Source organism: Pseudomonas sp. TMW22089, assembly GCF_022496645.1.
In the GTDB taxonomy this organism is placed as follows: domain Bacteria; phylum Pseudomonadota; class Gammaproteobacteria; order Pseudomonadales; family Pseudomonadaceae; genus Aquipseudomonas; species Aquipseudomonas paraversuta.
The window spans coordinates 1-57671 of the sequence record NZ_SCFG01000016.1 but is presented as its reverse complement, the minus strand read 5'-3'; the positions used below and the strand labels follow the sequence as shown (position 1 = coordinate 57671).

At 58.7% G+C, this 57671-nt stretch carries 49 protein-coding genes and 1 pseudogene; 19 read left to right on the top strand and 31 right to left on the bottom strand.

Features of this window, described 5'->3' with window-relative positions; all coding sequences use genetic code 11:
- Nucleotides 1–282 precede the first annotated feature (282 nt).
- The 9 genes from EQV90_RS15330 to EQV90_RS15290 all read right to left on the bottom strand — a co-directional run bounded on the left by EQV90_RS15330 (nucleotide 283) and on the right by EQV90_RS15290 (nucleotide 9456).
- Nucleotides 283–1638: an MATE family efflux transporter gene (locus tag EQV90_RS15330; protein ID WP_240878358.1), complete on the bottom strand. Its 1356-nt coding sequence runs from the start codon at nucleotides 1636–1638 to the stop codon at nucleotides 283–285.
- Nucleotides 1639–1837: 199 nt separating this feature from the next.
- On the bottom strand, nucleotides 1838–3046 hold the full coding sequence (locus EQV90_RS15325) for an acetyl-CoA C-acyltransferase (RefSeq protein WP_003446462.1): 1209 nt from the start codon (nucleotides 3044–3046) through the stop codon (nucleotides 1838–1840).
- 9 nt (nucleotides 3047–3055) lie between these two features.
- Nucleotides 3056–3526 carry a MaoC family dehydratase gene (locus tag EQV90_RS15320; protein WP_003446460.1) on the bottom strand — a complete coding sequence of 157 codons (471 nt, stop codon included), beginning with the start codon at nucleotides 3524–3526 and terminating at the stop codon, nucleotides 3056–3058.
- A gap of 9 nt (nucleotides 3527–3535) precedes the next feature.
- Nucleotides 3536–4321: an SDR family oxidoreductase gene (locus EQV90_RS15315; protein ID WP_003446457.1), complete on the bottom strand. Its 786-nt coding sequence runs from the start codon at nucleotides 4319–4321 to the stop codon at nucleotides 3536–3538.
- Between the two features lie 82 nt (nucleotides 4322–4403).
- A complete protein-coding gene (locus tag EQV90_RS15310) occupies nucleotides 4404–5282 on the bottom strand; it encodes an SDR family oxidoreductase (protein ID WP_003446455.1) in 879 nt (292 codons plus the stop codon).
- 10 nt (nucleotides 5283–5292) lie between these two features.
- The gene (locus tag EQV90_RS15305; RefSeq protein ID WP_003446453.1) at nucleotides 5293–6444 is read right to left on the bottom strand and encodes an acetyl-CoA C-acetyltransferase; all 1152 of its coding nucleotides are present in this window, start codon (nucleotides 6442–6444) and stop codon (nucleotides 5293–5295) included.
- Nucleotides 6445–6447: 3 nt separating this feature from the next.
- Complete coding sequence (locus tag EQV90_RS15300) at nucleotides 6448–7506, bottom strand: acyl-CoA dehydrogenase family protein (RefSeq protein ID WP_003446451.1); 1059 nt, start codon at nucleotides 7504–7506, stop codon at nucleotides 6448–6450.
- Nucleotides 7507–7514: 8 nt separating this feature from the next.
- Nucleotides 7515–8669, bottom strand: a complete 1155-nt coding sequence (locus EQV90_RS15295; RefSeq protein WP_010657371.1) for an acyl-CoA dehydrogenase family protein — start codon at nucleotides 8667–8669, stop codon at nucleotides 7515–7517.
- 10 nt (nucleotides 8670–8679) lie between these two features.
- On the bottom strand, nucleotides 8680–9456 hold the full coding sequence (locus EQV90_RS15290) for an enoyl-CoA hydratase family protein (protein ID WP_003446447.1): 777 nt from the start codon (nucleotides 9454–9456) through the stop codon (nucleotides 8680–8682).
- Nucleotides 9457–9654: 198 nt separating this feature from the next.
- Between EQV90_RS15290 and EQV90_RS15285 the strand changes: the two genes are divergently transcribed.
- From EQV90_RS15285 to EQV90_RS15275, 3 genes are all read left to right on the top strand, one after another.
- A complete protein-coding gene (locus EQV90_RS15285; protein WP_003446445.1) occupies nucleotides 9655–10827 on the top strand; it encodes an acyl-CoA dehydrogenase family protein in 1173 nt (390 codons plus the stop codon).
- Nucleotides 10824–12008 carry an acyl-CoA dehydrogenase family protein gene (locus EQV90_RS15280; protein WP_010657372.1) on the top strand — a complete coding sequence of 395 codons (1185 nt, stop codon included), beginning with the start codon at nucleotides 10824–10826 and terminating at the stop codon, nucleotides 12006–12008. The genes EQV90_RS15285 and EQV90_RS15280 overlap by 4 nt, the downstream gene beginning before the upstream one ends.
- A gap of 401 nt (nucleotides 12009–12409) precedes the next feature.
- Nucleotides 12410–12868, top strand: a complete 459-nt coding sequence (locus EQV90_RS15275) for a transposase (protein WP_003446441.1) — start codon at nucleotides 12410–12412, stop codon at nucleotides 12866–12868.
- 632 nt (nucleotides 12869–13500) lie between these two features.
- On the opposite strand, the gene EQV90_RS15270 is transcribed toward EQV90_RS15275, so the two are convergent.
- From EQV90_RS15270 to EQV90_RS15255, 4 genes are all read right to left on the bottom strand, one after another.
- The gene (locus tag EQV90_RS15270) at nucleotides 13501–15114 is read right to left on the bottom strand and encodes a DUF1302 family protein (protein WP_240878357.1); all 1614 of its coding nucleotides are present in this window, start codon (nucleotides 15112–15114) and stop codon (nucleotides 13501–13503) included.
- A 93-nt stretch (nucleotides 15115–15207) separates the two neighbouring features.
- Nucleotides 15208–16590 (bottom strand): DUF1329 domain-containing protein, encoded by a 1383-nt coding sequence (locus EQV90_RS15265; RefSeq protein ID WP_240878356.1) that lies wholly within the window; start codon nucleotides 16588–16590, stop codon nucleotides 15208–15210.
- Between the two features lie 119 nt (nucleotides 16591–16709).
- Nucleotides 16710–19088 (bottom strand): MMPL family transporter, encoded by a 2379-nt coding sequence (locus EQV90_RS15260; RefSeq protein WP_240878355.1) that lies wholly within the window; start codon nucleotides 19086–19088, stop codon nucleotides 16710–16712.
- Nucleotides 19089–19509: 421 nt separating this feature from the next.
- Nucleotides 19510–19980 carry a hypothetical protein gene (locus EQV90_RS15255; protein WP_029612994.1) on the bottom strand — a complete coding sequence of 157 codons (471 nt, stop codon included), beginning with the start codon at nucleotides 19978–19980 and terminating at the stop codon, nucleotides 19510–19512.
- A gap of 453 nt (nucleotides 19981–20433) precedes the next feature.
- Here EQV90_RS15255 and EQV90_RS15250 point away from each other — a divergent pair, with 453 nt between their 5' ends.
- The gene (locus tag EQV90_RS15250) at nucleotides 20434–20664 is read left to right on the top strand and encodes a hypothetical protein (protein ID WP_003446415.1); all 231 of its coding nucleotides are present in this window, start codon (nucleotides 20434–20436) and stop codon (nucleotides 20662–20664) included.
- Nucleotides 20665–20683: 19 nt separating this feature from the next.
- Here EQV90_RS15250 and EQV90_RS15245 read toward each other — a convergent pair whose 3' ends face one another.
- The 3 genes from EQV90_RS15245 to EQV90_RS15235 all read right to left on the bottom strand — a co-directional run bounded on the left by EQV90_RS15245 (nucleotide 20684) and on the right by EQV90_RS15235 (nucleotide 22963).
- The gene (locus EQV90_RS15245) at nucleotides 20684–20902 is read right to left on the bottom strand and encodes a hypothetical protein (protein WP_003446414.1); all 219 of its coding nucleotides are present in this window, start codon (nucleotides 20900–20902) and stop codon (nucleotides 20684–20686) included.
- Nucleotides 20903–21027: 125 nt separating this feature from the next.
- Nucleotides 21028–22371, bottom strand: coding sequence for a DUF2235 domain-containing protein (locus tag EQV90_RS15240; RefSeq protein ID WP_127196680.1), 1344 nt, complete (start codon nucleotides 22369–22371; stop codon nucleotides 21028–21030).
- Nucleotides 22372–22558: 187 nt separating this feature from the next.
- The gene (locus EQV90_RS15235) at nucleotides 22559–22963 is read right to left on the bottom strand and encodes a TraR/DksA C4-type zinc finger protein (RefSeq protein ID WP_003446412.1); all 405 of its coding nucleotides are present in this window, start codon (nucleotides 22961–22963) and stop codon (nucleotides 22559–22561) included.
- Between the two features lie 378 nt (nucleotides 22964–23341).
- Here EQV90_RS15235 and EQV90_RS15230 point away from each other — a divergent pair, with 378 nt between their 5' ends.
- Nucleotides 23342–28411, top strand: coding sequence for an RHS repeat-associated core domain-containing protein (locus tag EQV90_RS15230; protein WP_240878354.1), 5070 nt, complete (start codon nucleotides 23342–23344; stop codon nucleotides 28409–28411).
- A 130-nt stretch (nucleotides 28412–28541) separates the two neighbouring features.
- Complete coding sequence (locus EQV90_RS15225; protein ID WP_240878353.1) at nucleotides 28542–29198, top strand: alanyl-tRNA editing protein; 657 nt, start codon at nucleotides 28542–28544, stop codon at nucleotides 29196–29198.
- Here the strand turns inward: EQV90_RS15225 and EQV90_RS15220 are convergent, their stop codons facing one another.
- Together EQV90_RS15220 and soxR are read right to left on the bottom strand one after the other, a co-directional pair.
- Nucleotides 29199–29663, bottom strand: a complete 465-nt coding sequence (locus tag EQV90_RS15220) for a GNAT family N-acetyltransferase (protein WP_240878352.1) — start codon at nucleotides 29661–29663, stop codon at nucleotides 29199–29201.
- A gap of 70 nt (nucleotides 29664–29733) precedes the next feature.
- Complete coding sequence (gene soxR, locus EQV90_RS15215; protein ID WP_003447721.1) at nucleotides 29734–30198, bottom strand: redox-sensitive transcriptional activator SoxR; 465 nt, start codon at nucleotides 30196–30198, stop codon at nucleotides 29734–29736.
- Between the two features lie 113 nt (nucleotides 30199–30311).
- Here soxR and EQV90_RS15210 point away from each other — a divergent pair, with 113 nt between their 5' ends.
- Nucleotides 30312–31784 (top strand): MFS transporter, encoded by a 1473-nt coding sequence (locus EQV90_RS15210; protein WP_240878351.1) that lies wholly within the window; start codon nucleotides 30312–30314, stop codon nucleotides 31782–31784.
- Here the strand turns inward: EQV90_RS15210 and EQV90_RS15205 are convergent.
- The 3 genes from EQV90_RS15205 to EQV90_RS15195 all read right to left on the bottom strand — a co-directional run bounded on the left by EQV90_RS15205 (nucleotide 31747) and on the right by EQV90_RS15195 (nucleotide 34648).
- Nucleotides 31747–32487: a class I SAM-dependent methyltransferase gene (locus EQV90_RS15205; RefSeq protein WP_003447719.1), complete on the bottom strand. Its 741-nt coding sequence runs from the start codon at nucleotides 32485–32487 to the stop codon at nucleotides 31747–31749. The two genes, EQV90_RS15210 and EQV90_RS15205, sit on opposite strands and share 38 nt — an antisense overlap.
- Nucleotides 32488–32608: 121 nt before the next feature.
- On the bottom strand, nucleotides 32609–33820 hold the full coding sequence (locus tag EQV90_RS15200) for a YeeE/YedE family protein (RefSeq protein ID WP_240878350.1): 1212 nt from the start codon (nucleotides 33818–33820) through the stop codon (nucleotides 32609–32611).
- Nucleotides 33821–33964: 144 nt separating this feature from the next.
- A complete protein-coding gene (locus EQV90_RS15195) occupies nucleotides 33965–34648 on the bottom strand; it encodes a helix-turn-helix transcriptional regulator (protein WP_003447717.1) in 684 nt (227 codons plus the stop codon).
- Between the two features lie 369 nt (nucleotides 34649–35017).
- Between EQV90_RS15195 and EQV90_RS15190 the strand changes: the two genes are divergently transcribed.
- Nucleotides 35018–35473 carry a GFA family protein gene (locus tag EQV90_RS15190; protein ID WP_003447716.1) on the top strand — a complete coding sequence of 152 codons (456 nt, stop codon included), beginning with the start codon at nucleotides 35018–35020 and terminating at the stop codon, nucleotides 35471–35473.
- Nucleotides 35474–35552: 79 nt separating this feature from the next.
- On the opposite strand, the gene EQV90_RS15185 is transcribed toward EQV90_RS15190, so the two are convergent.
- The 3 genes from EQV90_RS15185 to yghU all read right to left on the bottom strand — a co-directional run bounded on the left by EQV90_RS15185 (nucleotide 35553) and on the right by yghU (nucleotide 38267).
- The gene (locus tag EQV90_RS15185) at nucleotides 35553–36932 is read right to left on the bottom strand and encodes an NAD(P)/FAD-dependent oxidoreductase (RefSeq protein WP_240878349.1); all 1380 of its coding nucleotides are present in this window, start codon (nucleotides 36930–36932) and stop codon (nucleotides 35553–35555) included.
- Between the two features lie 87 nt (nucleotides 36933–37019).
- Entirely contained in the window at nucleotides 37020–37232 is a 213-nt protein-coding gene (locus EQV90_RS15180; RefSeq protein ID WP_240878348.1) for a hypothetical protein, read from the bottom strand.
- Between the two features lie 192 nt (nucleotides 37233–37424).
- Complete coding sequence (gene yghU / locus EQV90_RS15175; protein ID WP_240878347.1) at nucleotides 37425–38267, bottom strand: glutathione-dependent disulfide-bond oxidoreductase; 843 nt, start codon at nucleotides 38265–38267, stop codon at nucleotides 37425–37427.
- Between the two features lie 285 nt (nucleotides 38268–38552).
- On the opposite strand from yghU, the gene EQV90_RS15170 reads away from it, so the two are divergent.
- The 3 genes from EQV90_RS15170 to EQV90_RS15160 all read left to right on the top strand — a co-directional run bounded on the left by EQV90_RS15170 (nucleotide 38553) and on the right by EQV90_RS15160 (nucleotide 40498).
- Nucleotides 38553–39095 (top strand): DUF3455 domain-containing protein, encoded by a 543-nt coding sequence (locus EQV90_RS15170; RefSeq protein WP_240878346.1) that lies wholly within the window; start codon nucleotides 38553–38555, stop codon nucleotides 39093–39095.
- Between the two features lie 108 nt (nucleotides 39096–39203).
- Complete coding sequence (locus tag EQV90_RS15165) at nucleotides 39204–39770, top strand: sigma-70 family RNA polymerase sigma factor (protein ID WP_029612448.1); 567 nt, start codon at nucleotides 39204–39206, stop codon at nucleotides 39768–39770.
- Complete coding sequence (locus EQV90_RS15160; RefSeq protein WP_003447706.1) at nucleotides 39767–40498, top strand: anti-sigma factor; 732 nt, start codon at nucleotides 39767–39769, stop codon at nucleotides 40496–40498. The genes EQV90_RS15165 and EQV90_RS15160 overlap by 4 nt, the downstream gene beginning before the upstream one ends.
- 182 nt (nucleotides 40499–40680) lie before the next feature.
- Here EQV90_RS15160 and EQV90_RS15155 read toward each other — a convergent pair whose 3' ends face one another.
- Both EQV90_RS15155 and EQV90_RS15150 read right to left on the bottom strand, forming a co-directional pair.
- A complete protein-coding gene (locus tag EQV90_RS15155; RefSeq protein ID WP_003447678.1) occupies nucleotides 40681–42051 on the bottom strand; it encodes an aromatic acid/H+ symport family MFS transporter in 1371 nt (456 codons plus the stop codon).
- Between the two features lie 83 nt (nucleotides 42052–42134).
- Nucleotides 42135–44510 (bottom strand): cytochrome P450/oxidoreductase, encoded by a 2376-nt coding sequence (locus EQV90_RS15150; protein WP_240878345.1) that lies wholly within the window; start codon nucleotides 44508–44510, stop codon nucleotides 42135–42137.
- A gap of 106 nt (nucleotides 44511–44616) precedes the next feature.
- Between EQV90_RS15150 and EQV90_RS15145 the strand changes: the two genes are divergently transcribed.
- The 3 genes from EQV90_RS15145 to EQV90_RS15135 all read left to right on the top strand — a co-directional run bounded on the left by EQV90_RS15145 (nucleotide 44617) and on the right by EQV90_RS15135 (nucleotide 46827).
- Nucleotides 44617–45312 carry a helix-turn-helix domain-containing protein gene (locus tag EQV90_RS15145; RefSeq protein WP_003447676.1) on the top strand — a complete coding sequence of 232 codons (696 nt, stop codon included), beginning with the start codon at nucleotides 44617–44619 and terminating at the stop codon, nucleotides 45310–45312.
- A 294-nt stretch (nucleotides 45313–45606) separates the two neighbouring features.
- On the top strand, nucleotides 45607–45948 hold the full coding sequence (locus EQV90_RS15140) for a hypothetical protein (protein ID WP_003447675.1): 342 nt from the start codon (nucleotides 45607–45609) through the stop codon (nucleotides 45946–45948).
- Nucleotides 45949–46317: 369 nt separating this feature from the next.
- Entirely contained in the window at nucleotides 46318–46827 is a 510-nt protein-coding gene (locus EQV90_RS15135) for a lysozyme inhibitor LprI family protein (protein WP_160627270.1), read from the top strand.
- A 221-nt stretch (nucleotides 46828–47048) separates the two neighbouring features.
- Here the strand turns inward: EQV90_RS15135 and EQV90_RS15130 are convergent, their stop codons facing one another.
- Together EQV90_RS15130 and EQV90_RS15125 are read right to left on the bottom strand one after the other, a co-directional pair.
- Nucleotides 47049–48752 (bottom strand): penicillin-binding protein 2, encoded by a 1704-nt coding sequence (locus tag EQV90_RS15130; RefSeq protein WP_240878344.1) that lies wholly within the window; start codon nucleotides 48750–48752, stop codon nucleotides 47049–47051.
- Nucleotides 48753–48995: 243 nt separating this feature from the next.
- On the bottom strand, nucleotides 48996–49889 hold the full coding sequence (locus EQV90_RS15125; RefSeq protein ID WP_240878343.1) for a LysR substrate-binding domain-containing protein: 894 nt from the start codon (nucleotides 49887–49889) through the stop codon (nucleotides 48996–48998).
- Nucleotides 49890–49998: 109 nt separating this feature from the next.
- On the opposite strand from EQV90_RS15125, the gene phnD reads away from it, so the two are divergent.
- The 5 genes and pseudogenes from phnD to EQV90_RS15100 all read left to right on the top strand — a co-directional run bounded on the left by phnD (nucleotide 49999) and on the right by EQV90_RS15100 (nucleotide 54700).
- Nucleotides 49999–50868 carry a phosphonate ABC transporter substrate-binding protein gene (gene phnD, locus EQV90_RS15120; RefSeq protein ID WP_240878342.1) on the top strand — a complete coding sequence of 290 codons (870 nt, stop codon included), beginning with the start codon at nucleotides 49999–50001 and terminating at the stop codon, nucleotides 50866–50868.
- Nucleotides 50865–51669: pseudogene (phnC, locus tag EQV90_RS15115) on the top strand (phosphonate ABC transporter ATP-binding protein). The gene phnD and the pseudogene phnC overlap by 4 nt, the downstream one beginning before the upstream one ends.
- A complete protein-coding gene (gene phnE / locus EQV90_RS15110; protein ID WP_240878341.1) occupies nucleotides 51666–52484 on the top strand; it encodes a phosphonate ABC transporter, permease protein PhnE in 819 nt (272 codons plus the stop codon). The pseudogene phnC and the gene phnE overlap by 4 nt, the downstream one beginning before the upstream one ends.
- A 135-nt stretch (nucleotides 52485–52619) precedes the next feature.
- Entirely contained in the window at nucleotides 52620–53798 is a 1179-nt protein-coding gene (psrA, locus tag EQV90_RS15105) for an iron-containing alcohol dehydrogenase PsrA (RefSeq protein ID WP_240878340.1), read from the top strand.
- Nucleotides 53799–54130: 332 nt separating this feature from the next.
- Entirely contained in the window at nucleotides 54131–54700 is a 570-nt protein-coding gene (locus EQV90_RS15100) for a YceI family protein (RefSeq protein ID WP_003447651.1), read from the top strand.
- Between the two features lie 128 nt (nucleotides 54701–54828).
- Here EQV90_RS15100 and EQV90_RS15095 read toward each other — a convergent pair whose 3' ends face one another.
- The 3 genes from EQV90_RS15095 to EQV90_RS15085 all read right to left on the bottom strand — a co-directional run bounded on the left by EQV90_RS15095 (nucleotide 54829) and on the right by EQV90_RS15085 (nucleotide 57029).
- Nucleotides 54829–55875, bottom strand: coding sequence for an alpha/beta hydrolase (locus EQV90_RS15095; protein ID WP_240878339.1), 1047 nt, complete (start codon nucleotides 55873–55875; stop codon nucleotides 54829–54831).
- A 261-nt stretch (nucleotides 55876–56136) separates the two neighbouring features.
- On the bottom strand, nucleotides 56137–56409 hold the full coding sequence (locus tag EQV90_RS15090) for a hypothetical protein (RefSeq protein ID WP_127196705.1): 273 nt from the start codon (nucleotides 56407–56409) through the stop codon (nucleotides 56137–56139).
- A gap of 122 nt (nucleotides 56410–56531) precedes the next feature.
- Nucleotides 56532–57029, bottom strand: a complete 498-nt coding sequence (locus EQV90_RS15085) for a hypothetical protein (RefSeq protein ID WP_240878338.1) — start codon at nucleotides 57027–57029, stop codon at nucleotides 56532–56534.
- Nucleotides 57030–57671: the final 642 nt, after the last annotated feature.

Sequence of the window (57671 nt, the reverse complement as noted above, 5' to 3'; positions counted from 1 at the left end):
TCGAAGCCTCGCTGCACGATTCAGTTGCTGGGCAGAGTTCATGCAGCCAGTCCTCTTTTTATTATCGTGGATGCTCTGACTACCTCGGCGGCGAGGTGCCTAGAACCTGCCTTCGATCTTCGGACTGGTGGGTCACGGGCACATCGTCCAAATGGCCTAGCCCGGACGGCCTGACTTGCCTCTCTATGTATCTGCATATGTACATATCTGCAGGAGCGGGCTTTAAAATGGCCAACAGCTCGCGAGGCAAGCTCGCTCCTACAGGGTTTCAGGGGTACGGGTTCAGACCAAACGCTGTATCTGCTTATGCCGCCATACCAGACGGTAATACGCCGTCTGCAATCCCAGCATCGCCAGGTAGGTGACCGGGAACGCCATCCACACCCCTTCCAGGCCGTAGTGGGCATTGAGGGCATAGGCCACCGGCAGTTCGATGCACAACACGCAGAAAATCGTGATGCCCATGGGCACCAGCACCACGCCGCTGGCACGCATGATGCCGCCAATCACAGCCTGGAAACCGAACACCAGAATGCTCCAGAGCATGATGTGCAACAGGTGCTCGGCCCGAATCCGCGCATCGACATCGGTAATGAACAGCCCCAGCAGCCAGTCCGACAACACATAGCCCAGCACGATCAGAGCGCCGGTCAGGCACAGGTTGATCAGCATGCCGGTACGCAGGATCGGCCCGATACGCTCGTTGCGCCCTGCCCCGATTGCCTGGGCCCCGAGAATCGACGCCGTGATGGCAATCGACAGCGCCGGAAACTGCACGTAATTGACGATCTGGGTCACCGCGCCATAGGCGGCTGTGGCCTGGGAGCCGTGGCTGTTGACCAGCGCCAGAATCACCAGCTCCGAGAGCGACAACACCACCATCTGTACCCCGGTGGGCAAACCGATGCGCAGCACCTTGCCGAGAATTTCCCGGTTCAGGCGCAGCGCGGCCCACAGCTCGCGGTCCGGTGCCATCACACTGTTTTTATGACGCAGGCGATAGCCCAGAAACAGCATGGCCAACAGGTTGCCCACCAGACCGGCCAGTGCAGCGCTCTGAATACCCATGGGCGCCAGCCCGACCCAGCCCTTGATCAAGGCGGGGGTCAGCAGCAGGCCCACCGCGGTGGATACCATCAGCGCCAGCAACGGCGACAGGGTATCGCTCACCCCGCGCAGCAGTTGGGTGAACAGAATGAACACCATCAGCAAGGGCAGGATCAGCATCATTACCTGGGCATAACCGACGGCTTCATCCAGCACATCGGCCGGAGTGCCCAACGCCTGCATGGCAGGTCGTGCAAACACGCTGCCGAGCACTGCAGCGATCAGCCCGACCAGCGCACCGAGGGTCAATGTGGCCCCGGTGATCTGCTTCACCATGGACGTCTCGCCGGCCCCCCAGGCCTGACCGATGAGCACCGAAGCCCCGGCGCCCAGACCAATCACCAGAGCGATAAAGAAAAACAGCACGGGAAACATTCCCGACACCGCTGCCAGTGCGTGAGTGCCCAGCATCTGCCCGATATAGATTCCGTTAAGGGTGCCGGAAAACCCCTGCAGGAAGTTGGACAGCACCATAGGCGCCAGGAAGATCAGATAGATCTGCCACAGCGGCCTTTGTGAAGGGGTTTGCATAACGGATTGTCCTTATTGAAAAGCCATAAGGCGTTATACCCCACAGGTCGCAAAAAGCGTTACCAAACATGTCCCCCATCACAGCCTGCGTTCTCTGTAGGAGCGAGCTTGCTCGCGAGCTCTGTGTCGCTCCGTGGAAAAGCTCGCGAGGCAAGCTCGCTCCTACAGGTCCAGGTCCAGGTCCAGGTCTAGTTCCAGATCAGTTCAATTCAAACAGCCCCGCCGCGCCCATGCCGCCGCCGATACACATGGCGACCACCACAAACCTGGCGCCACGGCGACGGCCTTCCAGCAGGCTGTGGCCCACCATCCGCGCACCCGACATGCCAAACGGATGACCAATGGAAATCGCCCCGCCATTCACATTCAGGCGGTCATTGGGGATCTCCAGAAAATCACGGCAGTACACCACCTGGCAGGCGAACGCTTCGTTGATCTCCCACAGGTCGATGTCGGACACGGTCAGGCCAAAGCGCTTGAGCAATTTGGGAATCGCAAACACCGGACCAATGCCCATTTCTTCCGGCGCACAACCACTCACCGCAATCCCGCGGTAGGTGCCCAGCGCTTCGATCCCGCGCTGTTTCGCCTCGGCACGGCTCATCAGCAGCACCGCCGCGGCACCATCAGAAAATTGCGAGGCGTTGCCCGCAGTGATGAACTCGCCCTGTTGCACCCACTTGCCGTCTTTCCAGACCGGTTTCAGGGCGGCCAGGTCTTGCAGTGTGGTGGAGGGGCGATTGCACTCGTCGCGGTCGGCAATCACGTCCTGATAACCGCTGGGCTTGCCTTCCTTGTCGAACAGCAGCTTGCGCGCAGCCAAAGGCACGATTTCATCGGCGAACAGCCCGGCGGCCTGTGCGGCTGCGGTGCGCTGCTGGCTTTGCAGGGAGTACTGGTCCTGCACTTCGCGGCTGATGCTGTAGCGTCGGGCCACGATTTCGGCCGTTTCAAGCATCGGAATGTAGGCCGTCGGCATGCACTCCAGCACGGCTTCGGACTGGGCCCGGTAGGTGTTCTTGTACTTGTTCTGGGTCAGGGACAGCGACTCGACCCCCCCGGCAACGGCAATCGACATTTCGCCGGTCATGATCCCTTTGGCGGCCACGCCGATGCTCATCAGGCCCGAGGCGCACATGCGATCAATAGCCATGCCCGGCACGGTGTCGGGCAAGCCCCCGGTATTGGCGCACAGGCGGCCGATGTTGTAGCCCTGGGTGCCCTGTTGTGCGGCGGCGCCCATGATCACGTCTTCGACCGAGCCCGGCTCGATACCGGCACGCTCTACCACCGCCCGTACCACATGGCCACCGAGCACCGGTGCTTCAGTGTCGTTGAACGAACCGCGGAAGGATTTGCTCAGCGCGGTGCGGGCCGTGGATACGATCACAACGTCATTTAAATTCATGTTCAAGGCTCACTGTTCAATAGGGTTGAAGGTGTAGCGGCTGATGGTGTCCACCACGCAGCCGGGGCGCTCGCTGCCCTCGATTTCGACGCTGATGCGCACCACCGCCTGCAACGCATCGCCCAAGGCCTCGACCCCCAGGATCTGGCCATGCCCGCGTACCCGGGAACCAACCTTGACCGCTGCCGGAAAACGCAGCCGGTCGCTGCCGTAATTGACGCCCATGGCCAGATTGGCGAACTGCATCAACTGCGGCATAAACAGATTGGCCAGCGCCAGGGTCAGATAACCGTGGGCAATGCAGGCACCAAACGGGCCGCTGGCAGCGCGCACCGGGTCAACATGAATCCACTGGTGATCCCCCGTCGCCTCGGCAAACAGGTCGATCCGCTCCTGGGTCAGCAGCAGCCAGTCGGTGCGCCCCAGATCCAGCCCCTGTGCGGCGAGTAACTGCCCGGCGCTGCTAAAAAGCGTACTCATTGCCTCACCTCAAGCCTGTTGTGAACTGACGGGAAGCACTTCGCCGACCATGTACGAGGCGTAGTCGCTGGCCAAAAACACCATGACGTTGGCCACTTCCCAGACTTCGGCGGCGCGGCCAAAGGCTTCACGGCTGGTGAGCTGCTCCAGCAATTCGCTGCTGGAGGCTTTTTTCAGGAAGTCGTGCAAAGCGATCGACGGCGCCACGGCGTTGATCCGCACCCCGCTCTCCGCGGCTTCCAGGGCGCTGCAACGGGTCAGGGCCATGACCCCGGCCTTGGCCGCGGCGTAGTGGGCCTGTTCCTTTTGCGCACGCCAGCCCAGCACCGAGGCGTTGTTGACGATGGCACCGGCGCCACGGCGTTCCATATGCGGCAGCATGGCGCGGGTCATGCGCATGGTGCCGGTCAGGGTGATATCGAGTACCGACGACCATTGTTGATCGGTCATTTCCGTGAGGCGTACCTGACCGCCAAGGCCGGCGTTATTGATCAGTACGTCGACCCCGCCCAGCGCCTCTTCGGCAGCGGCCACCAGCGCCTGAACATCGGCTTCGACAGTGACGTTGCACAGTTGCCCGTACACCGCCTGCAACCCGGTTTCGGCCTTGAGGCGCTCAACCGCTTCTTCGAGGCGGCGCGGGTGGATATCAGAAATCATCAAGGCACGGCAGCCTTCTTCGGCGCAGCGCTTGGCAGCGGCATAACCGATACCGGCACCGGCGGCAGCGGTAATCAAAATCGACTTGCCGGCCAGCAACTGGTGACCAGGCACATAGGGAGGAGCTTGTCTCATGGCAGAAATTCTCTTGTTCTAACGAAACAACGTGCGCAACCTTGTGGGAGCTGGCTTGCCAGCTCCCACAGGGGCATTCGTGTCAGCTGCCCCAGACCCGCTGCGGGGCGGGGGCTTCAGCGAGGATCTGGGCCATGGCCACGCCCACTTCTTCGGGCTGCCATTGCGCGCCCTTGTCCCGGGTTACACCGGTGCGCCAGCCATCCCCCAGGGACAGTCTGCCGCCCTGGCTTTCGATGATTTGCCCGGTCACATGGCCCGACAGGCTGCTGCCCAGCCACACCACCAGCGGCGCAACGTTTTCCGGGGCCCAGGCATCAAAGCCGCCGTCGTCAGGCTTCTTCACCACGTCCGGCATCGCGCTTTCGGTCATAGAGGTACGGGCCGCCGGGGCCAGGGCATTGGCGGTCACTCCGTAGCGCGCCAGTTCCGCGGCCTGTACCAGGGTCAAGGCGGCAATCCCGCCTTTGGCGGCGCTGTAGTTGGACTGTCCCACCGAGCCCTGCAAGCCGGCCCCCGAGCTGGTATTGATGATGCGTGCGGCCACCGGTTGACCGGCCTTGGCCAGGTCACGCCAGCGCTTGCCGAGGATGTTGGCGAGGCAGAAGTGGCCTTTGAGATGGACCCGCATCACCGCGTCCCAGTCGTCTTCACCCAGGCTGATAAACATCCGGTCGCGCAAAATCCCCGCGTTATTGACCAGCACATGCACTTCGCCAAACGCCGCCAGTGCGGCATCGACGATGTTTTGCGCGGTGGCGGTGGTGGTGATGTCATCGGCGTTGGCGATGGCCTGGCCGCCTGCCTGGCGAATTTCGGCGACCACTTCTTCAGCGGCTTCGCGACGAATGTCGTTGACCACCACATTGGCCCCCTCCCCGGCGAAAGCCAGAGCATAGGCGCGGCCCAGGCCGCCGCCAGCGCCGGTGATGATCACGGTACGGTTTGCACAAATTGCCATGTCAATGCTCCTAGAGACGCTCAATAATGGTCACGTTGGCTTGCCCGCCGCCTTCGCACATGGTCTGCAGGCCATAGCGCCCGCCACTGCGCTCAAGCTGGTTGAGCAGGCTGGTCATCAACCGCGCGCCGCTGGCCCCCAGCGGATGGCCAAGGGCAATCGCGCCGCCGTTGGCGTTGGTTTTGGCCGGGTCGAAATCCAGTTCCTTGGCCCAGGCCATGACCACCGAGGCAAAGGCTTCGTTGATTTCCACCAGGTCGATGTCGTTGATGTTCATGCCGGCTTTTTTCAGCGCGGCACGGGTCGCGGCAATCGGTGCCGTGAGGTGCCAGATCGGGTCGTCGCCCAGCACCGAGAGGTGATGAATCCGCGCCCGGGGTGTCAGGTTGTAGCGCTTGAGCGCAGCTTCCGAGACCACCAGCAAGGCTGCCGAGGCATCGCAGGTCTGGCTGGAAACTGCTGCAGTAATCGAAGGGAACTCGGCAGATACCGGCTCCAGCTCGGCCATTTTGGCGAGGCTGGTGTGGCGCGGCGTTTCGTCGTCCCACACCCCTTCGCAGGGCACGATTTCATTGACAAAACGGCGCCCGGCGATGGCATCCAGTGCCCGACGGTGGCTTTCCAGGGCGTAGGCTTCCATCTGCTGGCGGCTGATATCCCAGTGGTCGGCAATCCGCTGCGCCGCATAAAACTGGTTGACCGGCTGATTGCCAAAACGTGCCTGCCAGCCTTTGCTGCCGGAAAACGGGTCGCTGAAACCCAGGGGCTGCCCGGCCAGCATCGCCGAAGAAATCGGGATCTGGGTCATGGTTTGCACACCGCCCACCGCGATCACATCCTGGGTGCCGCTCATCACTGCCTGCGCGGCGAAGTGCAGCGCCTGCTGCGACGAGCCGCACTGGCGGTCAATGGTGGTGCCGGGCACATTGAGCGGCAGGCCGGCAGCCAGCCAGCTGGTGCGGGCGATATCCCCCGCTTGCGAACCGATGGTGTCAACGCAGCCAAAAATCACGTCGTCGTATTCGTCGGCCGGAATCTGGTTGCGCTCAACCAGTGCCTTGAGTACATGGGCGCCCAGATCAATCGCGTGAACATGGGCCAGACCGCCCTTGCGCTTGCCGGTCGGGCTGCGCAAGGCGTCAACAATATAGGCTTGGGGCATCAATCAATCCTCGAAGGTATGGCCGGGGCCCAAAGGCGCCGCGCCGCTCAGTACATGCTCGGCCACCCGGGTTTTATGCAGGGCGCGATCACCCCAGGCGTTGTCCAGCGCCCAGGCCCGCTTCATGAACATTTGCAGGTCGACTTCCCAGGTGTACCCCATGGCACCGTGTACCTGAATGCCGTGACGGGCCGCCAGCCAGCTGGCTTCACAGCACGCCAGACGTGCCTGGGACACCCACACCGAGGCGTTTTTCTCGCCGTGGGCCAGGGCGTAAGCGGCGCGATACAGCACCGGCTTGGCAAATTCGAGCTGGGTGGCAACATCCGCCAGGTGATGCTTGACCGCCTGGAAACTGCCAATCGGCTTGCCGAACTGTTTGCGCTGGGCGGCGTAATCCACTGACAAGTCGAGCATGCGCTGGGCCAGGCCCACCAGTTGCCCGGCCACCAGCAAGGCGCCACGGTCGAGGGTCTGCGCCCAAAGCTGGCGGCCATGCTCGCCCTCGGCCACCAGGGTGGCTGGGCCCGGTTGCCAGCTGACCTGAGCCAGACGCCGGGATGCATCGATGCTGCTGTGGGGTTGCACGTCAACCTGGCTGCGGGGCACGGCATGCACTTCATCGCCATGGGCCAGCAGCAGCAGGTCGGCATGGGCGGCATCGGCCACCAGCGGGTTGACCGGGTGGCCGATGGCGACCCGCAGGCTGCCTTCAGCAATGCGCTCCAGCCATTCGCCACGCTGCGGGGTCTGGGCTGGCAACTGTGCAATCAGTGCGCTGGCGACATAAGCGGTGTCGCCCAGAGAGTCGGGAATGGCGTAGTAACCCAGTTCCTGGGTCATCAAGGCCCAGGCCACATCGTCCATGCCCAGGCCGCCGAAGGCTTCGGGAACCGACAGCGCGGTCAGGCCCTGCTCGGCAATTTTGTTGCGCAAATCCGGTGAGCGACCGACGTCGGTTTCCCAGATTTCGCGAAGCATTTCCGGTGCCGCTTCGGTCATCAAAAAACGACTGATGGCTTCGCGGAAGACTTGCTGGTCATCGGTAAAGGTAAAGTCCATACCCGGCCTCACTTCGGCAGGCCGAGCATGCGCTCGGCAATGATGTTGCGCTGAATCTCGTTGGTCCCGGCGTAGATCGGCCCGGCCTGGGCAAACAGGAAGCCCTCCAGCCAGTCGTGGCCGTCTGCCGATTTACCGGTCAGCTCGCCATTGGCACCCAGAATCCGCATCGCGGTTTCGTGCATGCGCAAATCCAGTTCCGACCAGATGATTTTGTTGGTGCTCGATTCGGCGCCAATCTGCGCGCCGCGGCTCAGCCGGCCTACGGTGTGATAGGCCGACAAGGCATAGGCCTGGGCGTCCGACCAGGCCTTGCAGACGGCTTCGCCAAGGCTCGGATCACGGTCGGCGCTGGCGCGATTGGCCTGGTACAGCTCCACCAGCTTGCGGGCGGTGTACTGAAAGCGGGCCGGCGAACGCAACAGCAATCCGCGTTCAAAACCGGCAGTGGCCATCGCCACATGCCAGCCCTGCCCTTCTTCACCGATGCGGTTTTCCAACGGGATGCGCACGTCATCAAAGAACACTTCGGCAAACGCGTCCTTGCCGTTCAGGGCCTTGATGGCACGGACGGTGACGCCCGGTGCATCGAGCGGCACCATCACAAATGACAAGCCGTGGTGGCGGCTGGACGCGGGGTCGCTGCGAAACAGTCCGAACAGCCAGTCGGCAAAGATGGCCCGGGTCGACCAGGTTTTCTGGCCGTTGAGCACATAGCTGTCACCGTCGCGGGTGGCCTTGCTGGTGATCGCCGCCATGTCGGAACCGGCATTGGGCTCCGACCAGCCCTGGGCCCACATGTCGGCACTGGCCGCCATGCGCGGCAGAAAGCGCTTCTTTTGCGCCTCGGTACCAAATTCCATCAGGGTCGGGCCCAGTAACAGCTGGCCATTCTGGTTGACCCGCATCGGTGCACCGGCGCCGTAATATTCTTCTTCGAAAATCAGCCATTCGATCAGGTCGCAACCGCGCCCGCCCAGGGCGGTGGGCCACATCACCATTGAAAAGCGGCTGTCGAACAACTTGGCTTCCCACTGGCGGTGCTGCTCGAACCCTTCACGGGTGTCATAACTGGCCAATGGCTCGGCCGGCAGGTTGGCCGCCAGCCAGTGGCGCACCTCCTGGCGAAAGGCCTTTTGCTTGGGGGAGTAAGTCAGGTCCATCGTCAGCTCCTCAGAACGTGGCGTCGCGTTTTTCAACAAAGGCGCGCCGGGTTTCGGCAGAGTCCGCGCTGTTGTATGCCTGGAGTGTGAAGCCCTGCTCCCAGCGGTATTTGTCTTCCAGGTTGCCGTCTTCAATACCGTTCAACGCCTCTTTGGCGATGCGGATCATGTCCGGGCTTTTGCTGGCGATCTTGCGGGCGATCTGCAAAGCGGTTTCGCGCAGTTGCTCGCGGGGTACGACACGTTCGATAAAGCCGTACTGCTGGGCCTCCACCGCACCGATCTTGTCGCCGGTGAAAAACAGATAACGGACCTTTTGCACCGGGAACAGGCGTTGTAAATGCGCGCCGCCGCCCATGGCGCCACGGTCAACTTCCGGCAGCGCAAACGTCGCGCAATCGGATGCCACCACGATATCGGCAGCCCCGGTAATGCCAATCCCGCCACCCAGTACATAGCCATGAACCGCCACGATCACCGGCACCGGGTTGCGATGCACGGCCTTGAAGGTGGCGTAGTTGCCCGCATTGACGGCCACGATGCGTTCGGGGTGGGCGTCCAGTTCCTTGATATCGACACCGGCACAAAAACCGCGGCCCTCGGCACGAATCACGATGACCCGCACTTGCGGGTCCTGCCCCAGGGCTTCGAGGGTGCGGGCCAGGTCCAGCCACTCCTGGCTATTGAGGGCATTGACCGGTGGCCGGTCGATCACCAGCTCGGCGATCCCCGCCTCAATACGGGTGTGAAAGGCGGTATGGGTTGCGGTGGGGGCTGCACTGTTCACAGGTGCTCCTCAATTGGCGAAAGGCATGCGGGCAGTATGGGAATGCGCAGGGGGTGGCTCATCGTCCGTTGAGACTAAACACCTGCGGGGCCGTGCCGGGGATCCGACCGCCAAATGGACTAGTCCGGCTCAGGGATTACGCGCCTGTGCTGCCCTTCCATGCTCAAGACTTGATCCACTTATAGAGTGAGGAGTCCTATGGAGCTTGCCCTGACCGAAGAGCAGCGAATGATTCAAGAGTCTGCCGAACGCTTTTTGGCGCAGGTGGCCAGCTCCGGAGCGGTGCGCACGGCAATGGCCGCCGAGTCCGGTCTCGACCACACGGCCTGGGCCCGCATTGCCCGCGAGCTGTATTGGCCGGCACTGGCGATTCCCGAAGAATATGGCGGGCTGGGCCTGGGCTTTGTCGAGGTGTGCCTGTTGCAGGAACAGCTGGGCCGCTGCTTGTTGCCGACGCCGTTTTTTGCCACCTGCTGCATGGGGATTCCGGCGCTGCTGCTGAGCCGCAATCAGGGGCTCAAGAACCTCTGGCTGCCCCGGCTGGCGGCCGGCGAAATCAGCGCCAGCCTGGCCTGGACCAGCGCCCCGCGCTGGGACGACAGCGGCGTGCAGGTCTATGCACAGAGCTGTGCCGGTGGTTATCGCCTCAACGGTCAGTACCTGTATGTAATCGACGGTGCCGAGTGCGATTTGCTGATCATTGCCGCCCGCACCCCGGGCAGTATCGGCGAGGCCGGGATCCGCCTGTTTGCCGTGTCTGCCCTGACACCCGGCATCAGCCGCCAGCAGCAACCGACGCTGGATCAGACCCGACGTTTTTCCACCATCACCCTTAATGACGTGGTGCTCAACGATGAGCACCTGCTCAGCGAGCCCGGCCTCGGCTGGCCGCTGTTGCGCGATGTGCTGCGCATGGCCTGTATCGGGCTCGCCGCCGAGCAGACCGGCGGCGCGCAAAAGGTACTGGATCTGACCCTGACCTATATCGGCGGCCGCGAACAGTTTGGTCGCAGCATCGCCAGTTTTCAGGCGGTCAAGCACCGCTGCGCTGACCTGATGCTGGCCGTTGAGTGCGCACGGTCCGCCAGTTACTACGGCGCCTGCATTGCCGACCAGTGCCTGAATATCGATGGCGACCCCAGTGCCCAGCTGCAACTGGCGGAAGCCGCGGCCACGGCAAAAATCCATGCCAGCGAAGGCTTTTTCAACTGCGCCGCCGAGTCGATCCAGCTGCATGGCGGGGTTGGCTTCACCTGGGAGTACGATCCGCATCTGTACTTCAAGCGGGCACGGGCCAGCGAGCAGTTATTGGGCACGCCGGCCTTTCATCGTGAGCAATTGGCCAGGCATATTTTCGGAGAGCGCCCATGAACATTGGTTTCAGCGCGGCAGATGAGCATTTTCGCCAACAGGTGGCGCAGTGGATGCAGGAGCACCTGAGCGGGCAATACAACGAACTGCGCTTTCGTGGCGGGCCGGGAGACGAAGACTTCGCCCCCGGATTGCGCAAGCAGTGGGAGCGCGAACTGGCCGCGGGCCGCTGGGTGGGTGCGGGCTGGGCCATCGAGCATGGTGGTCGTGGTTTGAGCATCAACCAGCAAGTGATCTTTTATGAGGAATACGCCCGCGCGGGTGGCCCGGGGCGCATGGGGCACATCGGCGAAGGACTGGTCGGTCCGACGTTGGCGGCCTTTGGTACACCCGGGCAACAACAGCGGTTTCTGCCGGCCATTCTGAGCGGGCAGCACTTTTGGTGCCAGGGCTACTCCGAACCTGGTGCCGGCTCCGATCTGGCCAATATCAAGACCCGCGCCAGCCTCGACAGTGAGAGTGGCCAGTGGCTGATCAGCGGGCAGAAAATCTGGACGTCCCTGGCCCATGAATCGGACTGGTGTTTTGTCCTGGCGCGTACCGAGCCGGGCAGTGTCGGGCATCGCGGCTTGTCATTCCTGCTGGTGCCGATGGCTCAGGCGCAGATTCGCGTGCAGCCGATCCGGCAACTGACCGGCACCAGCGAATTCAATGAAGTATTTTTCGACCAGGCGCGCACTGCGGCCGACAACCTGATTGGCCAGCCCGGTGACGGCTGGAAAATCGCCATGGCCCTGCTGGGTTTCGAGCGCGGGGTATCAACCCTTGGCCAGCAGATGCAATTTCAGAACGAACTGGACGAAGTGGTGCGCATCGCCAAGGCCAATGGTGCGGCGCAAGACCCGATCATGCGGCAACGCATCGCCCAGGCCTGGAGCGGCTTGCGGGTACTGCGCTACAACTCGTTGCGCATGCTCTCGGGGGTACAGGATGGCAGCCTGCGACCTGAGGCGACCATTTATAAACTGGCGTGGTCGACCTGGCACCTGGAGCTGGGGAAACTGGCGATGGATGTACTGGGGCCGGAGGCAGAGTTGCTGGCGGCAGCGCCTTATGAACTGACGCGGTTACAGGCATTGTTCCTGTTCACCCGGGCGGACACCATCTACGGCGGCAGCAACGAAATACAGCGCAACATCATCGCCGAACGGGCCCTGGGAATGCCCCGCGAGGCCAGATAGATCGTGGCGCACCTGTCGCCGGCAAGCCGGCTCCCACAAGGTCAGACGCGACCCTACCATTGCGGGAGCCGGCTTGCCGGCCATAGGCTCTCAAAGCCAGACAGCATCCCACAATGACTGTGTTGCCTCTGACCCTGTGGGAGCCGGTTTGCCGGCGATAGACTCTCAAAGCCAGACAGCACCCCACAATGACTGTGTTGCTTCTGCCCCTGTGGGAGCCGGCTTGCCGGCCATAGGCTTTCAAAGCCAGACAGCACCCCACAATGACTGTGTTACCTCTGACCCTGTGGGAGCCGGCTTGCCGGCGATGCATCAGGCCATGAAATATTTGGTCCAGAGACTCTCGGAAGTCGCTTGCCTCAGAAACTAGTCTTTGCAGCTCTGACTTATGAGTAGAGCTCATGACCCAACGACCTGCTTCCAGCCGTTTAAGGTATGGCCGATTTTCCCAGGCCAATGGCATCTACCTGTTGACCGCCAATACGCTGGACCGGGAACCTCTGTTCTCTGACTGGCGCGTTGGCAGGTTAGTGGTTGCTCAATTTCGTCATGAACACACACAAGGTTCGGTCAATTCACTCGCATGGGTTGTAATGCCCGATCATTTTCATTGGCTGGTAGAGCTACAAAGCGCTTCACTTGACAAGCTCATGGGGCGTACCAAGTCATTGAGTGCTCGCGCCATCAATCGCATGACAGACAGAACCGGCAGGCGCTGGCAAAAAGGGTTTCACGATCATGCATTGCGTCGCGAAGAAGATCTGAAAAATCTGGCGCGCTATGTGGTTGCCAATCCTTTACGGGCAGGTCTGGTGAAGCGGGTTGGGGATTACCCTTTGTGGGATGCTGTCTGGCTTTGAAACCTTATCGCCGGCAAGCCGGCTCCCACAATGACAGTGCTGTATCTGACCTTGTGGCAGCTGGCTGTCTGACTTTGAAACCTAATCGCCGGCAAGCAAGCTCCCACAATGACTGTGCTGCTTCTGACCTTGTGGCAGCCAGCTGTCTGGCTTTGAAACCCCATCGCCGGCAAGCCGGCTCCCACAATGACTGTGCTGCATCTGACCTTGTGGCAGCCGGCTGTCTGACTTTGAAGCCCCATCGCCGGCAAGCCGGCTCCCACAATGACAGTGCTGCTTCTGACCTTGTGGCAGCCAGCTGTCTGGCTTTGAAACCCCATCGCCGGCAAGCCAGTTCCCACAATGACTGTGCTGCATCTGACCTTGTGGCAGCCAGCTGTCTGGCTTTGAAGCCCCATCGCCGGCAAGCCGGCTCCCACAATGACAGTGCTGTATCTGACCTTGTGGCAGCCAGCTGTCTGGCTTTGAAACCCCATCGCCGGCAAGCCGGCTCCCACAATGACTGTGCTGCTTCTGACCTTGTGGCAGCCGGCTGTCTGGCTTTGAAACCCCATCGCCGGCAAGCCGGCTCCCACAATGACTGTGCTGTATCTGACCTTGTGGCAGCTGGCTTGCCGGCGATGGGGGCAGGACTAGAAGGTGTACTTGCCGTTGAACGACAGGTAGTCCCTGTCGGCCATGGTCCGGCCCTGGGCCAGGTCTGCCGAGCTCAGGTAGGCCACGTAGGTCAGCCCCAGCTGGAAGTTGCCCAGGTATTTGAAATCCCCGCCCAGGGTCAGGCGCTTTTCCGCACGGCCCAAACCGGAGTAGGCGCTGCCATCAATGTTCTGGGTCCAGGTGGCCTTGGTGGTCAGGTCCCAGCCATTGAATATGTTCGGATGATCGAAGTACGTGCCAATCCCCAGCAGGCTGGAACCCCGGGTCTGGCCGTCGTACACGTATTTGTTGAACGTGCCGTCGGTACCCGCCCCGCCGCCGGTAACGGTCAGGTCATCAACCCCCTGAATCCGCTGGTGCACCACTTCGGCCATGAGGGTGGTTTGCTGCGCCATGAACGTCGGCCCGATCATGTACACCGCGTTGAGGTTGCCTTGCCACAGCTGGCCCCGGGCCGGTGCACCATTGCTCAGGTAGACAGCCGCACCGTCGCGGTAGCTCAGGTCGCCGGCAAACTGTACCGAGTCCCCCGCTTTGGTGGTGAAGCTGATGCCTGTCAGCTTGATGTTGTCGAAGTAACCCAACTGATAACTCGGACCGTAGCCACTGCCCCCGACCTTGTTCAGTGAGGAGTAATGGGTCTGCCCGGTAAAGTCGAAAAACAGCGCCGGTACGCGATCGTGGTAGCGATAGTGGAACAGGCCGATTTCGGTGTTTTGGGTGATCCGGTAGCGGGTACCTATACCCCACTCGCCGCTGTTACCCGGCTTGACCGAGCCGCCATAACCCACCGCAGCTGAATCGGGCAGGCTGCTGACAATGCCGGGGGCCAGACGATAAAACTCGGCCCCCGGACCAAAGGTGTCGCTGCCGAAGTAATCACCCACCGGGTTGAGCTGGGTTTCTTCCCATTTGTATTGGTAAAAACCGAGCAAGGCCAAATCTTCATTGATCGACCACGAGCCCGACACCTGCCCCACAGGCAGGTAGGCGTCCTTGGCCTCGGTTCCCGGCACGTTGAATTTGGTCGCATCCACGGGCGCCTGGCCCTGGCTGATATTGGGCCAGAACAGGCTCTCGCCCCAGGCCACCAGGTGCCGGCCGGCCTTGAGTGACACGTACTGATCGTCGTTGACGGTAAAGTCGCCATACACATAGGCGTCCAGCAGTCGGGCCTTGCTGCCGCTGAGTTTGCGCGTGTCCCGGCTGAAGTCGTTGTAGCGCCCGGTTTTGTTGACCGTGTCCGGCGAGTCGTTGTCGTTGCGCTGGTAGTACACCTCGTCATAGAAGTGGCTGCCTCGCATCACGGCACCGAGGTTGTCGTGCTTGAGCATCAACTCGCCAAATACGCTGACCCGGTTGTTGATCAAGGAACCCCGCTTGAAGTTGCGGGTGGTATCGTCGTTGTTGATGCTGTTGAGGTATTCGTGATCAGGCTTTTCTGTACGCATGGAGGCGGTGTAGTTGACCGTAAGCGACGAGTCGAGGGTGGTGTTTTCTCCCAGCTCGATGGTCGGCGCCGCCAGTACCAGGGTGCTCAAACCCGACAGTAAACCGGTCCCCACAAAACGTGTGCAGTGCTTAAGCATGCCGTGCTCCTTGTTTCTTATTGTTGTGCATCACCCGCCCGCCCGCGCACAGGCAACCTGTGGCAGACGGGTAAAGTCAGGGGGGTTGACCGTTTATTTGCCAGCCCGGCGAGCGGCTTCCGGGCCAAAGTCTCCGGGGGCCAGACCGCCCTTGTTCAGGACATAGCCGTTGCGCTGTTCATTGATCAGGTTGAAGGCCAGGTAACTGCCGGCGTTCAAGTCGTGGTACAGGCCGACACCTGCCTGCCAGGTCTGGGTTTCCGGGGCGTAGAAGTAGTTGACCATCGAGGTACGCCACAGCTCGCCACGGTTGTCGTAGTTGTCGCCCATGACCGGAAACCAGCTGTCCTCGTCGATGTACATCGTGCGCTTGCCATACAAATGACGGTTGCCGGGTTTGAGCACACCTTCGAGGACCCAGACGCGGTGCAGTTCATAACGCATGTCGTCGGGGTTGATGTGGCCCGGGGTCAGCATCCCGGCGTATTTGAGATCGCTGGCGTGCAGACGCGCGGTGTTGTAAGGGATATACAGCTCTTTTTTGCCAACGATATTCCAGTTATAGCGCTGGGCCGAACCGTTGAAGATCCGTACTTCGTCGACCGTGATCGAACCGCCGGAGCCCGGGAAGGCCATGTCAAAACCGTAGCCCGGCGACTGCCGCACGCGCCGGGTGCCCGGGTCGTAGCGCCAGCTCTGGCGCGGCTCGGTCTTGTCGTTCCAGTACTCGGTACCGGTGTTGATTTCGCCCTTGTCGCGCTGTGGCAGCAGGGTTTCGTTGAGGTAGAACGAGGAGTTGCCGGTGGTATCACCGATCTTGCCCGGCTCCAGCCCCGGCGCCATGTTGCGCGAGTGCACGCGGCCCCAGTTGATATTGCCGTCCTTGAGCACATAGGCGTTGTCCGAGGTGTATTCCTCAGTCCAGGCCCTGACCGTGAACAGCGAGGCATTTTTCAGCAATTCAATGCCGTTCTGCGGGATCGGAAACGCGACCCCGCCGGTACGGGCCACCACGCCTTCGCCATCATCCACCAGCTTGGCGACCGAGGCGTTTTCCAGAGTGGCCTTGCACACCGTGTCGGAAAAACGGAAATCGCGGTGGGACGGGTACACCGGCATGCGGAAGGTTTGCGGGTAGAGCTTGAACAGGGCTTTCTGGCCCTCGGACAGGTGCGCACCGTACTGACTCAGGTTTTGCGCGGTAATCACGAACAACGGCTTCTCGTTGGGGTAAGGGTCGATCGGATGTTTACCTGTGCCTTCGAACTTCATGCCGGGAGCCGCCCCCAGCCATTGGCCGCCGAACGGCGGGATAGTGCCCTCGGCGTTGCCCGCCTGCTGGGCGCCGACACAGGTCAGATCCTTGCCCAGCCGGGCAATCTGGTCGGCTGGGGCCTGGGCCTGGAGCGGCCCGCTGTAACTGTGCAAAACCAGAGCGACTGACAGCCAGCCGCCCACCTGAGAAAGACGTCGCATGGGGGTGTTCTCCTTGTTATTAGACGTACATGCCGATCTGCAGGAGCGCCCTTGCTCGCGATGCAGACACTGCAATTCTTCAATGGGTAGCGGCGATGCCATCGCGAGCAAGCTCGCTCCTACAGATTGACAAGCGGTTGATCGCAGGAAGCGCGTACGCTGGAAGGTCTTTTGTTCACCAGCGGCTTGCCCAGGTTGAACCACGCAGCCAGCGCCGGGAGCAGAAAGATCGCGCCCAGTACGTTGACCAGAAACATGAAGGCCAGGAGCACGCCCATATCGGCCTGGAACTTGAGGGGTGCAAACACCCAGGTACAGACCCCAAGGGACATGGTGACGGCGGTAAATACGGCTGCCGTGCCGCGCTGGCACATGGCCCGGTAGAACGCTTCGCGCAGGTCTTGCCCGGCCGCCATCTCGTGCTCGATGCGCTCGTAGAGGTAGATCCCGTAATCCACCCCCACCCCGACCCCCAGCGCCATGACCGGCAAGGTCGCGACCTTGAGGCCGATGCCCAGCAGAGCCATCAGGGCATTGCACAGCACTGCCACAATCGCCAGCGGCACCAGAATGCACAGCACCGCGCGCAATGAACGGAAGGTCAGCAGGCAAAACAGCGCCACAGAGAAGAACAACGCCGCCAGCATCACCACCTCGGCCTGCTTGACCGCTTCATTGGAAGCGGCCATGACCCCGATGTTGCCGCCCGCCAGATGGAAGGTCACACCCGGCACCTGGATGGCGCCAATGATGCGCTTGGCCTCCTCCAGTACATGGGCCACGCTGGCCCCTTCGTGATCGGTCAGAAACACCAGAATCTGCATTTTCTGACAGCTGTCGGTGACCAGCCCCGAGTCCGGCGAATAGGCATAGGCGCCCTGCTGCAAGCCCTGGGCGGAACCCGGAATCGCGGCCCAGCGCGGGTTGCCTTCGTTGTTGCCGGCAATCACTTGCTTGCCCATGCCGGCCACGCTTTGCACCGATTGCACACCTGGCACTTCGCGCATCTTGAAATCGAAGGTTTCGACCGCGCGCATGACTGCCGGGTCGAGGCAGGCTTCACTGCGTCCGCCAATGGTCAGAAACACCGAGAGCACATCCAGGCCGATGGAGTAGTTGCTGATGATTTTCTGGTTGTCCTGGTTATAGCGCGAATCGGCCCGCAGCTCCGGAGCCCCGGAACCAATGTCACCAATCTGCAGTTCACGGGCCTTGTACGCCCCCGCTGCCAGCAGCACCAGGCTGATGGCGAAGACCCACAGTGCCGGGCCCGGCGTGGCCAGCGCCGACAGACGCCACCACAGCGGATGGCGCCGGGTCGAACCGGGGCTGCGGGCATTGAGCAGACGCGGCTCAAGTTGCAGATGGGCGATGATCAGCGGCAGCATGATTTTGTTGGTGATGATCATCAGCATCACGCCGATGCACGCGGTAATCCCCAGTTCGTGAACGATGGGAATATCGATCAACATGATCACCCCGAAGCCCAGGGCATTCATCAGCAAGGCCAGGGCCCCCGGGATGAATATCTTGCTGAAGGCAGCCTTGGCCGCACTGACCGAATCGCTTCCTGCCAGCACTTCCTGCTTCCAGGCATTGGTCATTTGTACCGCGTGGGACACGCCAATGGAGAAGATCAGAAACGGCACCAGAATCGACATCGGATCGATTCCCAGGCCCAGTAACGGCAATAAGCCCAGGAGCCAGATGACCGGCAACAAGGCCACCAGCAGTGCGACCATGGTCAGGCGCAACGACCGGGAATAGACCCACAGCAGCAGGCCAGTAATCAGGAATGCGATGGCGAAAAAACCCATCACCGTGTTCAGCCCCTCGACCACATCGCCCACCAGCTTGGCGAAACCGACGATGTTGATTTCGATGTCGGCATTACTGTATTTGGCGCGAATGTCTTCGAGGCTGCGGGCGATTTGCACATAGCTCACCGGCTGCCCGGTTTTCGGATCGGTGTCTTGCAGGTCGGCCCGCACCATGGCCGATTTCAGGTCGTTGGCCAGCAGCCGGCCAATCTGCCCGGAGCGTGCGGCATTGCTGCGTACTTGCTGCAGGTCTGCGGGGGTTGCCGCATATTGCGGCGGCACCACCAGATCACCGACGTAGCCTTCTTCGGTGATTTCGATATAGCGCACGTTGGGTGTGAACAGCGAGGTGACGCTGGGCCGGCTGACCCCGGAGATATAGAACACGTCGTCCGTGACCTGTTGCAGGGTCTGCAGGAACTCGGGGTTGTAGATATCGCCCTGGCCCTTCCAGTGCACGCTCACCAGCAGCCGGTTGGCCCCGGTGAAGATGCGGCTGAAATCCAGAAAGTTGAGCATGTAGGCATGGCGCACCGGGATCTGCTTGTTGAAACCCGGGTCCAGCCGTACGTGGGTGGCGCTGTAACCCAGGCCCAGGGTTATCAGCAGAAAAAAACCCAGCAGGGATTTTCGGTGCGTCATTAACCGGTCGGCGCAACGGTTCACAAAACGCTGCATGGGAGGGACTTTATGAGCGTCGGCCATTTCGACCTCGCACAGCTAATGAAAAGACGATGGCGCTCATGCTCACGATCCCTCGCACATTCTTATTATTTTTTGGGTTCCGGCCTGTTCAGCCAGTGGGATCGATAATCAAGCTGGCCCGAAACCCGGACATCGTCCATAAGGCCTAGGCTGTTTGAGGGGAAGATGGATGGCGTGCGGGCGCTGCCCGTTAACAGCCGTTGCAGAGCAGTTGGCGAAGGCTACGTCCGCTTGCGAAGCAATCGTAATCCGCAGGGCCGGGGTTATCTGAAGAACCGCGGGGCATGACTTTACGACGGTTTCGCAACCGGACTCAGCCTCGATTCTCTCGTCAGCTGCTACAGGTACAGGGCAATTGCCGAAAGGGGCTACAGGTTTGCGGAGCGCGTCAGCGTCACTCTTTGCTGGCCTTGAAGGTCAACTCGCCCTTGGGCCATTTGGCGGCTTTGGCAGTGACGGCTTTCAATGTTTTGCTCAAGCCTTCGGTAAGTTGCTCTTTGGCAGCAAAGATCAACATCACGGTCTGGCCTTCTTTGAATACCACGCCTTCACCCAGAGGTGAGGCGACATAGGCGTAATCACCGATGCCGTAAATGGTGGTCTTGATATCACGGAATTTTATTTCGAACTTGCCACCTTCACGGCTGGGCAACACTGCTGCGCGAAAATGATCGCCGACCTTGAGTTCAAGACCCGGTTTGTCATCTACCACCAAGGCTGTTTCGGTATCAATTTCAGCGATGTAAATACCTTCGGCGTTTTGTTCAGTTACGTATACAAAGCGCGAGTGGAACAGCTTGACCAAACGTGCCCGCAAGTCACCCAAAACGAACAACGCATGCATTTCCAAATTACTGACTGCCAACGCAAAACCCTCGAAAACCTGAAATGGAACTGTCCGGGCAAACCACCGACAGCAAAAATTAATTGAAAACCCGAGTACGACAAGTGCTCCTGACTGCTCGAATCAGGAGTGGCATGTAACATCTGGACTAAATAGAGCAACGCCATGATTACCCCGGCGAACAGGCACAACAGAGTGAAGCAGCGCCTGCATCAGCGAAAACTGGCTGAAAAAAATAGCCGGGGGGCACCATTCTACCGGGTCATGCCCGAAGATGGGTATATACATCCTCTTCTCTATCAAGCAATCAATCAATTTTTTTGCCGGATTGAGTCTGTGCCCGGCAGGGCTTTCGTCGCGTGAATGAGTTAACTGCGCCACTGAGAGTCAACTACTGCCATACTCGCGTAAAAATCGACCTGGCCCATGCCGCCGGGTCATGCAGGCTTCATTACCTCCAAGGGAAAGCGACACGTGACGGAATTTGATATTGGCGAATTTTTTATCCGCGGTGAGTCCAAAGACGTCGACGGCGAATTTCAGGCAGTGATCATCATGCGCGCCAAGCCACCACTAACGACTGTCACCTTCCATCAGGTCGAAAAGGATCGCTGGTTCAAGACTGCCGAACTGGCAGCAGATGCCGCCAAACAATCGGCAAAAGAATTAAAGGCTGCAGTGGACGCCGGCGCCCTCAACTCCTAGTGCCAACCTGTGTATTGCATCAAGCGCGCTGAGCATGCCCCCTGTTGCACAGTTGGCCGGCATTCAGCTGCGCCAGCCATGCCGCGCGGCACTCTTCGGCTTCCGGGCGACTGGAAAAAGCCGTCCCGCGCTGCTCACCATTGACCAGCACCACCCAGCAGGCCTTCTGCCCGGTATCGCGCAAACTCTTGGGCACACCACTCCCGATCATTACGGCAACATCAACTTGATTGGACATGATGGTTTCTCCAGCTATTAGTTAGGCACCTAACGATGTCGGCTATATTAGTGGCTAACCGTCGCCGGAAAAAGCTATCTACGGCATAGATCAATTGCATAAGCCGTAACAATCTTCTGCTTTGCCTAGGCGTAATCCGGTGCTTTCTGATCGAAGACCCAGCGCCCGCCTTCCTCGGGAATATTGAAGAAAGCCCTTTGCACCACGGCCTCGCCCGCCCCCACGCCGGGGTTCCAGTTGGCCGACTGGTGGATATAGCGCTGGCGCAGCAAACGTTCTTCATCGGCGCTCAGCTTGATCGTCCCCTGGCGCACCTGGGCCTCAAGTGTGGCCATTATGGGCTTCAGCTCATCGGGCAACGCGGCCTGGGCATCGGTCAATGCGTTGAAGGGCACACCGTGCTCAACCGCCAGGCCATGCATGATCCGCAAATGCACCCGGGCAAGACGGCCATCGATCCTGCGCTGCATGAACACTGCAGCCTGTACCCGTTTCATCGGGTCTTCACGGCTACCTTCCTTGCGTTCAAGAGTGCGGATCTGCAGGAAATTCTCCGCAGCGCGGGGATCAATCAGGTCTTCGGCCTGCCATGCCAGCAACTGAGACTGGGTCAACTTCCAGGCCCGGGTCTGTTCAATGGCTGTGGACGGCTGCACCAGATTGCTCTGCCAGCGGCTCAAAAAAACCTGTTCCAGCATATCCAGCGGATAACCGCCGCCGACGTCGGCATGCGCCCCCGGCACCGCAATATCCAGCGGCCACTGTGGCGCGATGCGACTCAAGGAAAAATTTCGCCGTTGTTCATCCCGCGCGCTCAACTGGACCACCTGTTGCGCGCAGTCCGGGCCCAGGTACAGGTTGAGTCCGGGATTGATGTCATCGGCCACATCCCCCCAATCCTCCAGCCCGCCCATGGCGGCGACTGTGTCAAACAGACCAATAAAGTGGATGGAGCATGCAAAGTCGGCGGCCAGGGCAAACTGGGCGGTAAATGCGCTGGCGTTGATCTGGTTCACAAAATGCCGGGCCGCCGCCGCGCCGCGACTGAAACCAAACAGGTCCAGCTGCAAACGGCTCAGGGTATTGGGGGGCAGCTGCGCGACAAAGTGTTGCAAGCACTCCGTCAACCGGGTCCGGGCCAGTTCAGCCTTGCCCAGCACCCCCGTATGGCCACGACCATAGGTCTGGCCCGGAAACTGAGTATCGGCCGCGCCGGTGGTGGTGCCGATACCGCTGATATACAGCGAAGTCACGGCATGGCCAGCAGGGTCAAACCCTGACTGGGCCGGGTAGCACTGATGCAGCTTGGCAATATTGGTCACAGCAGAGGCATAGCTGCTGCCAGGATCAATCAGCAGCCCCTGTTCCTGACGCTGCTGTCCCTGCAGGCTATTGAACTGGTTATTGGCCGTCCCATCGAAAAAGATGCCGACCCGCAACACTGCTCCCGCGTTGCTTGAATTGCTCATCAATCCTGCCCTCGATTATTTCTACTGCGCGCAATAATGCCGCGCCCAATATAAGACGCAAGAAGCACGGCCAGCTCAAGATTCGGAAATTGTTTTGGAGGGGGTTACAACAATGGCTGCAATACGAACGACTGCAGGACCCGACTGATGCCGGAACCGCGTGGCGCGGCTCCGGCAAAGCAAACAGTCAGGCTTGACGCTGATGCTTGTCGATTTGCTCATGGCGCTCTTGAGCTTCGATGCAGTACTTGGTGGTCGGGCTGATCAGCAGGCGCTTAAGGCCAATTGCCTCGCCGCTGTCATCACACCAGCCGAAGCTGTCATCTTTGATGCGTTCCAGTGCTTGTTCCAGTTGAGGCAGCATGCGCTGGTCACGATCGATAGAGTTCACCAACCAGGTACGCTCTTCTTCAACCGAAGCGGCGTCCGCAGGGTCAGCTGGAGTGTCCAGGCTTTCGATCGCGATGCGGTTCTGCTCAATACGCTCGTGGGTTTCAACCTTCATGTTTTGCAACAGCTCGCTGAAAAAAGCATGTTGCTCGGCATTCATGTAGTCATCCGCCGGCATGGCCAGCAACTTATCCTTTGTCATTGATTTCTCTATAAAAAATACGTGCATTAAGGCGAATTAGGGAGCGTCCTGACCGTTCTTCATCCCAACCAGTTAGGTGCCATCTATTTCAAGCGCCACCCGGCACTCAATTTACGAGGGGCGGCAGTCTAAGGCCGACTTATCGAGTCAGCAACTGAAATGACAGCTATTTGTCCAGCAAAACATGGAAAACGACGAAAAACCTGTTACGCAGGGGCTAATGGAGTGCGTTTATCGCAAGAAATTCAATTGTTGCCCTGAAAATGCCCCCAGTGCGGACTTCTGTCCCGCTCCCTCCTACAAACCTCGCTCATTGCTGGCCTCAAGCAAGGGTTCCTATTGTGCGGCTCCTCTCCAGATAGCCAAGGAATAGTCATCATGACTGCCCCGACTGACCACACGACGCCCTCCCCCGAGATCAAATCCGCCCCCAGCCTGCTCAACAGCGGTGACCTGTATTCCGGAGCCTACAACTTTATGAGCAGCATCAGTGCCGGGGTCGATCCGCGCACCGGTGGGTTCTCGGCCTCGGTGAGCCTGCCCACCGGCGCCGCCAACGATTTGCGCGGCCCTATCAGCCAGTTGCGCCTGAGCCATAGCCCGCTGATGGCCGAAGATCAGGGCTTCGGTCTGGGCTGGATGCTTGGTACCACCTCGTGGGACGGGGCCAGCCAACAACTGCAACTCAATTCCGGCGAGCGCTTTCGCGGTGAAATTGTCGGCCAGAGCATGCGCTTCCCGGATGTGCGTTTGCCGGTAGTCGCAGTGACCGTTCAGCGTCAGGAAATATGGGTCAGGCATAACGATGGCACTTGTGAACGACTCGCGCCGTTGCCGGGGCATGCCAGCCTGTGGGTAGTCAGCACTCTGGTGGGTGCCGATGGCAGCGCCCTGAATTTTGACTGGCGTTCGGTCGGCAATGGGGCGTACCTGCAAAAGGTCAGCGATGCCCGGGGCCGCACGGTGCTGGCGCTTTCCTACGAAGGCCAGCAAACCCGTCTGACCTTACAGCCGGATACCCCCTCACAGGTGGTGATGTCTTTTCACCGGGTCTCCGGGCAGTTACGCCGGGTGACAGTGGACGGACTTCCCGACAGTGGCTGGCAGTTTGAGTACAGCCGCAGTGATTCAGGTCTGTTGCTGCTGAGCAAATGCACCCAGCCCACCGGCAGCACCGAAGAGGTGACCTATAGCGAGGCAAACGGTCTGGCGTTGCCGCCGGGGGCACCGTTTGCGCGGATGCCGGTGGTCAGCCAGACCCGCAAGGACCCGGGAGACGGCCAGACGGTGCAACTGGTTCGCTATGACTACGGCCTGTACGGCAGCAACAACTATTTTGGCTGGCCGGCGGTACGTCAGTGGCGCAACCGCGAAGACAATCTCTATCACCTGACCGGTGCCGGGGATTTCCTCTACGGCTCCACCGAAACCCTGATGGATGCCCGGGGTACTGTTTTGCAAACAGTGTCCCGCACCTTTAACCGCTTTCACCTGCTGACCCGTGAACGCACGCTACAGGGCCAGACCCTGCAAGAAACTGAAACCACCTATTACGACGAGCCCTGGCTGCCCATTGCCCGGCAACTGCCGTATTTCCAGTTCCCGCATAAAGTCATTACCCGCAAGGCGCAGCTCGACGGTCAACGGGTACTGCGGGAGCTTGTTACCGAGGAAGAAACCCGCTACGACGAGCTGGGTAACCCGGTGTGGCACCGCAATGCCCTGGGCGGGATTGAAGAGTCCGAGTACTACCCGGTGAGCGGCGAGAGCGACAACTGCCCGGCCGACCCATTGGGCCGCATCACCCGCCTGAAAAGTCGTACCGTCAGTCCGCCACCCGGCACCGAAGGCCCGGTCAAGCAGACCCGCTACCGTTATCAGGCGCTGCCGGTACGTCAGGATGCTCCGGGGTTTGCATTGCCTACCTTTGTTCAAAGCAGCGAGGAACAGCTACTGCTGGTCGAAGGTGAAAAATTTAGTGAGCTGGGCCGCTCGACGCAAAGTTTCATTAACGATCCGGCCTCACCCCATCACGGCCGTATGCTCAGTGAAACCCAGACGGTAGAGGGTAAAAGCACTACCCGGGCCTACAGCTACAACCTGACCCAAGCCCCAAACGCCCGCTCTCTTGAGCGCGCAGTCCTGCAGGAAAATGTCACGATTACAGGTCACGATGGCCAGTCAACTGTTGCGCAATCGTCGCAGGATTTGTACTCCGGCCTGATGGTCACCGAGCAGACCGACGAGCAACTGCGCATGGTCTTTGCCCACGATGCCCTGGGCCGTGTGACTCAGGAAGTCGCGGCCCCGGATTCGGCGTTCGAGGCTGAGGTCAACTGGGCCTATTCCTTGTCAGCGAACCAGCGCTGCCAGACCCGAATCGGCGCTTCCGGGCGTAAGGAAACTGTCTGGCTCGATGGCATGGCCCGGGAAATCCGCCGTGAAAAACAGACCGACAGCGGTGAGACCTATACCGCCTGGACCGCCGAATATGACGTGCTGGGCCGGGTGTTCCGTGAAACGACTTACGATCCCGGTAACGAAGACGTTCCGGCCCTGAGCCTGACCACCGAACGCACCTTTGATGATTGGGGCAATGTGCTGACTGAAACCGGCGCGAACGGTGTCACCCAGCACACCCTCGCCGACCCGGTAGCCCTGACCGGCAGCAGCTGGCAGACCGATGCCAATGGCGTGGCCGGGGCCAGAACAGTGACCACCCATAGCCTGGATGGCAAGCCGCTGACCGAAAGACTGTATTGCGCAGACGGCGTACTTCAGCACGAACTTAGCTGGAGCTATGACGGCCTTGGCCGCTGCATCAGCCAGTTCGATGCCATGGGCCTGGAGACCCGACAGCAGTGGGATGTGCGGGACAGACTACTGTCCACCACCCTGCCCGACGGCAGTGTCATCAAGCGCACCTATGCCGAAGGGCACGATGGTGAATTGCCGGACACGGTCTCGATCACTCATCCGTCTTTGGGCACTAATGAAGTACTGCTGGGCGAGCGTAAATATGACGGTCTGGGCCGACTGGTGTGGGAAAAGGTCGGGCAGAGTGTCTCTGAATGGGAATATGCCGAAGGCGAAATTCACGCCCATAGCCAAATCCTGCCCGACGGTACCCGGGTGAAGAGTGAGCGCCAACCGGAACTGGGCGGTGCATTGCTGTCGCTGCAAGCCCCCGGCATCAGCGTGTTCAATCAATACGATCCGCTAAGCGGCCTTTTACTGGAATCCCGGGGCAATCTGGGTCTGCAAAAAGATCACTGGTCCCCGTCCGGCCAACTGAGCAAAGCCGACTACGCCTGGCATGGTGATCAGCCGCGCTCGCAACAACAAAGCACCACCCCGGCGGGCACAGTGACGCGTCTGACCGATGCCGATGGTGCCGAACAGCGCTGCCAGTACGACGAATTGGGTCGCTTGATTCAACAGCAAGGCCCTGACGTCACGGTCACCCTCTCCTACGATGCGGCCTCGCGGATTCACCAACAGCGCACGCAATCTATAGACGGCTCGCGGGATATGACCGTAACCCTGGGCTATGACAGCCTGGGCCGCCCGGCCCGCCGAGAAACGGCTACCCGAACGTCGAATGCACAGCATGTAGAAGTGCAGACCCAGCAATGGCGTAAAGACGGCAAGCTTGCGCAGCGTGAACTGACCCGCGACGGTGTTCTGGTGCGTAGTGAAACCTTCGACTACGACCTGCGCGGACGGGTGATTGCCCATCGCCTTGCAGGCCCGTCGTTGCCCGAAGATGCCCACGGCAAAACCTACCGCGAGCAACACTTCCAGTACGACGCCCTCGACAATATTCGTCGACTGGAAACGGTCTTTGCCGACGCCAGCGCCAACAATGTCAGTACATTTACCTACAACCCTGCCGACCTCACCCAACTGCTTAGCGTCAGCCACAGCCGCGCCGATTACCCGGCACCGGTAACCCTGGAGTACGACGCGCTGGGTAATCTCAAACGCGACGAGCGCGGTAATCCACTGCACTACGACGCCCTGGGCCGACTGATCGGGGTAACCCTGCCTACCGGCGAACGCCGCTGGCACTACGGCCCGGCGGGCAACATCATCAAGACCGAAGACTCTACCGGTCCGCGCTGGCGTTACCACACCGGCGGCCAGCTCAGCTGCGAGATGGGTGAAAACACCCAGACCCGCTGGGTACGGGCCGGTGACGTCCCGGTGGCAGAAAGCCGACTGGCATCGGCAGTGCGCGAAGTGATGCTGCTGGGCACCGATGCCCAGGGTTCGATAACCACTGAGGCCAATGACGGGATTAACACCCCGGTCTACGGCGCCTACGGCCAGAGCCAGCCCGGTGCCGGCCGACTGGGCTACGCCGGCGCTTTGCGCGAACAGGACAGCGGCTGGTACTTCCTAGGTGATTACCGCATCTATAACCCGGTGCTGATGCGTTTCCACAGCCGTGACAGCCTCAGCCCCTTCGGCGAAGGCGGGCTCAATGGCTATGCCTACTGCGCCGGCGACCCGGTCAACCGCATCGATCCATCGGGTCATTCGTGGCTGGACTGGCTGTTACCGGCGGCCGGGATCGCCCTGGCCGTGATCGGCACCGTGGCCTCCCTGGGTGCATTGGCGGCGCCCACCGCGGCGCTGACCGCCAGCTATGTAACGGCCGTCACCACCGCGACCTTGAGCGTGGTGTCGCTGGCAGCGGATGTGGCCTCGATAGCCTTGCTGGCCACCGGCAATGAAAACGCCGGGCGGATTCTGGGCTGGGTGGGCATGGCAACGGGGCTGGCCTCGGCGGCCCCGTCGATGGCCGGGGCTGCGGCCAAGGGGGTCAAAAAGGCCGGCAAGTTTGTGGGCAGCTGGCAGTACAAACTGCAACATGCCGGCGGTGCACCGGGAGGCGGCCGGGGATTTCCCGGACATGCCCAGCGAGTGGGAGCAACGGCTGCGCCGATACCTAAGATGGATCTAGCCTATTTGCTGGAACAAGGACCGACCCGGGAGCGCTTTTTACCGCACTTGTCCCGTGCTGATCTGCAAAATATCGGGCAAACCAACTCGGCTAACAGGGCAGCAGTTTATTCAAGCTGGTCATCCACTTCTTTTGAACCACTCCAGCTTCCTTACAGTGGCAGAGCCGGCTTTGTTAACGGGCATCTGGAGCAACTACCCTATCCAATTATTCATAATCCCGACTATGTCGCCGAGGTCAGACAAACTATTTCAGGTAATCACCCCAGGTATTACCCTTGGCAGATCGGTGCGGCAGGTATCGAGAACCCAAGACAGTTAAGAATTATAGAACCCATGATTTTCGATAACATGGTTCCGGACAGACTTGCTGACCCGCAATTTTTTACCGGAAGGTACGCAAGTTTTGAACTGGATTTTCAGTGGTTTTCACAGCGAGGGGAAATAGTGCGCAGAGAGCAACTTTGCCGGATTCTGTAGCGGCCTGCGCAGAGCTGAACATATTCAGCCGGAGTGTTGAATAAAGGCCCTGAACAGCAAGATCGTACAAGAACTGCAGATCCGGATTGATTAGCATAATCGCCTTTCTGGAGCAAAAGGATCCTTGGCCGTGACTCGAAAGGTATTTTGGGACGATCCCTATCGAACAACCCTGGACACTCTCGTCAGTCACGTCGATGGCGAGAGGGTTCAGGCCCGGGCAACGATATTTTTTGCGTTTTCCGGGGGCCAGGAAAGCGATGGCGGTTCCCTTGCCGGATACCCGGTGCTCAAGGCTGAAAAACATGGCCTGGACATCATTTACAGCCTGCCCCATGACCATTCGCTGAAACCGGGCGACGCAGTGACCTGGCAGATTGACTGGGCGCGGCGATACCGGCTGATGCGCCTGCACTTTGCAGCAGAAATGGTCTTGCAACTGGTCTATCAAAGATGCCCGGGCATCCAGCGTATCGGCGCGCACATAGCTCAGGACAAGGCCCGCATCGATTTCGCCAGTGATCAGAACCTCGCCCCGTTGTTCCCGGAGATCGAATCGGCGGCCGCACAATTGATCAGCCGCGACCTGACTATATTCACAGACTTCAGCGATGTGCCGACACAGCGCCGATTCTGGGAAGTCGAGGGTTTTGCCAGGATGGCCTGTGGCGGCACCCATCCCAGATCAACCCGCGAGATTGGCGCTGTAAAACTCAAACGCAAGAATACCGGCCGGGGCAAGGAGCGGATCGAAATCATGCTGGTGGATCCAGCGCATGATGGCTGATCAGCGAACTGACAGAGCCTTGCGCATAAACACCCGGGCGAATCCATTTTCGGTGGCCCTGCGGGTTTCCTGGTAGCCAAGCTTTTTATAGATTGCGATGTTCTCGGTCATCAGCTCATGGGTGTAGAGCCGTATGGCGTCGCAGCCATTACGCAGTGCATGGCGCTCACAGAAGGCCATCAGTATTTTGCCGATACCTTTGCCTTTATACCGAGGCTGTACGGCGATATTGATAAGGAGCAACCCTGTATCCTCCAGGCTCATCACCAGCACCCCCAGCAGATCCGCCCCTTCTTCAAGTACGAAGGTGTGGGTATCAGCCACCACCTGCCGGTAATCATCCAGCATGGGGCCCGGTTTTTTTCCGATCCTGCGGATGTAAGGCTCATAGGCCTGGTTAACCAGCGCAGCAATGGCCTCAGCATCGCCCTGACCGGCGCGACGAATAACTCTCACAGTATGCAATGCATGCCTCCCGGGCAAAGATGCCTTATATCCACCCGTCATTCCCGCCCCCGCGGCCGGGGGCAGGCCTTCAATCAGCCAATGACGCGGTGTCTTTTTCGAGCAAAACCGCACCTGCCCCGAGCCGGTTCAAATGATCGCCCGGATTGCGTAGCGGACAGTCCTCCATCGACAGGCAGCCACAGCCGATGCAACCGTCCAACTGGTCGCGAAGCTGGCTGAGGCTGCGTATCCGTTCGGCCAGCATGTCCCGCCAGATTGTCGAGAGATGCGCCCAGTCCGTGGCCGTCAGTGGTCTCCCGGATGGCAGCTGGTCCAGCGCACCCTTGATGGTGGCCAGGGGAATACCGGCACGCTGTGCGATTTTGATGATGGCAATCCGGCGCAGAATATCCCGCGAATAACGACGCTGATTGCCCGCATTGCGCTGCCCGTGGATCAGCCCCTTGGCCTCGTAGAAGTGCACGGTGGCAATGGTGACACCGCAGCGACGGGCGACCTCCCCTACCCCAAGCAGCACGCGTACATCAATCATGGACCCCTGACTCCTGTTGACCTCACCTTTACATGAGGTCTTATAAAGAGTGTCGGCTTGCCTTTGCAAGCCTTCATTCGCTGCTGCGAGTGACCTCACCAAGTGGAGCCACCATGGACCAGCGTCACGTTCCGTCTGATCAACACCCGCAATCGGTACCAGCGCCACAGCCTTGTGCACGCCCCGCAAATACCGGCTGGGCCGCCCTGCTCTCGGGCGCCAATGGGGTGCGCTCACTCGCGCTCGCCGGTGGTGTCATCCTGCATGCGGTCAATGTCTATATAGCCACCACGATTCTGCCATCGGTGGTCAGGGACATCGGCGGCATCGACTATTACGCCTGGAACACCACCCTGTTCGTCGCGGCCTCGATCCTCGGCTCCGCGTTGTCGGCCAGGCTGCTCGCCCGCACCGGGCCCCGAGGTGCCTATATCAGCGCCAGCCTGGTGTTTGCGGCGGGCGCGTTGATCTGCGGGCTTGCCCCGTCAATGCCGGTGATGCTGCTCGGGCGCTTTATTCAGGGACTGGGCGGCGGGTTCCTGTTCGCGCTCTCCTACGCAATGATCCGCCTGGTATTCGATGAATCCCTGTGGCCGCGGGCGATGGCGCTGATCTCGGGCATGTGGGGGGTGGCAACCCTGGTCGGCCCTGCCATCGGCGGCATCTTCGCCGGGTTCGGGGTATGGCGGGCAGCGTTCTGGTCGCTGATCCCGGTGGCAGCGCTGTTCGCCCTGCTGGCTGCAACCGTACTGCCCGGACGCAGTGCCGACAGAGCGCCAGGTTCGCCACTTGCGCTGGCCCAACTGCTGTTCTTGACAGCAGCAGTGCTCGCTGTTTCAGCCGGCAGCGTGTCGCCCGAGCTGTCACACAATATTCTGGGGCTTGGCGCCGCCGTCATCCTCACCGCCCTGCTGATACGTAGCGAACGCCGAGCCCGCCACCGGCTGTTGCCTGATGGGGCGTTCCGGATCAGCACTGCGCTGGGTGCTCTATATGCCACGATGTCATTGCTTGCGGTCGCGGTGACCAGTGGCGAAATATTCGTGCCGCTGTTCCTTCAGGTACTGCACCATCAGTCCGCCCTGGTCGCCGGTTATCTTGCGGCGCTGATGGGGGCCGGCTGGACATTGGGCTCCGTTGCCAGTTCAGGGGCGAGCGGCGCAGGCATCCGGCGCGCAATCCTCGCCGGGCCGATCCTGGGCCTGGTCGGCATGCTGATGCTGGCGGTTTTGATGGGTAGCCCAAGTAGCGGTGACTGGTTGGCGGTCATGCCGATCTGCCTGGCGCTGGTAGCAATCGGACTGGGGGTGGGCCTGGCCTGGCCGCACCTGCTGACCCGGGTGTTCCAGGCCGCGCCCGCGGGCGAGCAGGACCTGACCAGTGCGTCCATCACCACCGTGCAGTTATTTGCCACCGCGCTCGGCGCAGCGCTGGCGGGGATGGTGGCGAACCTCGCCGGCCTCACTGAACCCGGTGGCATCGCCGGCACCATGAGTGCGGCCGGCTGGCTGTTCGGGGTGTTCGCACTGGCCCCGGTGATCGGCGTTTTTACTGCCCTGCGGGTGATCCGCTTGAGGCCGTCTTAGTCGTCAACCAGGCGCCCCAGAACAGGCTGCTGAAGAAACGGGTGGCCGCGCCGAACCCGGCCTCATGCAGCAGTTTTTGCACCGCCGCCTCGGAGTGTGGCGGGTCCGCGCCCTGGAGGATTTTGCCAAGCTTGACCTTTACTTCATCGGCGCTGGCTCCGTGTTGCCGCCAGCGCTGGCCCCAGGCCGCAAGCAATAACGGCTCGCTGGCATAGGCATGGTGATTGCCCGCGACAATCAGCGGCGCACCCGGTTCAAGACGAGCCTCGATCGATTGCAGAATGCGGCGCTTGGCATCGTCCCCGCCCAGATGGTGGAGCACACCGACAAGGGTGGCGGCGTCATAAGTGGCGTCTGCCGCCAGGTCCTCAATATGCCCAAGGTGGATATCGGTTCTTGCAAGCAAACCGCGGGCATCCAACTGCTGCCTTGCCACCTCCAGCATCGGTTCGCATGGGTCGAGCGCAGTGAAGCGCCAGCCTGGCTCCAGCGCTGCCATCGCAATGATTTCCTGGGCCGTACCACCAGCACCCACCACCAGAATTTTCGCCGTGTTGCGGTGGCCCAGGCTGGCCGCCAGCATGCACGCCGCCAGCTCGTGACAGGCGTCATATCCTGCCAGCGCGATGCGGCTCTGGCGCCCGTATTCATTGGCCCGAGAGGCATCGAATTTTGCAACGGCGTCGCTGGTGGATGATTTCAAGGGGGTTCTCCATGGCTTGAAATCAAATTACTCCTGCCGGGCCGATAATAAAAATTCATTAATTTTATATATTGGATTCCAGAATGGAATACGCGACGCAATCTCAGGATTTACTGAGCGTTCAACAACCGCTCAATGCCTGCGGTCGAGGCTCACTGGCAAAGAACCAGGGCCGCAGACGCACGCCCACGCTATTGCCGATAAACGCTGCCACTAACCACAACCAGCCATGCAGGCTGCCCGAGGCGATGCCGCTGAAGTACGCGCCAATATTGCAGCCGTAGGCCAGACGCGAACCGTAACCGAGCAGCAAACCACCGATCACGGCTGCGAGCAGCGAGCGCGCGGGGATTTTCAGGCTTGGTGCGAAACGCCCGGCCAGCCCGGCGGCCAATAGCGCACCCAGAACAATGCCGATGTCCATGACGCTGGTGATGTCTTCCCACACCGGTGCGGCCAGGGCTTTGGCGTTGCCCGGGACCTGCCAGAACACCCAGCTTGCGACATCGATACCCAGCCCGCTGGCAACCTTGGCTCCCCACAACGCGAACGCCGAAGTAATGCCCCATGGCCGGCCCGCCAGCGCCAGGGTGGCGTAGTTGAGCAAGGCCAGTGCAATCGCCCCCCATACCAACGGCCACGGTCCGCGCAGGAAGCGCCGCAGGCCCTGGTGCTCGCTGGTCACGCCCGCTTCAAGCTGACCGTGACGGCCCTTTTCCAGGCGCACGGTCACCGCGGCGATGATCCCGAACAAGGCCAGGCTTGCGAGCATCGCCGGCACCACACCGAAGCTCTTGACGATGGAAATCGCCGGGAACGATGGCAATGCAAACCACCAGTCAACGTGCTGGGTGGCGATCAACGAACCGCAGATAAAGAACAACAGGGTCACCAGCATGCGTGCATTGCCGCCGCCCACGGTGAACAGGGTGCCTGACGCACAGCCGCCGCCCAGTTGCATGCCGATGCCGAAAATGAATGCACCGAACACCACCGAAATTCCGGCCGGCGCCACCAGCCCGACCACCGGCTGGCCGAACAGAGTGCCCGCCCCCAACGCGGGGAAGAACAGCACCACAGCCAACGCCAGCATGACCATTTGTGCGCGTAAACCTGCGCCCCGCCGATCAGCTATGAACACCCGCCAGGCCGAGGTAAAGCCGAAGGCTGCGTGATAAAGGGTCAACCCCAGTGCCGCGCCCACCACCAGCAACAGCACCTGGCGCGAGCCGACGCTGTTTTGCAGGAAGGCGGCGCCAAACACCAGCAAGACAAAGGCCACCAGCGGCGCAAACGACTTGCGCGCGGGCGTCATAGAGAGAGAACTGCTCATGAAGAATCTCGGTCCGTTTGATTACGATTAATTGCGAGGGCGCCGAGTATAAACCCGGGAGCGGCTCCGATCTGCGGGTAATTGGTGCCGGGCACCCAAGGCCTGTGCCCGGACAGGTTCAAACCGCAGCGGCTTCAACCCCTGTCAGGCGCCGAATGTTTTAGCCAGCGCGGTTGCTCCCCTGGCGGTCAGGGTGAGTGCCCTGGAGTCGAGATGACGGCTCACCCAGTCGCGTTTGAGCATCAGTTCCAGCAGTGCGGCCCCCAGCGCGCCGCCCATATGCGGCGTGCGCTCGCTCCAGTCCATGCAGGGATAGGCCAGGCGCCTGCGTTGCTGCACCAGGTAATCCACCTCAATCCCCAGTCTGGCCAGCAGCTGCGCACCTTTCTCGGTGAGGTCATAGTCCTGGCCCTGGATCTGGATCCAGCCCTCTGCCAGCATTGCGTCATGCACCTTCACCGCGATTTCGCCGGCGCAATGGTCGTAGCAAGTCCTTGCCTGCTTCAACGCCGAAGGCGTACTGGGCCTGAATACCGTCGCTGCGCGATCGGTGATCGACAGCAGCGCTTCCAGCGCCCGGGCCACTTGCGGACTGTTGAGCCGGTAGTAACGATGACGGCCCTGCACATGCATCTGCACCAGCCCCTGCTCACGCAGCCGTGCAAAATGACCGCTCGCAGTGGACGCCGCAATATCGGCCAGTGCCGCAAGTTCAGTGGCCGTGCGTGCGCGGCCATCCAGGAGCGCGCACAACATTATCGCGCGCGACGGATCAGCAATTGCCCCCGCCACCGCCGCCAGGGAAAGATCCGCAGCTTCAACATCCATAGTTCACTCAATCCCGAAGTGTTGATGTACCGGAGCGCCATACTGAGGCCAAATACCCTGAAGCGATAGATCGATGAGTCAATCAGGTTTCTTTGGCCACGAGGTGGTAGCGGCGACGACTTCGGCACCCTGTTCTGCAGCATGTTCGGCAACCGCTACCAGGACATGCCGCCGCCGGCCAGAGAAGTCATCAGCCAGGTTAAACAGGTTGGGCTGCCTACTAATCTGTAGTGAAGCAATACTAAATATGACAAATTGCCCGAGGATCAAAGAACCTGCGCCATCTGTCCGCAGGCTGCGCTTTCTGGCCATGTATGCGTCAGGCCAGCGCGCACCGAGCCCACCTTCCAGTTGCCAGCGAGGCCTGTCATGAGCACAACCCCTGCCGATAACCGCCCGGTTTACCAGGCTGCCTGCCATTGCGGCACCGTACGTTTCGCGCTACGGCTGAGCGATGGCCTGAACACGGTACGCCGGTGCAATTGTTCCTACTGCCGTATGCGCGGTGCGGTCGCCGTGTCGGCCAATCTGGCAGACATCGAGATAGTGCAGGGCAAGGATGCGCTGACGCTCTACCAGTTCAACAAGAACGAAGCCCGGCATTACTTCTGCTCGCGCTGTGGCATCTATACCTTTCACCAGCGCCGCTCTTCCCCCCATCAATACGGCGTGAACATTGCCTGTATCGAACACATGAGCCCGTTTGATTTCGCAGAAGTACCGGTGCTCGAAGGCCGCGCCCACCCCAATGACCGCGCGGACAAAAGGCCTTTGGTGGCGGGCTGGTTGCGCTATGAAGAGAATCGGCAGGTAACGGGTGATTGACGGCTGCCGGCCAGAACGGCAGTAGCAGCGCTACGGCTGGCGGCTTGCACGACCGGGTCGGCAAGCCTTGAGCCCGGCCCTAGCGCTGACGCAATAGGTTAACGTCGCCTTTGGCCCGGGTTTCGCGCAGGTACTCGTCCATCGAGTCATCCAGCGCCTGCAACCAGCGGGTATGGTGCGGGACCGCCGCCGTGCCGGTGATCACCGACCGATAGGACTTGTCGCGATAACCCATGATGTCGTGCTTCTTGTCGGTCTTCCACTTGAGAAAAATCCGGTTCACGGCATCGATATCGAAACTTGGATAGTCGGTCTGCTCGATCAGGTGCTTGATGTAACTGCCCTGGAATTCGTACATCGAGGCCGTGGACTCCAGGCTTTCTTCCCGGGCACGCCAGCGGGCGCTGTCGGCCTTCATGGCCGCCGGTGCAGGCAGGCCAATGCGCCCGAGCATGTAGTCGCGGGCATACCAGGCCTGGGCGTCGAACAGGTTGAAGCTGTACCAGAGGTCCTGCATGCCGAGGTAGATCAACTGCGGATTGTCTTCCCATATCACCCCTTTATAGAGCTCTGCGGGCCACAGCCGGTTGCCCGTCTTCAGGGTCAGTTCCTCGGACAGAAAGGGGAAATGGTGCTTGTAGCCGGTGCAGAGGATTATCGCGTCCACCCGCTTGCTGGAGCCGTCGATAAAGTACGCCATGTCGCCGTCCACTTTGCTCAGTTGCGGGCGCTCCTCCCAGTTTTTGGGCCACTTGTAGCCCATGGGCTGGGTGCGGTAAGCACTGGTTATCGAGCGCGCACCGTACTTGTAGCACTGCGAGCCGATGTCCTCAGCCGAGTAGCTGCTGCCCACGATCAACAGGTCCTTGCCCTTGAGCTCGGTGGCTTCGCGGAAGTCGTGGGCGTGCATGATGCGCCCCGAAAAGCGCTCAAAACCTTCGAAGGCTGGCACATTCGGGGTCGAGAAATGGCCGCTGGCAACCACCACAAAATCGAATACCTCAGTCTTGCTCTGCTGCAGGCTGTAGTCATGGGAAGTGACGCTGAACTCCCGCGTCGCCTGGTCGAAGCTGACATGTTTGACCGCCGTATTGAAGCGAATGTAATCACGCACACCGGCCTTGTTCACCCGGCCCTGGATGTAGTCCCAAAGCACTTCACGGGGCGGATAAGAAGAGATCGGTCGACCGAAATGCTCATCGAAGCTGTAGTCGGAAAACTCCAGGCACTCTTTCGGGCCGTTGGACCACAGGTAACGGTACATGCTGCCATGGACCGGCTCACCGTGCTCATCAAGCCCGGTGCGCCAGGTGTAGTTCCACATACCGCCCCAGTCGGCCTGCTTCTCGAAGCAAACCACATGCGGCATGGAAGCGCCTTTGGCATGGGCGGATTGAAAGGCACGCAGTTGCGCCAGGCCGCATGGACCGGCACCGATAATAGCGACACGAATAGACATCTGATTCCCTCGACAGTTAAACGCAGAAAAATAAAACACCGCCCCGGACGGCTAAAGCCGCAGGCAACGGGAGAAAGAGTTCAGGCGTTAAGCTGCAGCTGGCGGGAACGAGCGCTTGCGTTTGAATGCCACCAGCACGTCGTGGGGCAGCATTGGCTGGTATTGATAGCGTCTGGAGAGCTGTGCATTGGCACAAGGAGAAGCCATGAACCGAGCGGATTTCAGGTTAGGCCCATGGCCATCACTGCGTTGCGCAGGACGGGGGGCCGAAAAGCGAAAGATACGTGTGTTCTCATGCATGGGGGCTAATCCAGCCTCTTTTAGTTATGAATGCTCTGTAGCTATAAGGGATTGAAACGTTGATTGCAAGAATAAAACCCGTAGGGCCAGCATGGGTAAGTGCCGGCCCGGGACGCTTGGGTTTATGCGGGCAGCCCTGGCAAGGGGCTGCCCGTCAGCACCCGAAACCGCCAAGGGGCGGCTGCCGAGCGACTAGCTGCGCGCGTCGAAGTCACTGGCATCGTGACGCTCGGGCAACTGCTGCGAAGGGTCCCCCGAAATCCGGTTGACCCGGCGTCCTCGCTGGACCGCAGGCCGCGCCTCAACGGCATCCGCCCAGCGCTGGACATGCTTGTAATCCTGCACCGAAAGGAACTGCGCGGCCTCATATAACCGGCCTTTGAGCAGGCCGCCGTACCAGGGCCAGATCGCTATGTCGGCGATGGTGTATTGATCGCCGGCGACGTATTCGTTCACCGCCAGCTGCTTGTCCAGCACGTCCAGTTGACGTTTGACTTCCATGGCAAAACGGTCGATGGCGTACTCGATCTTGATCGGCGCGTAAGCATAAAAATGGCCAAACCCGCCCCCCAGATACGGCGCGCTACCCATCTGCCAGAACAGCCAGGACAGGCACTCAGCCCGGGCCGCCGGTTCGGTGGGGACAAACGCCCCGAACTTCTCGGCCAGGTACAGCAAGATCGCTCCCGACTCGAAGATGCGCACGGGCTTGGGCCCGCTGTGATCCATCAGCGCCGGAATCTTGGAGTTAGGGTTTACCGCGACGAAGCCGCTGGAGAACTGATCGCCTTCACCAATCTTGATCAGCCAGGCATCGTACTCGGCCCCTTGATGACCGAGGGCCAGCAACTCCTCCAGTAAAATGGTGACCTTCTGCCCGTTGGGCGTGGCCAGGGAATACAGCTGCAGCGGATGACGCCCCACCGGCAATTCCTTGTCGTGGGTGGCGCCGGCCACCGGCCGGTTGATGCTGGCGAAAGTCCCGCCGTTTTCCTTGTTCCAGGTCCAGACCTTGGGTGGTACGTAATCAGTCATGCGTGATACTCCCGGGATTCAATTGCGCGGTGGACCAGCCAATATAGATAACGCTGCAACCGTGCAGTTCAGAACAGACGAAAAACTCGACCATACACCTTCGAAGAGCGCCGGAGTACCGACAGCTTGCAGCGCTGCAAGCCGGCCCGGACCTTGACCCGCAGACTGGCTGAATCTTCCAGCGTTGATATTTTTTCCAGTTAGCTGCATCCAGTTGCTTCTCCCGTGGGTAGTACAGGTAGTAGCCATAGCTGCTGAACTGATTACCTTTCTGGAGAGATTTGCATGAACGCTAAACGATTCCTGGGCATTGTCAGCACTACGCTTGCGGCTACCTGCTTGTTGGTCACAGTGCCAGCTGCGTATGCCCAAACAGATTTGCCCGACAGCATCAAGGTTCCTGACGGTCACAAGGTCGCCCTGGAGACTGTGGGCGTAGGCGAAGTCACGTATGAGTGTCGCGACAAAGCGAACGTCGCCGGTCAGACCGAATGGACTTTTGTCGGGCCCAAAGCAGTGCTTAATGATCGCAGTGGCAAACAGGTCGGCACCTACTTCGGACCACCTGCCACCTGGCAAGCCAAAGACGGCTCTAAAATCACCGGGACGCAACTGGCGGTTGCAGACTCAGGTACTGGTGACCTTCCCTATCAGTTGGTCAAGGCCAACCCTGCGCAAGGCAACGGCGCGATGAGCAATGTCAGCTATATCCAGCGAGTGGCCGTAAAAGGCGGCGTAGCACCCATGACCGAATGCACCGCTGCAAACAAAGGCAAGCGCGAGGTGGTGAAATATCAGGCTGACTATATTTTTTGGGCAGCCAATTAAGCCAAGGATTCAGAACAGGCGGTTAGCGCGCAAAGTCGTCTACTCTCCTTCGACGAAACCCCGGCCCGATGGCTGGGGTTATTTACCAACTGCCGGCGGCTGAAAACTTTGTCTCTACCTGAACCCTGTTTTGACTATGAAGCCTGTCTGGCTGCTTGCGCCCGAGGCGAGCAGCAGGCATTGCAGGACTTGTATCAGCAGGAAAGTGCCCGTCTTTTAGGGGTTGCCAAGCGAATCGCTCGCGACAACGCCCTGGCCGAAGACATCGTGCACGATGCCTTTATCAAGATATGGACTCGTGCCGCCAGTTTCGATCCTGCACGAGGTTCTGCACGTGGCTGGATCTTCATCGTGACGCGGCATTTGGCGCTGAACTTCATGCGAGATAACGCCCGGGAAGTGCAGGTCAGCGAGCACAGCGAAATGGCACTGCACGATTTAGCGTCCATGCAGACATCGTCAGGGAATGTGGACAGCTTCGATTATCGAGCCCGTTCAGGACGTATTTATGTGTGCCTTGAGCAACTGGAGCCGGCGCGGCGCAACTGCATTCTTCATGCATATGTCGATGGCTATTCGCATTCGCAAATATCGCAGAAACTGGGCACCCCGCTGGGGACTGTCAAAGCCTGGATCAAACGCAGCCTGGTGGTATTGCGGGAGTGCATGGGATGACCAGAAGCCCTGAGGGTGAGAGTCCCGACAACATTGATGAATTGGCGAGTGAGTATGTGCTGGGCACGTTGCCGGCCGAGCAACGCATCAAGATTAAAAAGCGTCTCGCTCAGGACGCCGATTTGCAAACAGCTGTCGATGCGTGGGAACAACGCTTGCTTGCCTTGACCGAACTGGCTGAACCGCAGCCCCCCTCTGCCCTGCTCTGGAGGCGAATCGAGCGCAGCGTGAACAGCACTGACCGGCGAGCATCAGGAGTGGCAGCCACCGCGAAGCCAACTTCATGGTGGAACCTTCTTCCTCTATGGCGTGGGCTCGCGGGAACAAGTCTTGTCGCAACGCTGTTGCTCGGATCAATACTCCTGACACGAACAGCTGTGGTAAACCCGACCACCTACCTGGTCGTTCTGGTAGCTCCGCAGAACCAGGCGCCCGGCTGGGTTATTCAGGCGAGCAACCCCAGGGAAATCCAACTGATACCTTTGGAGGTAGCGCAAGTCCCGGCTGATAAAGTACTTCAGTTCTGGACCAAAGCGGACGGCTGGCAAGCACCGGTATCCCTTGGCCTGGTCAAGCCAGGGCAAACGTTTTCAGTCCCTTTGGATAACCTGCCCCCTCTGGAACCCAACCAGCTCTTTGAGCTGACTCTGGAGAATCCCAATGGATCGCAGACCGGAAAACCCACAGGACCGATTCAGTTTATTGGCCGGGCCGTTAAAGTGATCTGAACAGGGGATGAATTGCCCCGACTTTCCTGGACGCCTTTGAGCGGCTGCTTCTGGCCGATTGTAGTCCTTCGCGACAGGCTGCTATCGGCCCATATCTGCCGGTCGCAGCCGGCAGATATTTACCCAACGAACCGTCGATGGATTTATGCCCCATTGGCCTCAAACCGCTCTTCGTCGCGACCTCAAAGCGGACTGCTTTCCTTGACCTGCCCTTTCCACTCGCGGACTTCATCCTTCGCCTTGGGTGCCTTCACCTGAGATATGAACAGCGCCGCCAGAACTGCCGGAATAGCGCTGAGAATGAAAATTTGACTGACCGGCATCTGCATACCGATAAACAGGCTGCCGAACAGTGGCCCCAGAATCGAACCAAAGCGCCCTACTCCCAAGGCCCAACCGGCCCCTGTAGCGCGGCAATGGGCCGGGTAGAAGTTGCTGCTGAACGCGTTAAGTGTCAGTTGTCCGCCTATCACACACATACCGGTGGCGAAAACCAACCCGATCATCACGACCTTATTGTCGTGAAACAGCCCAATCAGGAAGGTGAACAATCCAGCTGCGGCAAGCACCACACACAACAGTTTTGCCTTGTTGGTGACACGGTCGGCAAAGTAGGACATCGCGCCTGCGCCGATCGTCCCGGCAAACAGGAACAATGACGTGATCAAGTTTGCTTCACTGAGGTTGACGCCGTTCTGTTTGAGCAAGGTCGGCAACCAGCTCACCATGAAGTACAGCAAGATCAACGCCATAAAGAACGTTGCCCAGATCATGAGCGTGGGGCGGGCATAGCCATTGCGGAACAGCTCGACCACGGCAAAGCGACTGGGGGATTGAGACGCCTTCGACTGCGCATCCCATACAGGCACCGGCTCCCAGTCGAGTTTCATTCTGCGCGTCAACTTGCGCAACCGAACAAAAGGGGCTCCGTCTTTGAGCAACCTTGGCAACGACTCCGGCAGGAACAAGAGCAACGCCGGCAAGAGCATCAAGGGGGCGATACCGCCGGTGAGAAATACCGACTGCCAACCAAATCGGTCGATCAATGCTGCGGCCACGAAACCGCCCATTGCCCCGCCCAGGGAGAAGCCACATGCCGCCAGCGTTACCATCAATGTGCGTTGGCGAGGTGGCGAGTACTCGGACATGAGCGCCATTGCGCAGGGCATGGCACCACCCATGCCGATTCCGCAAATGAAGCGAACCCAGACCAACCCCTCGATGGAGTTGACCAGCGCCGTTGTCAACGTCAGCAGGCCATAGACCGATACGCAGCCTATGAGTACAACGCGAATGCCGATTCGATCGGCCAGGGGCGTGACCAGCAGTGATCCAAACGTCAGTCCCAGCAAGTTAGCGCTGAACACCGGGCCGAACAGTACTTTATCTACGTTCCATTCCTGAGCCAGTGCCGGCACGACGTAACCAAGCCCGAGCGCGTCGTAGCCGTCGGTGATCAACAGCAACGTCAGTAACAGTAATAGCCGCCATTGAAATCCTGAGATCGGGTGGCGATCCAGGGTCGCACGAAAATTCGAGATCTGATCCTGCATGGTTGTTTACCTGATTATTATTGTTTGGGTAAGCAATGGGTGACAGCGCGCGGGTGTGCGAATGCCACCCGCGCCTTGAAGCCCTAAAGCTTCAATACCAGTCGGCCGGTCCTGGCTCTTGAACAGCAGGCCATCATTCGATCGTTTACCTGCCGTTCCGAGGGGGTCAAGACCTGATCCCGGTGATCCACTTCACCCTGAGCAACGCGCACCTCGCATGAGCCGCAGAGGCCTTCGCCACAGTCACTGGGAATATCCACGTTGAAGGCTTGAAGGGCCTGCAAAAGCGTTTGCTCGGGGGCCACCTGGATGGTCAGCCCGGAGTCTTGCAAATCGACCGTGAAGCCCTTTTCAGTGCTCGCATCAAGCGGCTTGAGCGCGGCACTGAAATGTTCGATGCGCAAGGTCAGGTCTGGCCTACAGAGCACCTGCTCTTGCAAGTGAGTCAGTAGCCGCTCTGGGCCGCAAGCGTATAGCTGGGTCCCCGCCGCAGCCGTATCCAGCAGCGAGCTGACCTGCAGGCGCCCCCCTTGTTCCGCGGAATAAAACTGCACACATTCCAGGTGGTCACGCGTGAGCCTCTCGATAAAAGCCATTGATTGCAGTGAGCGCCCGGCGTAATGAATGCGATATCGCTTACCCAATTGTTTGAGGCGGTCTGCCATGCTGATGATCGGGGTAATGCCGATACCGCCTGCTATCAGCAGGTAGTCATCCGCCGTCTCATCCAGTCGAAAGTGGTTCCTCGGGCCGCGAATTTTCAGCGCCATGCCTTCGGTGACCGTTTGATGGATAAAGGCAGAGCCGCCTCTGCCGCTTCCCTCCTTGAGAACAGCAACTCTCAGTTCGTGGCTATTGTGCAAAATGCCACACAACGAATATTTACGAACATAGTCACCTGCGATCACATCGATGTGGGCGCCCGGCGTCCAACCCGGCAGCTTACTCCCGCCTGGATCGGCCAACGTGATACCCAAAACGCCGTCGGCTTCCTCCTTTACTTGCGTAACGATCACATGGCGGTAAATATCGGCCCGCGCGGGTGGACCTATTTTCAGTGGAAGGTGACTGTCAACGATCCCTGGTACGGCCCGTTCCGGATTGCGCTCTGGATCCCACTCAACCCACAAGTGCTCCGGCCCGTGGAATGAAATATTCGGGATGCCTTCAAACTTCTGGTTCTCCACCAGCCGCATGTGAGGCAGACGCTTGGTGAATTCTTCAATGAAAATGCGCATTTCCATACGCGCCAGATTCTTGCCCAGACACTGGTGGCTGCCATAACCAAACGATAGATGGTCGGTGGTGTTGTCTCGGTAGATATCCAGTTCGTCGGCGTTTTCGAAGTGTCGTTCATCATGGTTGGCGGAGGCCATGACCACCATCAACCTGGCACCTTTGGGGATCTCGACATTGCCAATGCGCGTCGATTCGGTCGCCAACCGCCGCCACGCGACAATCGAGCCGGAAAAACGCAGGCACTCCTCCACCGCATTGGGAATCAATGCGGGATCGGCGCACAGTTGATCCCAGGCCGTACGGTGGGTCAGCAATAACTTCAAGGCATTGGCTGAAGCATGCGCGGTGGTTTCATGCGCAGCGACGATACCGGCCATCATCATGGAGTGCAGATAAGAGTCGGTCACGATCTCGGGGATATCCTTCTGCCGCTGGAGGGCATAGCCCATCCAGCCTTCGCCCGAATCTTCCTTGCGCATTTTTTCCAGTACCTGGCCGGCATACCGCCAGAATTGTCCAACCGCTTCGGCGACGGCCACCTGCTCTTCTGGAGAGGGCCTGCCCCATGTGTTCACGGTATGGGCGATCGAGTACTTGCGCAGAGTGTCCATGTCCTCTTCGGGGACGCCCAGAAAATGCAGCGCTACCGTCAGCGGCAATTCCCAGAGCATTTGATCCACCAGATCGGCCTTGCCGGCATTGATGAAGCGATCGATGTAATCGCGCGTTAAACGCCGCACCATTGGCTCATGGTGGGCCAACTCCTCTACCGAAAACGACCCCATCAGCGCCCGGCGTCTATCCATGTGCGCCGGTTCATCTTCATTGACCAGTGTTCTATCCATGGCGTAACCGTGACCCATCAGCACGTCCTGTGCCTCCTGGGCAAAAGGTGTGACCTTTTCCAGTGCGTTGGCGGGCGAGTAAATCCGATTGTCACGAAATATCGCTTTCACGTCCTCGTAGCGGCTGACAATCCAGTGACCCATCTTGTCACTGTAAAACACCGGCTCCTGATCCCTGAACCAGCGCAAGGCACTGGCAGGATCCAGTTGATACGGCTCGTCGAAAGGATCAAAGCTGGCCGCCGCCGCAGAGAACGGACACCCCGCACTTGCAGCGGGTTTCATCTGGCCATGATCGAACGGACATTTTCCGGCACTGACTGATTGACCGGCTTCACGGGATGCAGTCTTTTCCGGCGCACTGGGCTGAGACATGGTTGACCTCTTATTGTTTTACTTTTATCGCACAACTGTGTACTAATATAGAAAATGAGCATATGCCGTTCTTTTGTTTGCGTCAAAGAACCTGGAGCGTCCTCCTATGGAAAAGAGCAAGAACACCCTGCAAACCCTCGATCGAGGGCTTCAGGCTTTAAGCATCATTGCTCAACAGGACAGCGGTATATCCATCGCCGAACTGGCCGCTCGCCTTGAGGTGCATCGGGCCATTGCCTATCGAATCGTGACCACGCTGGAGGATCACTTTCTGATCAGTCGCGGGGCTGAAGGTGTTATCCGTCTTGGCGCTGGAGCAACTCTCCTTGCAGCTCGCTTCGAACCCCGGTTGAGGGCTGTAGCACAGCAACCGCTGTTCGACCTGGCCAAACAGTCTCAAGCCAGTGCTTTCATTTCCGTTACTCAGGGCAATGAATGCATGGTGATCATGGTTGCCGACCCCGAAGAGTCGTTGATGCGCGTCGGGTATCGAATCGGTAGCCGCCACCCTCTTCACCAGGGCGCGGCCGGGATTGCGATTCTTTCTGGCCGCAAGGCGCATCCCGAAGACTCGGAGGCCGTCATACAGGGGCGTGAACTGGGCTATAGCCTGACTCACGGTCAATTGCAGCCCGGGGCCATTGGCGTGGCGAGCCCGATCAGTCGCCCTCACAACCAGCATTTTTTTGAAGCCTGCGTGGGTGTTGTTGCCTTGAACTCGCTGGATCTGGATATCGCCACTCAAGCTGTACCTGAAGCGGCGGCGATCATTAGTCAATTGCTCGGTGCTGCCACGGCATAAGCTGCACAGACGTAACTCGGCAAGGCCGCGCCACGGTCTGTCAGAGAACGCTTCTGGCCGTAAGCAGTCCTGCGTGAAAGGCTGCTTGCGGCCAACAGAAGACGTTCGCAAAGCCGTAGAAGCGCGCTGGCTAAATCCTTACACTTGAAGCCAGCTACAACAGCGTCCCCACCCAACCGGCCCAACGAACTTGAACTGGCGGTGGCGCGTTTCAGAATGCAACGCGTGCCCGATACTCTTTGAGCAGTTGTTGAGACGAACTGTGCTTGATTGATCCTTCTTGAGGCAGTGAACATGCAAAAATTATGGATGCGCTACTCGCAATTGCTCGACAAGGATCTCAATGCCAAGATCTTCGACAATTTCAAAAATATGGTTCTGTGCGCGCTTCTGTTTGCAGCGGGTACGAACGCTTTGCACAGTGATCACAAGCTCTTTATGAGCATCACGGCCACCAACATGGCTGGGTGGGGGGTGATCACCATATCTGGAATACTCATGCTGCTGAACGTCAGTGATGGTATTCGCCGCCTGGCCCAACTGCGCTACCACCTCGTCTTTCAGCTTTTGATAGTGCTCGTCTATATATTGATTTCCGCACGGGTGGTGGAAATGGTCTGGAGCTACCGCGCGTAACGGATGGAGCTCTCCCGGCCCCGAGATTTGAAGTGCAGCACACTGCTGTGTGGGTGGCTGATTAAATCCAAGGGGCCCCTCGCAACATCAAGAGCCAGAGCAGATTCAACTCTGCCCCTCTCTGCGACCATGCTTGACCCAAAGGCTGACCCTGCCACTTCAGTCCGCCCATCCAATGATGCTTCACCCTGATTTGCAATTCCCGGCATCTCCCCCCGACCTTTATGAACAGTTTGCCCAAGATGCAGTCAAACAGGCCTTGGGCTGTGAACGCCATTAGAGCTAGTCTTGCAGACGTAGTACGCAATTGGCCAAGCATCAAAAGTTGTTTCTTGCCCCTCGAAAAACGCCTTCCAAAGGATAGATAAATTGAGAAAACTCATTTCGGTGGTTGCTGTAGCGACTACATTTGCCATGGGTACTGCATTCGCTCAAGCACCCGCGAAACCAGATGTAAACCCAATCGCAAATAGCGCTATCAATACCGCAGTTGCGCCTGGTACTGGCGCAGCAAAAATTGCAGTGGCCAACGATGCTCAAACCGGAGCACTGAACGAATGCAACAACTCCATTGGCGATCAGCCCCGGACAGCGTTGCAAAGCTGCCTTGAGGGCAAGACTCGCGAAATCACTTCACAAATGAATAGCGCCTACAAAAAGCTGGAAGCTCAAACAAAAGAAATCGATTCGAGCGCGACGGCCAAAGCCCTTGAATCGCTGCTCGCCTCTCAGAAGGCCTTTGAAAAATTCAAGGATGCACAGTGCCAATGGGAAAGTGATTCCATGATGGGGGGATCGGGCTCTGGAGATATTTTAAGTGCTTGCAAAGTCGATTTGATGCGCTGGAGAACGAAGCAACTTTCCGAGCCAGGGGCGTAGTCAAGCTCACAGGTCGTGAGCCACTCCATGCGGGCATGGCCAGTATCGCAGTCAAGGCTCAACTCAATCCATCTGCAGTCAGGTGACTGTCAATACTGGTCCAAGGCAAATAAACCGCATTCAATCAAGGGCAGCAGCAGCTGGTCACACTCAGTTTTGCCAAAAGCGGCAGTCGTACGGGGTATTAAAGCCGACCCTGACTGCCGCAACAGAGACAGCGCCTACTGAACGATTGGGGCCAGTGCTGCTGGAAATACTTCACTTGCATTGCCAGGTATATTCCTGACCCGAAGCACATCTTCAATTATTTCCTTGAAAATCGGCGCTGCAATAGCGCCCCCAAAGTAACCATTTGCAGTTGGCTCATCCACGACTACAGCCATAATGAATTCAGGCGCGTTGGCCGGAGCGATACCTACGAACATGGCTCTATATTCATTACTTTTATATCCACCGCTGGATGCCTTGCGTGAGGTCCCGCTTTTACCCGCAATGACATAACCTTCGATTGCTGCGCGCTTTCCACCTGCTCCGGGTCCATCCACGGCATGTACCATCATGTCCAGAATGTTGTTGGCGACCTCCGGGCTTATGACATTGCGTGGCGGCTGCTTCTCACCCTTGATTAGCGATAGCGGTATCAGATCCCCATCATTGGCAAATACGGTATAGGCTTGAACCAGTTGCGCCAGGTTGACCGACAAACTATACCCGTATGAGAGACTCGCCGTAGCGATATCTGACCATACCCTCCTGACGGGAACTGTCCCAATACTTTCCCCTGGAAAGTAAATCGCAGTATTGTTTCCGAACCCCAGATCAGTAAGCAATTGCGAAATCACTGCTCCTCCTGTCGGAATAGCAACCTTGCTCATGCCGACATTTGAAGAACGACGGATGATTCCCGCCAAGTCCAACTGGCTGTCTCTGCCTACATCCCGAATGGTATATCCATTGATTTTTATGAAACCCGGCGCTATTGGGATAATGGCATTTTTGTCAATTATATTGGCTGTCAGAACGGCGGCCATACTGAATGGTTTTATTACCGAGCCTGGCTCATACACATCAGTAAACACACGATTTCGAATACGCTCCGCGTTGAAACCTCTACGTGCGTTTGGATTGAAGGAAGGCATCGTAGACAGTGCCAGTATTTCTCCTGTTCTGGCGTGTATGAGAATTGCACTTGCCGACCTGGCTGCATTATTCTTTACCCCTTTGAGCAAAGCTTTTTCAACATAATATTGAAGTGTCGAGTCAATTGTTAAATGCAGATTTTCTCCGGGGGTAACGGGCTTGTGCACCAGGATCTCACGGGTGACTCGCTTGTGTAAGTTCAAGGTGCGTTCTTCCAGGCCAGGCTTGCCAGAAAGCTTTTGGTTGTACATCAATTCGATGCCTTCGATACCTTGCTGGTCAATATTAGTGAAGCCTAATGTCTGGGCAAGCATCGACGTTTGAGGGTAAAACCTTTTGTATTCCTGGCGCTCATAAACACCTGGAATAGATAACTTCATGATCTTGTTCGCGCGCTCAGGATTAATTCTTCGGGCCAAATAGGCAAAAGATTTACCTTGTTCATTCAATGTTAACGCCCTGATCCGCGAGGCATCAATATCAAGCTGTTCATCCAGGATGACTGCCTGCCGATTCGTTGGGGCAAACTGCCTGGGATTTACCCATAAGGTACTCACGGGTGTGGAAACTGCCAGGGGCTGATTAAACCTGTCAAATATAGTACCGCGAACGGGAGCTGTTTCAATCAACCGCATTGAGCGTTTACGACCCTCATTGCTCAAGAACTCATGAGAAAAAACCATGAGGTAAGTTATTTTGGCCGCAAGCGCCATTGAGAGGAAACAAAAGATAGCGATCACGATGGTAAATCTTGGATTTGTTGCTAGGGAACTCACGCTGTACATCCTGATTTATACGTTCAAAACAAAACCACCCTAACTAAATTATTATCATCCTGCTTTGTAATATTAAGAAACATCATTGCGTGAGCGATTGATCTCCAGTGTATTCGGTGGAAAATCTGGCTGTGAAATTTAGCACCACTGGATAGTTATCATTGGCGCGACTGTTGGCAAAACAAGCTCCTTGCCAGGTTTTACTAACTCTCCTGATTTTCCTGGCCCCTCCAATCGGCCAATCGCGGACTTTCAATATTCGCCAGCCGAATGTGAGTCGTTCACCTGCGCCGAAAGAACCACATCAAAAAACGATGTAATGAGTCGACTGGAGCGCCGCTCGGCCAGGCAATAAAGATAGGTTTCGGTGTAGAGCGGATCGCCCTCGATGCGGATCGTGCGAATACGGGGATCGGCGATGAACTCCGCTTCGGAGACCACCCCCAGCCCGATCCCACGCACCACAGCTTCGCGCAATGCCTCGCGGCTGCCGATTTCCATGGCGATGCGGGGCACAACTTGTGCCGCCAACAAGGCCTGTTCCAGGACCAGACGAGTAGTGGAACCAGGCTCCCGTTGCAGTAGCCGCTGGCCGTCCAGTTCCTCGAGTCGTACTGACTCGCGTTTTGCGAAAGGATGCTCATGGTGGGCAAACAGGATGATGGCGTGACGTGCGTAATGCACGGCGCAGAGTCCTGGATCTTCGTGCCATCCGGCCAATACCGCAATATCGGTCACGTAACTCTCAAGATCGGCCAGCACCTGCGCCGAGTTGCCAACCCGTATCGAAACATCGATACGCGGATGCTGCTGAAAGTAATTGTCGACCATCTCGATCACATGAAAAGGCCCCACCGCCCCTATCTTGAGCTGGCCACTGTCAAGCCGCCCGGAGTCACGCAGCAAGTTGTGCGCGTCCAGATCCAGCGCAGCCATCGCTTGCGCAATGGGCAGTAATTGCCGGCCGACATCGGACAACTCAATGCGCCGCCCGCGACGGTGAAACAGCTCCAGATTGTATTGCCGCTCCATGCTCTGGACTTGTGTGGTGAGCGTCGGCTGGCTGAGCCCAAGGGCCCGTGCGCCGGCACTGAAACTTCCGTGATGTGCCACGGCGAGGAAGGCACGCATCCTGGCGGTCGACATCCATAGACTCCATCAATACTTAGCTGCGAAAACCTATATTGAATTGATCGTATGACTGTCACGTGACATTTCTAGCCTGAGGTCACTCCAACCAATCGCCTGGAATGCCATGAATAATTTCTCCGGATTTTTGCGTGTCGCCGCTATTGCCTGCCTCTCCATAAGCGCTGTCTGCCAAGCAGGAGCGAACGAGAAATTGAGAATTGGCCTGATCCCGTCGGAAGACTCCCAGGCGATGATCGAGTCGAGCAAGCAAGTGCTCAGCAGCCTTGAAGCCAAACTGGGCATGCCCGTCGAACCCTTTGTCGCCACGGACTACAACGGCATCATCGAAGCGCTGCGTGCAGGCAAACTGGATGTGGCCTACCTCGGCCCTTTCTCCTATGTTCTGGCAACGTCGGTAGCAGAGGTCGAAGCGTTCGCAGTAGCCGTCACCAAAAAAACCGGGCAAAGCGCCTACAAGAGCGTGATCCTTGCGCGCAAGGACAGCGGCATTCAGCAATTGTCCGATCTGAAAAATCACACCTTCGCGTTTGTCGACCCCAGCTCTGCTTCTGGCCATCTGTTCCCCAAAGCCGGACTGGAACAGGCCGGTTTTGATCCCGCAACATTGTTTTCGCGAGTGGTGTTCTCCGGTTCCCATGACGCAAGCATCCTCGCTGTAGCCAACGGCAAGGTAGATGCTGGCGCCGTCGCCGACCGCATTCTGACCAACGCCGTGGCCAGAGGACTGGTGAAGCAGGATGACTTCCAGGTGGTGTGGAGTTCGCGTCCGATCCCGGAGTCTCCAATGGTCTGGCGGCAAAACCTCGACCAGGCACTCAAGAAAAAAGTCGCTGCCGCCCTGGCTTCGGTGAAGGACGTGCCTTGGGGTGACCAGGGCCAACTGGACGGCTTTCAGCCCACTACCGATGCGGCTTACGACGTCGTCCGCGAAACCGCCAAGGTGCTCAATCTCGATTTGCGGAGGCTCAAATGATCAGCATCCGCCAACTGACCAAGCACTACGGCCCAAACCCGGTTCTACGCGGGATCGACCTGGAGGTGGCAGCAGGAGAATTCGTGGTGGTGCTGGGCCAGTCCGGTGCGGGTAAATCTACTTTGCTGCGGTGTATCAACCGACTGGTCCAGGCCGATTCCGGAACACTCTCAGTGGCAGGCATTGACGCACTGGCCTGCCGCGACACCAGCGTTCTGCGACGTCAGGCGGCAATGATTTTTCAGCACCACAACGTCGTACCGCGTCTGAGCGTACTGAAGAATGTACTCACCGGATGCCTGGGCGCGGTGTCAACGCTCACCTCCATCATGCAGTTGTTTCGGCGCGAGGACGTGGCGCTGGCCATGCAATGCCTGGAGCGCGTCGAGCTGGCGCACAAAGCCCGCGAACGGACCGATTCGCTCTCCGGGGGGGCAGATGCAACGCGTGGGCATCGCACGTGCCCTGGCGCAACGCCCAAAAGTGATTCTGGCCGACGAGCCGGTGGCCAGTCTCGACCCGAAGACTGCGCGCCTGGTGCTGCAATATTTGCGCGACGCCACGCGGGAGCTGGGTATCACGGTGTTGTGCAACCTGCACCAGGTCGATTACGCCCGGGAGTTTGGAGACCGGATCGTAGGCCTGGCCCACGGAAAACTGGTGTATGACGGTAGCGCTTGCAGCATGACCGAAGACGACTTGCAGCGCATATACCCCGGCCAGACAACGGCCCCCCAGGGCGCCACTGCGAGAGCGGACGAACTGATAACCCCCGTCGCGCAAGTGAGGGCTCAAGCATGAAACAGCAAAGTTATCTGTGGACCGTGAGCCTGCCTCGCGGACCGCGTGGGTGGCTGTCCACTGGCGCAATCGTGCTGGCGGTCATTCTGACACTGCACTGGAGTGCCACTGGCGCGCAATTAAGCGTGGCTGAACTGGCGGCAGGGTTGCCACAAATTGGTGATTTCCTTGCACGCACCGTCCCACCCGACCTGAGTATTGTTCCTCGACTGTTGGCGCCTGCCGTGGAGACTCTGCAAATTGCCATTTGGGGCACATTGCTCGGCGTGTTGATGGCCATTCCGCTGTCATTTCTTGCGGCCCGCAATCTGAACAAAAACCGGTTGGTGTTCCACGCGACCCGGCAATTTCTTAATTTCACTCGCAGCATAAATGAGCTGATTCTGGCCCTGATATTTGTCTCGGCGGTAGGCCTTGGGCCCTTCCCCGGCGTGCTGGCGCTGGCGTTGCATGGCCTGGGCATGCTTGGAAAATTCTTTGCCGAGAGTATCGAGGAGATCGACCAAGGCCCGATTGAAGCGCTCCAGGCCACCGGCGCACGGTCCTTGCAGGTCATCGTTTTCGGGGTACTGCCGCAGGTCATCACGGCCTGGATTGCAGTGGTCCTTTACCGCTTCGAAGTCAATTTACGCTCGGCGACCGTACTCGGCATGGTGGGTGCTGGGGGGCTTGGTTTTGAGCTGGTGAGCAGCCTGAAACTGTTCAAGTATCAGGAGACTGCCACCTGCATCATCGTCATCACGCTGATGGTGATCGTCGCTGATGCGGTGTCGGGTCGATTGCGCAACGCGATCCAGCGTGGCGCTCACAACTGAACATCCCTGCCCCAGGCACTCACATTGAATCAAGTATCGGTTCTGCCGATTAATGCCTGCGAATTATCGATTTGAGCTGTTGGAAAAGCCCCCCGAGTATGGGGCCACTTCCAACACAAAAATAAAGGACCCGCCATGATTGCCCGATTCCACAATCCCGTTGATACACGATTCGGCTGGGGCAGCCTGCTTGAGCTTGCCGACATCACTGAAAACCAGAAAGTCGCGCTAGTGACCTTTCCCGAAGCGCGCGGGCTGGGATTGGTTGATCGCATTCAGGATCTGCTGGGCGACCGTCTGGTGTATGTAATTGAAGATGTCCAGCCTAATCCTGACGTGGCCCGGCTACGGGACACCTATGAGCGATTCTGGCAGCAAGCCGGCGATTGCCACGCGGTCATCGCAGTAGGCGGCGGCAGTGCCATCGACACCGCCAAGGCGCTGATCGTGGGCAATGAATCGGGGCACTTTGATGAATTGCTCGCATTGCTGGCAACCGGCAAACCCTTCGTCCCGGCGCGCAGCAAAATACTGATCGCGGCGCCCACCACGGCGGGTACCGGCAGCGAGGTGACGCCCTGGGCGACGATCTGGGATTCGGCCAGCCATAAAAAATACTCGCTGCACCTTGAATGCACCTGGCCGAAAGTCGCGATTATCGACCCGCAACTGATGCTGACCGTGCCTGGCGGCGTCACCGTTTCTACCGGGCTGGATGCCTTGTCCCATGCGCTGGAGTCGGTCTGGAACATCAATGCCAATCCGGTTTCCGACACCTTCGCCATCTCCGCCATTGCGGACATTTTCGAATGCCTGCCGCAGCTGCGTCGTGATCTCACCAACAAAGAACTGCGTTCGCGCATGGCACTGGCCGCACTCAAGGCAGGACTGGCGTTTTCCAACACCAAAACCGCCCTTGCCCACTCGATCTCTTACGAGATGACGCTGCAATACGGCCTGGCACATGGCATTGCCTGCTCCTTTACATTGCCGCTGGTGCTGGGCCTGGCCTGGGGTCGCGACGCAGCGCGCGACCGTACTCTGCAACGAATTTTCGGCAACGACCTGGACAAAGCTCAGGATCAGTTGCGCGAATTCCTGCATAGTATGGGCGTGAAAACGGAATTTTCCGACTATGGCGTAACGGCGGAGCAAGCCGAGCAAATGATTCTGTGCGCCATGCAAGGCGCAAGGGGCAAAAACTTTATCGGCTCTCAAGCCGCCTGGCCCCTGCCAACACCCGACAAGTACTGTCAGCGGCATGACGAGCCGCGACGATTTCCTGCTGCCCTCGTAAAAGAGAGCGGCCGCTAATTGACAGTGGCCGCCCCCGGACAGCAGCAACCAAAAGCAGCAAGCGAGGTGCGTCATGCTCGACGCCCCTCCTTCTCCCCGGCGCCATTGGCTGCCACTCGTTACTGAGGGCATCGGGGCCTGAGTGTTTAAAACGCTTTCTCGAACACTGCTAAGATTCCTGAAGGGCGCATTCCGAGGATAGCGTCACCCCTGCCAACACCCGGCAGGCGTTGGTACGCAGCCAGGTAAAAGTTGAGCCCTCTGCGGGTTGCAACAAACGGCCAGTCTTTGCTTCACCTCAGCTACTGCCACACCTTTCGACCCATAAGGGGCCAGTCCTGGAGAGTGCAATGAGTCCTCGATCTCTACGTACCACCGCACTGGCTGTCACTTTTACCCTCGGCTTTTTTCCCGGCGCTGATGCCGTCGAATACACCCACGTCAATCCCGCCGCCAGCACCATAAGTTTTACCTACCACCAGATGGGCTCGAAGGTGTATGGCACGTTTGGCAAGTTTGTCGGGACCCTCGGTTTCGACACCGAACACCCCGAGGCGGCTCAGGCCAAACTGACCATCTACCTCGACAGCATCGACGCCGGCAGCGAAGACGCCAACACTGAATTGCAAAAGCCTGCCTGGTTCGACACCACTGCTTATCCAGTGGCGACCTTTGAGTCGACGCGCATTAAAGACCTGGGCAACAACCGCTACCAGATCATTGGCAACCTTACACTCAGGGGCCTTACCAGGGAGGTAACAGTGCCGATGCTTCTGAAATCAGAGCGAAGCATCGGCATTTTCGACGCAGAGCTGGTGCTCAAACGCAGTGATTTCAACGTCGGGGCTGGCGAATGGTCTGACAGTCTGGTTTCCAACGATATAGACATACAGTTTCGGATGGTTGCGCCGGAACATTGATTCGACTGCGGCCTGAGTCCCTGGCTCGCGTTCTTCAAGTCAATATCCCTTGATTTGTGGTGGCTGGCGTCCGGTCTCCGCTGCCCTCATCACCGGCAGTATCAACTGCCTGCGATGAGGGCAATCCTTCAGCCTGCTTTTTGCCAGGCGCATATATCCAGGGTTGCGCCCCGGGTGATTTTTTGTTGCGCCACCTCTTCAGGCAGCAAGACTGACTGCCCCTGATCACAGATCAGCAGGCGCTTACCCTGATAAGCGATGTCGCTGAGAATCTGGCCCCAGTGCCGGTACTGCACGTCATGCCCCTCCCCCGGATAAGCGCGTACGGCAGCAATGTTTGAATAATGCCCGGCCCAGAAATCCTTGTGCTCCATGGGCACTACGCTATCGGCGGTGCCCGCATAAATGAACACCGGTGACTTGACTGCCGCCCCGGAAGCCACCGGTTGCTGGCAATACAGGCGCCACTCATGCAACAGAGGTTTCACGTCCTGGGTGCCTTTCATGAAGAAGGTGCGCAGACCATCATCGTAGGCCGCATCTTGCCAGCCGCGGATGTGTTTGATTGAACTGTCGGCAGGCATGGCCCACCACTGCGTGGGCACCGTATAAGCCAGGGCAGTCGTCGCCAATTGCTCATCGGACACCTTGCAACGCTCAGCGGGCTTGCCCACCCCCGGCTGGGAATAGGCCGCAGCGTAGTGAATCGAACGCACCCGGGGCGCAAGGTCTGCTCCAATCCGGGCGACATAAGGACCACCACCGGAGATCGCCAGCAAGGAAAATTCATCAACGCCCAGATGGTCAAGCAAGGCATGGACATCGGCACTGTAGCTGCCGTAATCGCCTTTCGGATCGAAGGCACTCTGGCCAAAACCGTTACGTTCCAATGTGATGAACCGCAGCTTTAATTGCTCGCGGGTAGAGCGCAGAAAATTGGTCAGTTCCAGGGCTCTTGCACTGGTGCCGTTGCCCCCGACAAACACAACCGCGATCCCGTCTTCAGGGCCCTCGTCGATATAAAACAGCTCTTTTCCCTTGTCCGACCATTGATGCACCGGGGTCGCCATCTGATCAAAATCGCTCTGTACGACAACTGGCTGCTCAGTGCTCGCGAGTGCAGCGCAGACGGTAAAAGGCAGGCAGAGCACAGTGACAAATCGCTTTTTCAACATGACATCCTCTTGTACTTATTATGAAAGCCGAGCCCGACTACAGGCGCGAACACCGCCCCTCAGGGCACGTACTTGCCGCTGCGTCGCACAACGCCGTGATCGGTACCGCCAGCCAGCCGGGCTCCTGCAAGGCACCTTTACTATACGCATCAGGTCCCGGGGGTCTTTGTCGAGAACGGGCCAGCCACCAGCAGTCAGTAACTGGAGCGATAGCAACCGCGCCGGCAGAATCTTCCAGGAGCCTGTAACAGAGGGGGGAGGCTAAGATTTTTTCCGGCGTAACAGCAAAATTAAAAAGCCGACCACCTGCATCGCGATCACTCCTGCCACCAGTCCCTGTACCCACGGGCCCAGGATGCTCAGCCATTGCAGCACATAGATCAAAAACACTGCCGAAGCGAGGATCCAGCAAATGTTGAGCACACTGCGGATCAGTTTTGGATGGCGTCGATACCATCTGGAAGGGCCTTGTGCTCTGACCCGGGAATCAATCAGGCCCAGCAATTCGAGGATGGCGCAGAGAAAGTCGATCATGTCGTCCTTTAACGCAGCAGGGTTGTTTGCGGGGCACGGGAGCCGTCAGGCGGATTAAATATAGCAGCCGGCCGCGCAAAGTCTTTTGCACAGCGTCGGGACGATTTTAATTGCTTGTTTTTTTACAACTTCCTGTACATGAACAGCAGCACCAAACCAACTCCCATAAACAACACTGTATAGATGGTTTGCCTCATTGCCCTGGCGTCTGATTCAACCACCTTGATTTGACACTCCCAGGAAGTAAAGCACCGCGGTATACAAAACTCCACACCTTCTATACGACATGCTATAACCCTGCCTTCGTAATGCCTGACCACAATAGCTTTACCAGGATTAGAACCAAATCCCTTGATGAGGCGGGTATAATCAGGCACCGCCGTTAACTTGATCAGCTTGCCACTGTTTTCTTTAACCAGAAACGAGGTCGAATACTGAGAACTGTCCGCATACGCATATAGTGTACCTTCCGTCGTGACTAATACCCTTTCTACCGGCCTTGGTTCATCCCAGTAACAGTACAGATAAAAAATGCTCAGCGAACATGCGATCACAAAGCAATAGCCCGCACCGGTAAGCAATGCACTGGATTTGAAGTTCTTCCAACAGGCGTCAATCACACCGCCCCCCGGCCACACAGGCCTCGTAAAAAATCACTCCCACTCACTCTCCCCAATCATCATGTCTTGAACACGCCTTGCATAATAGATCAACCTGCCGGCAGCCCTTTATTTTTTAACGTATCTGCCATCCGTGATCACAATTCACAGAAAAAACTTGCACCGCTGTTTTATAAACAGTCTTTTTTCTGTGACATCCGTCACATTCTATAGAAATAGCCCTATGACTAATGGCGATAATCAATTTCAGGTTATCGGCAATATCATCTAGTCCGCACGGACGATGCTGCCCCTCTTCAAATATTTATAGTCAAGGCCGCCATCCTGTGGCCCGACTTACTTCAATGTCTGCAGTAACTATTGACAGCCATTATTGATTTATCTTATCAATCAAAGGTTATTTATAAACATGCATAACAATTATAAGAAAGCATTACTGGTAATGGGTTTGAGTGTGATCGCGGGGGGGCTGCAGGCTGCGCCTCAAGTGCCAATATCCGCCGCACCGCCAGACCCTAAGGAAACTCTGAAAAGGACTTCCAAATCTGGTGAAATACGCCTGTCCCACGAACTGAACGGTTGAGCCCCGATGAAGCAAATGTCTTTCGCTGATGCCGAGTACGCAGGCAAACGTAAGCAGAC

Coding starts and splice junctions, on each gene's coding strand:
- EQV90_RS15330 (WP_240878358.1), bottom strand. CDS start 1,638: ATGCAAACCCCTTCACAAAGGCCGCTGTGGCAGATCTATCTGATCTTC.
- EQV90_RS15325 (WP_003446462.1), bottom strand. CDS start 3,046: ATGAATTTAAATGACGTTGTGATCGTATCCACGGCCCGCACCGCGCTG.
- EQV90_RS15320 (WP_003446460.1), bottom strand. CDS start 3,526: ATGAGTACGCTTTTTAGCAGCGCCGGGCAGTTACTCGCCGCACAGGGG.
- EQV90_RS15315 (WP_003446457.1), bottom strand. CDS start 4,321: ATGAGACAAGCTCCTCCCTATGTGCCTGGTCACCAGTTGCTGGCCGGC.
- EQV90_RS15310 (WP_003446455.1), bottom strand. CDS start 5,282: ATGGCAATTTGTGCAAACCGTACCGTGATCATCACCGGCGCTGGCGGC.
- EQV90_RS15305 (WP_003446453.1), bottom strand. CDS start 6,444: ATGCCCCAAGCCTATATTGTTGACGCCTTGCGCAGCCCGACCGGCAAG.
- EQV90_RS15300 (WP_003446451.1), bottom strand. CDS start 7,506: ATGGACTTTACCTTTACCGATGACCAGCAAGTCTTCCGCGAAGCCATC.
- EQV90_RS15295 (WP_010657371.1), bottom strand. CDS start 8,669: ATGGACCTGACTTACTCCCCCAAGCAAAAGGCCTTTCGCCAGGAGGTG.
- EQV90_RS15285 (WP_003446445.1), top strand. CDS start 9,655: ATGGAGCTTGCCCTGACCGAAGAGCAGCGAATGATTCAAGAGTCTGCC.
- EQV90_RS15280 (WP_010657372.1), top strand. CDS start 10,824: ATGAACATTGGTTTCAGCGCGGCAGATGAGCATTTTCGCCAACAGGTG.
- EQV90_RS15275 (WP_003446441.1), top strand. CDS start 12,410: ATGACCCAACGACCTGCTTCCAGCCGTTTAAGGTATGGCCGATTTTCC.
- EQV90_RS15270 (WP_240878357.1), bottom strand. CDS start 15,114: ATGCTTAAGCACTGCACACGTTTTGTGGGGACCGGTTTACTGTCGGGT.
- EQV90_RS15265 (WP_240878356.1), bottom strand. CDS start 16,590: ATGCGACGTCTTTCTCAGGTGGGCGGCTGGCTGTCAGTCGCTCTGGTT.
- EQV90_RS15260 (WP_240878355.1), bottom strand. CDS start 19,088: ATGCAGCGTTTTGTGAACCGTTGCGCCGACCGGTTAATGACGCACCGA.
- EQV90_RS15245 (WP_003446414.1), bottom strand. CDS start 20,902: ATGTCCAATCAAGTTGATGTTGCCGTAATGATCGGGAGTGGTGTGCCC.
- EQV90_RS15240 (WP_127196680.1), bottom strand. CDS start 22,371: ATGAGCAATTCAAGCAACGCGGGAGCAGTGTTGCGGGTCGGCATCTTT.
- EQV90_RS15235 (WP_003446412.1), bottom strand. CDS start 22,963: ATGACAAAGGATAAGTTGCTGGCCATGCCGGCGGATGACTACATGAAT.
- EQV90_RS15230 (WP_240878354.1), top strand. CDS start 23,342: ATGACTGCCCCGACTGACCACACGACGCCCTCCCCCGAGATCAAATCC.
- soxR (WP_003447721.1), bottom strand. CDS start 30,198: ATGATTGATGTACGCGTGCTGCTTGGGGTAGGGGAGGTCGCCCGTCGC.
- EQV90_RS15210 (WP_240878351.1), top strand. CDS start 30,312: ATGGACCAGCGTCACGTTCCGTCTGATCAACACCCGCAATCGGTACCA.
- EQV90_RS15200 (WP_240878350.1), bottom strand. CDS start 33,820: ATGAGCAGTTCTCTCTCTATGACGCCCGCGCGCAAGTCGTTTGCGCCG.
- EQV90_RS15195 (WP_003447717.1), bottom strand. CDS start 34,648: ATGGATGTTGAAGCTGCGGATCTTTCCCTGGCGGCGGTGGCGGGGGCA.
- EQV90_RS15190 (WP_003447716.1), top strand. CDS start 35,018: ATGAGCACAACCCCTGCCGATAACCGCCCGGTTTACCAGGCTGCCTGC.
- EQV90_RS15185 (WP_240878349.1), bottom strand. CDS start 36,932: ATGTCTATTCGTGTCGCTATTATCGGTGCCGGTCCATGCGGCCTGGCG.
- EQV90_RS15180 (WP_240878348.1), bottom strand. CDS start 37,232: ATGCATGAGAACACACGTATCTTTCGCTTTTCGGCCCCCCGTCCTGCG.
- yghU (WP_240878347.1), bottom strand. CDS start 38,267: ATGACTGATTACGTACCACCCAAGGTCTGGACCTGGAACAAGGAAAAC.
- EQV90_RS15170 (WP_240878346.1), top strand. CDS start 38,553: ATGAACGCTAAACGATTCCTGGGCATTGTCAGCACTACGCTTGCGGCT.
- EQV90_RS15160 (WP_003447706.1), top strand. CDS start 39,767: ATGACCAGAAGCCCTGAGGGTGAGAGTCCCGACAACATTGATGAATTG.
- EQV90_RS15155 (WP_003447678.1), bottom strand. CDS start 42,051: ATGCAGGATCAGATCTCGAATTTTCGTGCGACCCTGGATCGCCACCCG.
- EQV90_RS15150 (WP_240878345.1), bottom strand. CDS start 44,510: ATGTCTCAGCCCAGTGCGCCGGAAAAGACTGCATCCCGTGAAGCCGGT.
- EQV90_RS15145 (WP_003447676.1), top strand. CDS start 44,617: ATGGAAAAGAGCAAGAACACCCTGCAAACCCTCGATCGAGGGCTTCAG.
- EQV90_RS15140 (WP_003447675.1), top strand. CDS start 45,607: ATGCAAAAATTATGGATGCGCTACTCGCAATTGCTCGACAAGGATCTC.
- EQV90_RS15130 (WP_240878344.1), bottom strand. CDS start 48,752: ATGTACAGCGTGAGTTCCCTAGCAACAAATCCAAGATTTACCATCGTG.
- EQV90_RS15125 (WP_240878343.1), bottom strand. CDS start 49,889: ATGTCGACCGCCAGGATGCGTGCCTTCCTCGCCGTGGCACATCACGGA.
- phnD (WP_240878342.1), top strand. CDS start 49,999: ATGAATAATTTCTCCGGATTTTTGCGTGTCGCCGCTATTGCCTGCCTC.
- phnE (WP_240878341.1), top strand. CDS start 51,666: ATGAAACAGCAAAGTTATCTGTGGACCGTGAGCCTGCCTCGCGGACCG.
- psrA (WP_240878340.1), top strand. CDS start 52,620: ATGATTGCCCGATTCCACAATCCCGTTGATACACGATTCGGCTGGGGC.
- EQV90_RS15100 (WP_003447651.1), top strand. CDS start 54,131: ATGAGTCCTCGATCTCTACGTACCACCGCACTGGCTGTCACTTTTACC.
- EQV90_RS15095 (WP_240878339.1), bottom strand. CDS start 55,875: ATGTTGAAAAAGCGATTTGTCACTGTGCTCTGCCTGCCTTTTACCGTC.
- EQV90_RS15090 (WP_127196705.1), bottom strand. CDS start 56,409: ATGATCGACTTTCTCTGCGCCATCCTCGAATTGCTGGGCCTGATTGAT.